Origin of the sequence: Pedococcus sp. 5OH_020 (assembly GCF_027812955.1) — a bacterium.
Classification (GTDB): domain Bacteria; phylum Actinomycetota; class Actinomycetes; order Actinomycetales; family Dermatophilaceae; genus Pedococcus.
In genome coordinates, this window is the sequence record NZ_JAPYZV010000001.1 from 230687 (window position 1) to 288357 (window position 57671).

General features: G+C 69.1%; 44 protein-coding genes and 1 pseudogene (1 of these 45 cut by a window edge). 23 read left to right on the plus strand and 22 right to left on the minus strand.

Annotation, left to right across the window (positions count from 1 at the left end; all coding sequences use genetic code 11):
* Window positions 1-252, plus strand: the 3' end of a protein-coding gene (locus PHA84_RS01045; protein ID WP_270886224.1) for a hypothetical protein. Its footprint begins 498 nt before the window's first position; the window shows 252 of its 750 coding nt (coding positions 499-750); its start codon lies off the left edge, out of view; it ends in the stop codon at window positions 250-252.
* 133 nt (window positions 253-385) lie between these two features.
* On the opposite strand, the gene PHA84_RS01050 is transcribed toward PHA84_RS01045, so the two are convergent.
* Complete coding sequence (locus PHA84_RS01050; protein ID WP_270886225.1) at window positions 386-1813, minus strand: class II fumarate hydratase; 1428 nt, start codon at window positions 1811-1813, stop codon at window positions 386-388.
* Between the two features lie 35 nt (window positions 1814-1848).
* A complete protein-coding gene (gene coaA, locus PHA84_RS01055) occupies window positions 1849-2820 on the minus strand; it encodes a type I pantothenate kinase (RefSeq protein WP_442952810.1) in 972 nt (323 codons plus the stop codon).
* Window positions 2821-2878: 58 nt separating this feature from the next.
* On the opposite strand from coaA, the gene glmS reads away from it, so the two are divergent.
* The 9 genes from glmS to tsaD all read left to right on the plus strand — a co-directional run bounded on the left by glmS (window position 2879) and on the right by tsaD (window position 11629).
* Window positions 2879-4738 carry a glutamine--fructose-6-phosphate transaminase (isomerizing) gene (gene glmS / locus PHA84_RS01060; RefSeq protein WP_270886227.1) on the plus strand — a complete coding sequence of 620 codons (1860 nt, stop codon included), beginning with the start codon at window positions 2879-2881 and terminating at the stop codon, window positions 4736-4738.
* Window positions 4739-4744: 6 nt separating this feature from the next.
* Window positions 4745-5095 (plus strand): holo-ACP synthase, encoded by a 351-nt coding sequence (locus PHA84_RS01065; RefSeq protein WP_270886228.1) that lies wholly within the window; start codon window positions 4745-4747, stop codon window positions 5093-5095.
* 3 nt (window positions 5096-5098) lie between these two features.
* Window positions 5099-6556: a bifunctional ADP-dependent NAD(P)H-hydrate dehydratase/NAD(P)H-hydrate epimerase gene (locus PHA84_RS01070; protein ID WP_270886229.1), complete on the plus strand. Its 1458-nt coding sequence runs from the start codon at window positions 5099-5101 to the stop codon at window positions 6554-6556.
* Window positions 6557-6661: 105 nt separating this feature from the next.
* Complete coding sequence (alr, locus tag PHA84_RS01075) at window positions 6662-7843, plus strand: alanine racemase (RefSeq protein WP_270886230.1); 1182 nt, start codon at window positions 6662-6664, stop codon at window positions 7841-7843.
* Entirely contained in the window at window positions 7840-9015 is a 1176-nt protein-coding gene (locus tag PHA84_RS01080; protein ID WP_270886231.1) for an alpha/beta fold hydrolase, read from the plus strand. Before alr ends, PHA84_RS01080 begins: the two co-directional genes overlap by 4 nt.
* Window position 9016: 1 nt before the next feature.
* Window positions 9017-9478, plus strand: a complete 462-nt coding sequence (tsaE, locus tag PHA84_RS01085) for a tRNA (adenosine(37)-N6)-threonylcarbamoyltransferase complex ATPase subunit type 1 TsaE (RefSeq protein WP_442952811.1) — start codon at window positions 9017-9019, stop codon at window positions 9476-9478.
* A complete protein-coding gene (gene tsaB, locus PHA84_RS01090) occupies window positions 9478-10134 on the plus strand; it encodes a tRNA (adenosine(37)-N6)-threonylcarbamoyltransferase complex dimerization subunit type 1 TsaB (protein WP_270886233.1) in 657 nt (218 codons plus the stop codon). The genes tsaE and tsaB overlap by 1 nt, the downstream gene beginning before the upstream one ends.
* Window positions 10131-10580, plus strand: coding sequence for a ribosomal protein S18-alanine N-acetyltransferase (gene rimI, locus PHA84_RS01095; RefSeq protein ID WP_270886234.1), 450 nt, complete (start codon window positions 10131-10133; stop codon window positions 10578-10580). The genes tsaB and rimI overlap by 4 nt, the downstream gene beginning before the upstream one ends.
* A complete protein-coding gene (tsaD, locus tag PHA84_RS01100) occupies window positions 10580-11629 on the plus strand; it encodes a tRNA (adenosine(37)-N6)-threonylcarbamoyltransferase complex transferase subunit TsaD (RefSeq protein WP_270886235.1) in 1050 nt (349 codons plus the stop codon). Before rimI ends, tsaD begins: the two co-directional genes overlap by 1 nt.
* A gap of 310 nt (window positions 11630-11939) precedes the next feature.
* Here the strand turns inward: tsaD and PHA84_RS01105 are convergent, their stop codons facing one another.
* Window positions 11940-13262 carry a glycoside hydrolase family 3 N-terminal domain-containing protein gene (locus PHA84_RS01105; protein WP_270886236.1) on the minus strand — a complete coding sequence of 441 codons (1323 nt, stop codon included), beginning with the start codon at window positions 13260-13262 and terminating at the stop codon, window positions 11940-11942.
* 39 nt (window positions 13263-13301) lie between these two features.
* On the opposite strand from PHA84_RS01105, the gene PHA84_RS01110 reads away from it, so the two are divergent.
* Complete coding sequence (locus tag PHA84_RS01110) at window positions 13302-14342, plus strand: nucleoside hydrolase (RefSeq protein WP_270886237.1); 1041 nt, start codon at window positions 13302-13304, stop codon at window positions 14340-14342.
* Window positions 14339-15175, plus strand: coding sequence for a PfkB family carbohydrate kinase (locus PHA84_RS01115; protein WP_270886238.1), 837 nt, complete (start codon window positions 14339-14341; stop codon window positions 15173-15175). The genes PHA84_RS01110 and PHA84_RS01115 overlap by 4 nt, the downstream gene beginning before the upstream one ends.
* Window positions 15176-15328: 153 nt before the next feature.
* On the opposite strand, the gene PHA84_RS01120 is transcribed toward PHA84_RS01115, so the two are convergent.
* A complete protein-coding gene (locus tag PHA84_RS01120; protein WP_270886239.1) occupies window positions 15329-16561 on the minus strand; it encodes a class I SAM-dependent methyltransferase in 1233 nt (410 codons plus the stop codon).
* 282 nt (window positions 16562-16843) lie between these two features.
* Between PHA84_RS01120 and groES the strand changes: the two genes are divergently transcribed.
* From groES to PHA84_RS01135, 3 genes are all read left to right on the plus strand, one after another.
* Window positions 16844-17137 carry a co-chaperone GroES gene (gene groES, locus PHA84_RS01125; protein WP_270886240.1) on the plus strand — a complete coding sequence of 98 codons (294 nt, stop codon included), beginning with the start codon at window positions 16844-16846 and terminating at the stop codon, window positions 17135-17137.
* A 181-nt stretch (window positions 17138-17318) separates the two neighbouring features.
* Window positions 17319-18938, plus strand: a complete 1620-nt coding sequence (gene groL / locus PHA84_RS01130) for a chaperonin GroEL (RefSeq protein ID WP_270886241.1) — start codon at window positions 17319-17321, stop codon at window positions 18936-18938.
* 271 nt (window positions 18939-19209) lie between these two features.
* Entirely contained in the window at window positions 19210-20766 is a 1557-nt protein-coding gene (locus tag PHA84_RS01135; RefSeq protein ID WP_270886242.1) for a hypothetical protein, read from the plus strand.
* Between the two features lie 39 nt (window positions 20767-20805).
* On the opposite strand, the gene PHA84_RS01140 is transcribed toward PHA84_RS01135, so the two are convergent.
* The gene (locus tag PHA84_RS01140; protein ID WP_270886243.1) at window positions 20806-21030 is read right to left on the minus strand and encodes an RNA-binding S4 domain-containing protein; all 225 of its coding nucleotides are present in this window, start codon (window positions 21028-21030) and stop codon (window positions 20806-20808) included.
* A gap of 76 nt (window positions 21031-21106) precedes the next feature.
* Entirely contained in the window at window positions 21107-21409 is a 303-nt protein-coding gene (locus tag PHA84_RS01145) for a WhiB family transcriptional regulator (RefSeq protein ID WP_270886244.1), read from the minus strand.
* A 169-nt stretch (window positions 21410-21578) separates the two neighbouring features.
* Here PHA84_RS01145 and guaB point away from each other — a divergent pair, with 169 nt between their 5' ends.
* From guaB to PHA84_RS01165, 4 genes are all read left to right on the plus strand, one after another.
* Entirely contained in the window at window positions 21579-23135 is a 1557-nt protein-coding gene (gene guaB, locus PHA84_RS01150) for an IMP dehydrogenase (protein WP_270886245.1), read from the plus strand.
* Window positions 23136-23678: 543 nt separating this feature from the next.
* Window positions 23679-24800 carry a GuaB3 family IMP dehydrogenase-related protein gene (locus PHA84_RS01155; RefSeq protein WP_270886246.1) on the plus strand — a complete coding sequence of 374 codons (1122 nt, stop codon included), beginning with the start codon at window positions 23679-23681 and terminating at the stop codon, window positions 24798-24800.
* A gap of 153 nt (window positions 24801-24953) precedes the next feature.
* Complete coding sequence (locus PHA84_RS01160) at window positions 24954-26546, plus strand: succinic semialdehyde dehydrogenase (RefSeq protein ID WP_270886247.1); 1593 nt, start codon at window positions 24954-24956, stop codon at window positions 26544-26546.
* Window positions 26543-28258, plus strand: coding sequence for a GMC oxidoreductase (locus tag PHA84_RS01165; RefSeq protein ID WP_270886248.1), 1716 nt, complete (start codon window positions 26543-26545; stop codon window positions 28256-28258). Before PHA84_RS01160 ends, PHA84_RS01165 begins: the two co-directional genes overlap by 4 nt.
* Window positions 28259-28339: 81 nt before the next feature.
* On the opposite strand, the gene PHA84_RS01170 is transcribed toward PHA84_RS01165, so the two are convergent.
* Both PHA84_RS01170 and PHA84_RS01175 read right to left on the minus strand, forming a co-directional pair.
* Complete coding sequence (locus PHA84_RS01170; protein ID WP_270886249.1) at window positions 28340-30145, minus strand: ABC transporter ATP-binding protein; 1806 nt, start codon at window positions 30143-30145, stop codon at window positions 28340-28342.
* Window positions 30142-31878: an ABC transporter transmembrane domain-containing protein gene (locus PHA84_RS01175; protein ID WP_270886250.1), complete on the minus strand. Its 1737-nt coding sequence runs from the start codon at window positions 31876-31878 to the stop codon at window positions 30142-30144. Before PHA84_RS01175 ends, PHA84_RS01170 begins: the two co-directional genes overlap by 4 nt.
* Before the next feature lie 102 nt (window positions 31879-31980).
* Here PHA84_RS01175 and PHA84_RS01180 point away from each other — a divergent pair, with 102 nt between their 5' ends.
* The 3 genes from PHA84_RS01180 (at window position 31981) to guaA (ending at window position 34779) form a co-directional block, all read left to right on the plus strand.
* Window positions 31981-32775: an SURF1 family protein gene (locus PHA84_RS01180; RefSeq protein ID WP_270886251.1), complete on the plus strand. Its 795-nt coding sequence runs from the start codon at window positions 31981-31983 to the stop codon at window positions 32773-32775.
* Complete coding sequence (locus PHA84_RS01185) at window positions 32772-33107, plus strand: DUF3817 domain-containing protein (protein WP_270886252.1); 336 nt, start codon at window positions 32772-32774, stop codon at window positions 33105-33107. Before PHA84_RS01180 ends, PHA84_RS01185 begins: the two co-directional genes overlap by 4 nt.
* Before the next feature lie 91 nt (window positions 33108-33198).
* Complete coding sequence (guaA, locus tag PHA84_RS01190) at window positions 33199-34779, plus strand: glutamine-hydrolyzing GMP synthase (RefSeq protein WP_270886691.1); 1581 nt, start codon at window positions 33199-33201, stop codon at window positions 34777-34779.
* A 745-nt stretch (window positions 34780-35524) separates the two neighbouring features.
* On the opposite strand, the gene PHA84_RS01195 is transcribed toward guaA, so the two are convergent.
* From PHA84_RS01195 to PHA84_RS20735, 9 genes and pseudogenes are all read right to left on the minus strand, one after another.
* Complete coding sequence (locus PHA84_RS01195) at window positions 35525-36568, minus strand: hypothetical protein (RefSeq protein WP_270886253.1); 1044 nt, start codon at window positions 36566-36568, stop codon at window positions 35525-35527.
* A gap of 16 nt (window positions 36569-36584) precedes the next feature.
* The gene (locus PHA84_RS01200; RefSeq protein WP_270886254.1) at window positions 36585-39509 is read right to left on the minus strand and encodes a DUF499 domain-containing protein; all 2925 of its coding nucleotides are present in this window, start codon (window positions 39507-39509) and stop codon (window positions 36585-36587) included.
* Window positions 39506-42229, minus strand: a complete 2724-nt coding sequence (locus tag PHA84_RS01205; RefSeq protein WP_270886255.1) for a DUF1156 domain-containing protein — start codon at window positions 42227-42229, stop codon at window positions 39506-39508. The genes PHA84_RS01200 and PHA84_RS01205 overlap by 4 nt, the downstream gene beginning before the upstream one ends.
* A complete protein-coding gene (locus tag PHA84_RS01210) occupies window positions 42226-45210 on the minus strand; it encodes a helicase-related protein (protein WP_270886256.1) in 2985 nt (994 codons plus the stop codon). The genes PHA84_RS01205 and PHA84_RS01210 overlap by 4 nt, the downstream gene beginning before the upstream one ends.
* A gap of 598 nt (window positions 45211-45808) precedes the next feature.
* Window positions 45809-46408 carry a recombinase family protein gene (locus PHA84_RS01215; protein WP_270886257.1) on the minus strand — a complete coding sequence of 200 codons (600 nt, stop codon included), beginning with the start codon at window positions 46406-46408 and terminating at the stop codon, window positions 45809-45811.
* Between the two features lie 780 nt (window positions 46409-47188).
* Window positions 47189-47521: a hypothetical protein gene (locus PHA84_RS01220; protein WP_270886258.1), complete on the minus strand. Its 333-nt coding sequence runs from the start codon at window positions 47519-47521 to the stop codon at window positions 47189-47191.
* A 144-nt stretch (window positions 47522-47665) separates the two neighbouring features.
* Window positions 47666-48358: a hypothetical protein gene (locus PHA84_RS01225; RefSeq protein ID WP_270886259.1), complete on the minus strand. Its 693-nt coding sequence runs from the start codon at window positions 48356-48358 to the stop codon at window positions 47666-47668.
* Window positions 48355-48948 (minus strand): hypothetical protein, encoded by a 594-nt coding sequence (locus PHA84_RS01230; protein ID WP_270886260.1) that lies wholly within the window; start codon window positions 48946-48948, stop codon window positions 48355-48357. Before PHA84_RS01230 ends, PHA84_RS01225 begins: the two co-directional genes overlap by 4 nt.
* 111 nt (window positions 48949-49059) lie before the next feature.
* Window positions 49060-49275: pseudogene (locus PHA84_RS20735) on the minus strand (DUF7662 domain-containing protein); the annotation flags it as partial.
* A 133-nt stretch (window positions 49276-49408) separates the two neighbouring features.
* Between PHA84_RS20735 and PHA84_RS01235 the strand changes: the two are divergent.
* The gene (locus PHA84_RS01235) at window positions 49409-50305 is read left to right on the plus strand and encodes a YDG/SRA domain-containing protein (RefSeq protein ID WP_270886261.1); all 897 of its coding nucleotides are present in this window, start codon (window positions 49409-49411) and stop codon (window positions 50303-50305) included.
* Between the two features lie 416 nt (window positions 50306-50721).
* On the opposite strand, the gene PHA84_RS01240 is transcribed toward PHA84_RS01235, so the two are convergent.
* From PHA84_RS01240 to PHA84_RS01260, 5 genes are all read right to left on the minus strand, one after another.
* Window positions 50722-51981, minus strand: coding sequence for a hypothetical protein (locus tag PHA84_RS01240; RefSeq protein WP_270886262.1), 1260 nt, complete (start codon window positions 51979-51981; stop codon window positions 50722-50724).
* Window positions 51978-52172, minus strand: coding sequence for a hypothetical protein (locus tag PHA84_RS01245; protein ID WP_270886263.1), 195 nt, complete (start codon window positions 52170-52172; stop codon window positions 51978-51980). Before PHA84_RS01245 ends, PHA84_RS01240 begins: the two co-directional genes overlap by 4 nt.
* 2228 nt (window positions 52173-54400) lie before the next feature.
* A complete protein-coding gene (locus PHA84_RS01250; protein WP_270886264.1) occupies window positions 54401-55030 on the minus strand; it encodes a hypothetical protein in 630 nt (209 codons plus the stop codon).
* Between the two features lie 133 nt (window positions 55031-55163).
* Window positions 55164-56006, minus strand: coding sequence for a hypothetical protein (locus PHA84_RS01255; RefSeq protein WP_270886265.1), 843 nt, complete (start codon window positions 56004-56006; stop codon window positions 55164-55166).
* Window positions 56003-56596 carry a DUF6978 family protein gene (locus PHA84_RS01260; RefSeq protein WP_270886266.1) on the minus strand — a complete coding sequence of 198 codons (594 nt, stop codon included), beginning with the start codon at window positions 56594-56596 and terminating at the stop codon, window positions 56003-56005. The genes PHA84_RS01255 and PHA84_RS01260 overlap by 4 nt, the downstream gene beginning before the upstream one ends.
* Window positions 56597-57671: the final 1075 nt, after the last annotated feature.

A 57671-nucleotide genomic window follows, 5' to 3' on the forward strand; every position in this document is an offset into this window, starting at 1 on the left:
GGGCAGTGGGGCTGCCTGGACAACCTGTGGAACGGCGAGAGCGGCTGGCGCTGGAAGGCCGAGAACTCCTCCTCCGGCGCCTACGGCATCCCGCAGGCGCTGCCCGGCTCCAAGATGGGCACGGTGGGTCCGGACTGGCGCACCAACCCCGCGACGCAGATCACGTGGGGACTGCAGTACATCAAGTCGTCGTACGGCACCCCCTGTGGCGCCTGGGCAGCCTGGCAGAGCCGCTCCCCCCACTGGTACTGAGCCCCACTGGTACTGAGCCCCACTGGTACTGAGCCCTCACTGGTATTGGGCACGCCAGGGCACTGGGCATGCCAGTCGCTCCTCGTGAGCACGCCAGTCGCGGCAGTGGGGCCGGGCTGACCGAGCCTGCCGTCTACGCCGGCGGGCGGGTCATCGCCAGCACGTCGAGGGCCTCGTCGAGCTGGGCCTCGGTGAGCTGCCCGTTCTCGACGTGGCCCCGCTCCAGGACGATCTCGCGGATCGGTCGCCGCTCCTTGATGGACTGCTTCACGACGGCCGCCGCCGCCTCGTAGCCGATGTACCGGTTGAGCGGGGTGACGATCGACGGTGACCCTTCCGCGAGCTCCCTGGCCCGCTCGTGGTCCGCCTCGATCCCGTCGACGCAACGGTCGGCCAGCAGGCTCGCCGTCCTCGCGAGCAGCCCGGTCGACTCGAGGATGTTCCGTGCCATCACGGGCAGCATGACGTTGAGCTCGAACGCCCCTGACGCCCCCGCCATGGCGATGGCGGCGTCGTTGCCCACCACCTGGACGCACGCCATGAGCGTCGCCTCGGGGATGACCGGGTTGACCTTGCCGGGCATGATGCTCGACCCGGGTTGCAGGTCCGGCAGCCGGATCTCGCCCAGACCGCTGCGCGGCCCGGAGGACATCCAGCGCAGGTCGTTGCAGATCTTCGTCAGGCTAACTGCGACCACGCGCAGGGCCCCGCTCAGCTCGACGACCGCGTCCTGCGCCGACTGGGCCTCGAAGTGGTCCTGTGCCTCGCGGAACTCCACGCCGGTCCGCTCGCTCACGCGGTCGATGACCGCGGCGGCGAAGCCGGGCGCGGCGTTGAGGCCGGTGCCTGCTGCGGTTCCGCCCAGGGGCAGCTCGGCAGTCGCCCGGGCGGCCGCGAGGACCCGCTCGCGGCCCAGCTCGACCTGGCGGGCATAGCCCCCGAACTCCTGTCCCAGCGTGACGGGGACGGCGTCCATGAGGTGGGTGCGACCGGCCTTCACGACGTCCGCGAACTCGCGCTCCTTGGCGCGAAGAGCGGTGGCGAGGTGGAGGAGGCTGGGAGCGAGGTCGCGGTGCGCGGCCAGTGTCGCTGCGATACGCAGGGCGCTCGGGAAGGTGTCGTTGCTGGACTGGCCTGCGTTGACGTGGTCGTTCGGGTGGACGGCCTGCTGTGTAGACAGGTGCGCCAGGCGGGCCAGTACCTCGTTGACGTTCATGTTGGTCGACGTCCCTGAGCCGGTCTGGAAGACGTCGATGGGGAACTGGTCGTCGTGCCGGCCGTCCGCGACCTCGCGCGCGGCAGCGGCGATAGCCTCGGCGAGGCCCGCATCCAGTACCTGCAGCTCCGCGTTGACCTCGGCGGCGGCTCCCTTGACGAGCGCCAGGGCGTGGATGACCCCGGGCGGCACCGGAACGCCCGAGATGGGGAAGTTGTCGACCGCCCGGGCGGTCTGGGCACCCCACAGCGCATCGGCAGGCACCTCCACCTCGCCCATCGAGTCGTGCTCCGTGCGGGTGCTGGGTCGCGTGGTGGTCTCTTCTGCGTCGGTCTGAGGCGGCATAGGTCCATGATGCCCAACGACGTCGCCGCTTGCGTTCAGAGCTTGCGCAAGCGGATCCGCCGGACGCCGTGGTCCTTGCCCTTGGACAGCACGAGCGTGGCCCGGCTGCGGGTCGGCAGCACGTTCTCGCGGAGGTTCACCTCGTTGATCCGGGCCCAGATGTCGGCGGCCGTGGCGCGCGCCTCCTCGTCCGTCAGCGCGGCATACCGGTGGAAGTACGAGTCCGGGTCGGCGAACGCGGTCTCACGAAGGCGCAGGAACCGCTCGACATACCAGTGGCGGATGTCGTCGAGGTGGGCGTCCACGTAGACGGAGAAGTCGAAGAAGTCGCTGACCGCCATCCCCACCCGCCCTCCCTCCTGGACCCGCGGGGCCTGCAGGACGTTGAGCCCTTCGACGATGAGCACGTCCGGCTGACGCACCACGGCCTGCTCCCCGGGAACGATGTCGTAGGTGAGGTGCGAGTAGACGGGCGCACACACCTCGGCCCTGCCGGCCTTCACCTCTGCGACGAAACGCAGCAGCGCACGCCGGTTGTACGACTCCGGAAAGCCCTTGCGCTGCAACAGGTCCCGTCGCTCCAGCTCCGAGTTGGGCCACAGGAAGCCATCCGTCGTGACGAGCTCCACCCGAGGTGTGCCCGGCCATCGTGAGAGCAGCTCCTTCAGGACGCGCGCCGTCGTCGACTTGCCGACCGCCACGGACCCCGCCACCCCGATGACGAACGGTGTCTTCGCGGGCCGCTCGCCGAGGAAGTCCCCGGTGATCCGGTGCAGCCCGGCCGTGGCGCCGACGTAGAAGTTGAGCAGCCGCGACAGGGGGAGGTACACCTGTTCCACCTCGGCGAGGTCGATCCGCTCGCCGAGCCCGCGCAACCGCGCCAGGTCGGAGGCGTTCAGGCTGAGCGGCTGGTTCTCGCGCAGCCGTGCCCATGCCTCGCGGTCGAGCTCGACGTACGGGGACGGGAGCGGGGCCTGGCTGCCTGCGGGATGGCTCACGGTCGCCATTGTCGCCCACGGCCCGGGCGACCCCGTGCGGGCGGACCTGGCCGTTAGGCTGCTCCGCATGTGCGGAATCGTGGGGTATGTGGGTCCGAAGGCGGACGGCAAGGCGCTGGACGTCGTGATGGAGGGCCTGGCGAGGCTGGAGTACCGGGGGTACGACTCGGCCGGTGTCGCGCTCGTCACCTCCGAGGGCGTCGCCAGCGAGAAGCGGGCGGGCAAGCTCGTCAACCTCCAGGGCGCCCTCGACGCCGACAGCCTGCCCGGAGCGACGACGGGCATCGGGCACACCCGCTGGGCGACGCACGGCGGCCCCACGGACGAGAACGCCCACCCGCACCGCGGCGGGGACGACGGCAAGCTGGCCCTCATCCACAACGGCATCATCGAGAACTTCCACGCGCTCAAGAAGGCTCTGCTGGCCGACGGGGTCGCCTTCGAGAGCGAGACCGACACCGAGGTCGCGGCCCACCTGGTGGCCCGGGCGTACGAAGAGACGGGCGACCTGACCCGCGCCATGCAGAACGTCGTCAACCGGCTGGAGGGCGCCTTCACCCTCCTCGCCGTTCACGCTGACAGCCCCGGGGTCGTGGTCGGCGCGCGGCGTAACTCGCCGCTCGTGGTGGGCCTGGGCGACGGGGAGAACTTCCTCGGTTCCGACGTCGCGGCCTTCATCGGCCATACCCGTCAGGCCCTCGAGCTCGGTCAGGACCAGATCGTCACCATCACCGCCGACTCCCACGAGGTCATCAACTTCGACGGCACCGTGGCCCAGGGCAAGCGCTACGAGGTGACCTGGGACGCTGCGGCGGCCGAGAAGGGCGGCTACGCCACCTTCATGGAGAAGGAGATCCACGAGCAGCCGCACGCCGTCGGCGACACGCTGCTCGGCCGGACCGACATCGAGGGGCGGCTCGTGCTCGACGACATGTCGATCAACGAGGACCAGCTGCGCGGGGTGGAGCGGATCATCATCGTGGCGTGCGGCACGGCGGCGTACGCGGGGATGGTCGCGAAGTATGCGATCGAGCACTGGACCCGCATCCCGGTCGAGGTGGCCCTCGCGCACGAGTTCCGGTACTCCGACCCGATCGCGACGGACGGCACGCTGGTGGTCAGCATCAGCCAGTCGGGCGAGACGATGGACACCCTCATGGCCGTCAAGCACGCCCACGAGCTGGGGGCCCTGACGCTGTCCATCTGCAACACGCACGGCTCGACCATCCCGCGCGAGTCCGACGCGGTCCTGTACACCCACGCAGGCCCGGAGATCGCCGTCGCGTCCACCAAGGCGTTCCTGGCCCAGATCACCGCCTGCTACGTCCTCGGGCTCTACCTGGCCCAGCTGCGCGGCGGGACGTTCGCCGACGACGCACAGGCCGTCATGAAGGAGCTGCACGAGATCCCCGCCAAGCTCGAGGAGCTCCTCGGACGGATGGACCGGGTCAAGGAGGTCGCCCGCTTCATGGCGGACACCCGGTCCGTGCTCTTCCTCGGTCGCAACGTCGGCTACCCGGTGGCGATGGAGGGGGCGCTCAAGCTCAAGGAGCTGGCCTACATCCACGCCGAGGGTTTCGCGGCGGGTGAGCTGAAACACGGCCCGATCGCCCTGATCGAGGCCGGACAGCCGGTGTTCATCGTCGTCCCGGGTCCCGGCACCCCGCACGACCTGCACAAGAAGGTCGTCTCGAACATCCAGGAGATCCGCGCCCGTGGGGCGCGGACCCTGGTCGTCGCCGAGGAGGGCGACGAGGACGTCCTCCCGTTCGCCGACGAGGTCATCCGGGTGCCTTCGACCTCGCCGCTGCTCGCGCCGCTGCTGACGGTGGTCCCCCTCCAGATCTTCGCCCTGCACCTGTCCACCGCGAAGGGGCTGGACGTCGACCAGCCGAGGAACCTCGCCAAGTCGGTCACGGTCGAGTAGGCCGGTGTGATCGTCGGAGTGGGCATCGACGTCGTCGATGTCGAGCGGTTCGGGGAGACGCTTCAGCGCACCCCGGCGCTCCTCGACCGGCTGTTCACCGACGAGGAGCGCATCCTGCCGCTCAACTCCCTCGCCGCCCGCTTCGCCGCCAAGGAGGCGCTGGCCAAGGCGCTCGGCGCGCCGGTCGGGCTGCAGTGGCAGGACGCCACGGTCCGGCGCGGCGACGACGGTCGCCCACACCTGCACGTCATGGGCACGGTGCAGGCTCGTGCCGAAGCGCTGGGCGTCCGGGCCATGCACATCTCCCTCTCCCATGACGCCGGAATCGCGTCCGCCGTCGTCATCGCAGAGGGGTGAGGGGTGCTCCGCGCCTACTCGGCCGAAAGGGTGCGGGCGGCCGAGGCGTCGCTCATGGCGACCCTGCCCGACGGTGAGCTGATGGCTCGGGCGGCGACCGGGCTGGCCGAGGTGTGCCGCGCCCGCCTCGCCGAGCGTGGCGGCGCACGAGTGGTCGCGCTGGTCGGCCCGGGCAACAACGGAGCCGACGCCTTGTATGCCGTGGCCGCGCTGGCCGGGTCGGGCTTCCACTGTGTCGCCGTGACGGGTGACTGGCCGGTCCACGACGGTGCGGTGCAGGCCGCCAGGACGGCCGGCGTGGTCCTCAGCGTGCCGGCGCACGACCAGGCTGCGGCGATCGTGGACGCCGACCTCGTGGTCGACGGGGTGCTGGGGATCGGCGGCCGGCCGGGCCTGCCCGCCGAGGCGGTGGCATGGGTCGACGCCATCCCGGCCTCCGCGTACGTCGTCGCCGTGGACCTGCCCTCCGGCCACGACCCCGGCGGCGAACAGGCCTCCGGCTCGGGCGTCTTCGCCGACGAGACGGTGACGTTCGGGGTCGCCAAGCCGGTCCACGTGCTTCCGGCCACCGAGGTCGCCGTGGGACGCCTGACGGTCGTGGACATCGGGCTCCGGCTCGAGGGACCTGCCGACGTGGAGCGGCTCAAGCACGACGACGTGGCGAGGTGGTGGCCCGTTCCCCGCTCGACGGACGACAAGTACTCCCGGGGGGTGCTCGGCATGGTGGCCGGGGGAGAGGCCTACACCGGGGCGCCGCTGCTGGCGTGCACCGCAGCGGTGGAGGCGGGCGTGGGGATGCTCCGGTATGTCGGCCCGCCGAGCCCCACCGCGCTCGTGCGCTCCAGCGTCCCCGAGGCCGTCATAGGGCCCGGCCGGGTCCAGGCCTGGGTCCTGGGACCGGGACTGGACACCGAGGCCGGCGCAGCGGGCGGCTCCGAGCAGCTCCAGGTGGCTCGCCAGGCGCTCGAGTCCGACCTTCCGGTGCTCGTGGACGCCGGTGGGCTCGACCTCGTCGACGGCTCCCGCCCCGGCGCGACCCTGCTCACGCCGCACGCAGGCGAGCTGGCCCGGCTGCTCACCCGTCTGACCGGTCGGCGGGTGGGCCGGGACGAGGTCGAGGGCTCGCCCCTGCGCCACGCCCGCCAGGCGGCGGAGCTGACCGGCGCCACGGTCCTCCTCAAGGGCGCGACGACCCTCGTCGTCCCTCCGTCCGCGTCGGAGCTGCCGGTGCGCTCGCAGAACGACGCGCCCCCCTGGCTGGCGACCGCCGGAGCCGGTGACGTCCTCGCCGGACTGTGCGGGGCCCTGCTGGCTGCGGGCCTGGCCCCCCTGGACGCCGGGAGCCTCGGCGCCCTGGTGCACGGGGTGGCGGCGGACCGCGCCAACCCCGGGGGTCCGGTGCGCGCGCTCGCCGTGGCACACGCCATACCGAGCACTGTCGCCCAGCTGCTGACCAGGTGACCGCGCCCAGCATCGGCATGCCGGCACGGTCGTCGGCACGGTCGTCGAGCCGGCGAGGACGGGCCGACGTCCGCCTCGGGGCCCGTTCTGACAGACTGGACAGCGATGAGCACACACCCTCTGACCACGGTATTCGCCCCGGCTCCGCCGGGGCTTCCCGCGTGTGCCCAGGTGGACCTGCAGGCAGTCAGCGACAACGTGCGAGCCTTGAAGGAGCGAGCCGGGGCCGCTGAGGTCATGGCCGTCGTGAAGGCGGACGCGTACGGGCACGGCCTGCTGCCCAGTGCCCGCGCGGCGCTGCGGGGCGGCGCCACCTGGCTCGGCGTGGCCCAGCTCGCGGAGGCCCTCCAGCTGCGTGCGGCGGGCGTGACCGCGCCCGTGCTGAGCTGGCTCCACGTCCCCGGGCAGGACTTCACCGCCGCAGTGGAGGCGGACGTCGACGTCGGCGTGTCGACCCTCTGGTCGCTGGCCCAGGTGCGCGAGGCTGCATCGGCGACCGGACGGACCGCTCGCGTGCACCTCAAGGTCGACACCGGGCTCGGGCGGAACGGCGCCTGGGACCCGGAGCTGGACGAGATCCTCACGGAGTCCGCACGGTTGCAGGCCGAGCACGCCCTCGAGGTCGTGGGGATCTTCTCGCACTTCGCGTACGCCGACGCGCCGGGGCATCCCACCGTCGAGGCGCAGCAGCAGCGGTTCGAGGGGGTCGTGGCCCAGGCCCGCAAGGCGGGGCTGGACCCTGCCGTCCGTCACCTGGCCAACTCCGCGGCCACCCTCACGAACCCCTCCGCGCACTACGACCTCGTGCGCCCCGGGGTTTCGGTCTACGGGCTGTCGCCCGTCCCGGACCTCGGCGCCCCGGAGGACTTCGGACTCCGGGAGGCGATGCGGCTCGTGGCCCGGCTGTCCAGCGTCAAGGACTGTCCCGCAGGCCAGGGAGTGTCGTACGGGCACGCCTACACGACGACCGCCCAGACCCGGCTCGGGCTGGTGCCGATGGGGTACTCCGACGGCGTGCCGCGGCATGCGTCCGGCGTCGGGCCGGTCCAGGTGGCCGGCCGCCGGTACGCCGTCGCGGGACGGGTCTGCATGGACCAGTTCGTCCTCGACCTCGGCGCGGACAGCAGCGCCACCGCGGGCGACGAGGCAGTGCTGTTCGGCGTCGGTGCGGCCGGGGAGCCGACCGCCCAGGACTGGGCCGAGGCCGTCGGCACCATCAACTACGAGATCGTGACCCGGGTGGGCGCCCGCGTGCCGCGGCAGTATCTCGGAGAGGACCTCGGGTGAGGCCCACGGGACGCGGCCTGGCCGGGCTCGGGATCGGCCTCGCGGCCGCGGGGGCCGCCACCGCGGTCGGGGTGGCGGCCGACCGGGTCAACCGCGACCGCATCGCCCGGTACGCGGTCCTGGCGCCCGAGGGCGCGTACGCGCACAGCGCCGACAAGGAGCTCGCCGTCCTGGCGGACGACGGGATCCCGCTGCACGTCGAGATCGACGAGCCCGACCCGCAGCAGGCCGCGACAGGCAGGCCCACGGTGGTGTTCTCGCACGGCTACACGTTGAGTCTCAAGAGCTGGGTCCTGCAGCGCAAGGCGCTAACCGCCGCGGGATACCGGGTCGTCCTCTGGGACCAGCGCAGCCACGGCCGGTCGGAGAAGGCGCCTGCGGAGTCCTGCACGCTCGACCAGCTGGGCCGAGACCTGCACCAGGTGCTTCAGGAGGCGGTCCCGGACGGACCGCTCGTGCTCGTCGGCCATTCCATGGGTGGTATGACGGTCATGGCCATGGCGCAGCAGTTCCCCGAGGTGGTGCGGGACCGCGTCGTCGCAGTGGCCTTCGTGGCGACCAGTGCCGGTGGCGAGAACATGGTCACGCTGGGCTTCGGCCAGTTCATCGGCCGGCTCCTGGGACGGATCGGCCCGCGGTTCCTCGCCAGACTCGGGGCCCGCCAGCAGCTGCTCGGCACCGTCCGGCGGTTCGGTCGGGACGTCGAGGACCTCATCGTCGACCACTACAGCTTCGCCTCGCCGGTCTCTCAGACGACGGTCCGGTACACCGGCGACATGATCTTCGGGACGCCGCTGCAGGTCATGGCTGACTTCCTCCCGTCGATCAACATGCATGACAAGAGGGCCGCGCTGGAGGCGTTCCACGGCGTGGAGACGTTGGTGCTCAACGGGATGCAGGACCTGTTGACGCCGCCCAGCCACTCCGAGGCGATCGTCCGGCTGGTCCCCGGTGCGGAGCACGTCGTCGTGGAGGACGCCGGACACATCATCATGCTGGAGCACCCTGACGTCGTGACCGAGCAGCTCGTCCAGCTCGTGGAGCGGGGGATGCGCGCCGCGGGCGAAGGGATCGAGGTCGAGGCCAAGCCCCGGGTGCGCCGGACGGTCACCGACCTTGCCAAGCGCCGCCGCGTCGCCAGCGCTCGCCGGCAGGGCAGGCGTGGTGCCTGAGCTGCTCGGCCCGCCGCTGGCCACCCCTGAGGAGACGAGGGCCTGGGGCGCCAGGCTCGGCCGGCTGCTCCACGCCGGCGACCTGGTCCTGCTGACCGGGGGACTCGGCGCGGGCAAGACCACCTTGACGCAGGGCATCGCCGAGGGACTGCGGGTGCGCGGTCCGGTGACCTCCCCGACCTTCGTCATCGCCAGGATCCATCCGTCCCTGGTCGACGGGCCGCCGCTGGTCCACGTCGACGCGTACCGGCTCGGCGGGCTGGCCGAGCTCGACGACCTCGACCTCGACACCTCCCTGACGGACTCGGTGACGGTGGTGGAGTGGGGGCACGGCCTGGTGGAGGACCTCACCGAGGACCGGGTGGAGGTCACGCTCACCGGCGAGGAGGTCCGGCAGGCCACCGTGGCGGCGTGGGGGGAGCGCTGGGACGGCGCCCCGCTCGACGGGCTGGGGGTGCCGTGATGCTGGTGCTCGCCATCGACACCTCCACCAGTGCCATCTCGGTGGCGCTGCGCGGGGACGACGTCCAGGAGAGCGCCACGGTCCTGGACGCCCGTGGCCATACCGAGCACCTCGCCCCACTGGTCCGCCGCTGCCTGGACTCCGCGGCCCGTGAGCCCGGCGACGTGACCGACGTCGTGGTGGGGACCGGGCCCGGGCCGTTCACCGGGCTGCGCGTCGGCATCGTCACCGGGCTCGTCTTCGCTCACGCCCGCGGTATCCCGGTCCACGGTGTATGCAGCCTGGACGCGCTGGCCGTCGACGCGGCGGCGGAGGTGGGGGACGAGGAGCTGGTCGTGGCCACTGACGCGCGGCGCAGGGAGGTCTACTGGGCGCGGTACGCGGCTCACGGCGGCCGAGTGCGGCGGCTCAGCGACCCCGCGGTCGACCGTCCGCGGGAGCTGCCTGAGCCCCTTCTGGGACTGCCCACCGCCGGACGCGGACCGTTGCTCTTCCCCGAGCTGTTCGCCCGACCTCTGCCGGTCCACGACGTCCGCGCGTCCACGCTCGCCGAGCTTGCAGTCGAGCGCCTGCGGGCGGGGGTCGCGATGCCGGTCGAGCCGCTGTACCTGCGACGGCCGGACGCGCTCACGACCGCAGAACGGGCTACGCCATGAGGGACCTGCGCTGGACCGACATCGAGGCGCTGAGCGCGCTGGAGACCGAGCTCTTCCCCGCAGACGCCTGGCTAGCGAAGACCTGGTGGTCCGAGCTGGCCGGCCGCCCGCGGCGCTGCTATCTGGTGGAGGAGGACGAGAGCGGGGCCCTTGCCGGGTACGCCGGCGTCGACCTGGCCGGCGAGGTGGCCGACATCATGACCCTGGCGGTGGCTCCGTCCGCCCAGGGGCGCGGCGTGGGACGACGGCTCCTCGAGGGGCTGGTCGAGCGGGCGGCGGCCGACCACGCGGCATACGTCATGCTCGAGGTGCGCGCCGACAACGAACCCGCGCGCAGGCTCTACGGCGCAAGGGGTTTCGGCGTGCTGAACGTACGCCGCCGCTACTACCAGCCGGGCGACGTGGACGCCCTCGTCATGCGGCTCGCGCTGGGCGGGGTGGCGTGATGACGGGCGACCAGCCCCTGGTGCTCGGCCTGGAGACGTCCTGCGACGAGACCGGCGTCGGCATCGTGCGCGGCGAGAAGCTGCTCGTGGACGCGATCGCCAGCAGCGTCGACGAGCACGCGCGGTTCGGCGGGGTCGTCCCCGAGGTGGCCAGCCGAGCGCACCTCGAGGCCATGGTGCCCACGCTCGAGCGGGCCACGCGTGAGGCGGGCGTCCGGCTGGCGGACATCGACGCCGTGGCGGTGACGTCGGGGCCCGGGCTGGCGGGAGCGCTCATGGTCGGGGTCGCTGCGGCGAAGTCGCTGGCCGTTGCGCTGGGCGTCCCGCTGTACGGCGTCAACCACCTCGCCTCGCACGTGGCTGTCGACATCGTGGAGCATGGACCGCTGCCCGAGCCGACGGTCGCCATGCTGGTCTCAGGAGGGCACTCCTCGCTGCTCCTGGTGCCGGACGTCACGCACGACGTGCGCTCGCTGGGGTCGACCATCGACGACGCGGCCGGTGAGGCCTTCGACAAGGTGGCCCGCGTGCTCGGACTCCCGTTCCCCGGAGGGCCCTACATCGACCGGGCCGCGCGTGAGGGGAGCCGGGTGGCGATCGACTTCCCTCGTGGCCTGACCCAGGGCCGTGACCTGGAGCGGCACCGGTTCGACTTCTCCTTCTCGGGGCTGAAGACGGCCGTGGCCCGGTGGGTGCACGCCAGGGAGGCGGCCGGCGAACCGGTGCCCGTGTCCGATGTGGCCGCGTCGTTCCAGGAGGCCGTGACCGACGTGCTGACGCGCAAGGCGGTCCTGGCCTGCCGGGAGAACGGGGTCGAGAACCTTCAGATCGGTGGCGGCGTGGCCGCGAACTCGCGACTGCGCGCGCTGGCCCAGGAACGGTGCGACGCCGCTGGGATCGCGCTGCGCGTGCCGAGGCCCGGGCTGTGCACGGACAACGGGGCCATGGTGGCCGCGCTCGGGGCGCAGATGCTGCTCAAGGGACGGCCGGCGTCGGATCTGGCGCTCCCGGCGGACTCCTCCATGCCAGTGACCCAGGTGCAGGCCTAGTCCGCAGGCTCGCAGGCGCTCCGCCTCACTCGCCCGCGCTCCGCCCCACTCGCCCGCGCTCCGCCCCGCAGACTCCTCCGAAGTCTGGGACTTCGGCTCTGGCACCGGCGTGTCGCCCCGAAGTCCCAGACTTCGGAGGAGGAGGTATCGGGGGCTGGGGCGCTGACTCCTTCCGGGCACAGACAGGAAGAGAGGGCGTCATGACCACCATGGCTCGTGGAAGACAGGCTGTCCTCGACGGTCTGTGGGACGGCTTCACGTACCTCGTGATGAACGGCGGGCGCGAGAGCACCGTGACGGGGGCCCTGGCTCAGCACCTCACCAGGCCGAGTGAGGCCTTGAGGTCCAGCACCCTGGCGGCTGCCCGGTCGACCTGGTCAGCGAACACCGGACTCGCGGCCCGCTTCGCCGCGATCGCCCGGAGCATCACGGGCGCCTGATCCGGTCGGGCGGTCAGCACGATGTCGCCTCCGGCGGCGACGAACCTCGTGGCCCGTGCCCCCACAGGCACGTCCGAGACGGCCCTGGCAGCGCCGACGTCGTCGGTGATGGCCACTCCGGTGAACCCCAGCTCGCCGCGAAGCAGGTCGGTGACGACCTTCGAGGAGAACATCGCCTGGTTGTCGCGGTCGAGCAGGGGATAACGGGCGGAGGACACCATGACGAGCGGCGCTCCTGCCTCGATGCCGGCCCTGAACGGGGCGAGGTACGGGTCCCCGCTGGCGGTGCGCCTGTCCGTGATGCCGGTACTGGTCACGTCGGTGTTTCCTGTCACGCGCCCCAGCCCGGGAAAGTGCTTGACGGTGGGCGCCACGCCGCCGGCCAGCGTGCCCCGGACGAAGGCCGCGACATACCTCGCGTTCGTCTGGGGGCTGCCCGGGGAGAAGTCGCGGCGATAGCGGCCGATGGGCTGGTTCCCGGCCCCCAGCGACGTCGGAACGGTGTCCGCCACCGGTGCGAGGTTGACGTTGACCCCCGCGCGGGTCAGCTGTCGCGACCACGTCCGCACGGCGCGCTCCTCGCCTGCCGCCCCGAGGGTCGCCTGGGTGCGAGCGGACGGTATGGCGTCGAACCCGGGTCCGCGCAGCTGCTGGACCTGGCCGCCCTCCTGGTCGACAGCGACGAGTAGCGAGCCTTCAGTGGCGGACTGAAGCCGGCGCGCGACCGTAGCTGTGGACGCGGCGCCGCCGGACCAGCCACCGAGGAAGATGACGCCGCCCAGCCGTTGCGAGCGCACCTGCGCAGCGAGGGCCCGCGAGCTCCCGGTGGCTTGCAGGCCCACCATGATGAGCTGTCCCGCCCTCTGCGGCGCCGACATCTCGCGCGCCAGCCGCTGGCCACACGTCGCCAGGGTGGTCGACGAGACTGTCGACGTCGTCGCCGCGACGCCGGGGGTGGCGGACGTGGAGGGGTGGGCTGACGTGGAGCCGGACGTCGCTGACCTGGCGGCACCGGAGCCCGCGGACGACGGGCTTCCGGACGTGGTGCCGCCCGACGTCGTTGCGGCGGCCGTCGGCGCGGAGGACGCGCGACTCCCCGAGACCGACCCCTCGCAGCCCGCCGAGAGCAGGAGGCCCATCGCGGTCAGACCGACTGCCACGGCGCGCAGGCGGCGCACGGAAGCGGCGGTCACCGAGGCAACGTATCCCATCCGCTCTGGCAGGATCGCTGCATGGTGCACCCGGTGGTTCTCGACGTCGACACGGGCGTCGACGACGCTTGTGCCCTCCTGCTGGCGGCCCGGCATCCGGACCTTGAGCTGCGCGCCGTCACGTGCGTGGGGGGCAACGCGGCCGTCGACCAGGTCGTGGCGAATACCCTGACCGTGCTCGATGCGGCCGGGCGTCCTGACGTCGTCGTGGCCCGGGGCGCCGAGCGCCCGCTGCTCGAGGAGGCCGCGGACGCCAGACACGTGCACGGCCTCGACGGGATGGGAGACCTCGACTGGCCGAGGTCCACCAGGCGAGCCGACCCACGCCACGCCGTGGAGGTCCTGCGCGACGTTCTCCTGGAGGCAGCGCTGGGCAGGGCGGACGATCGCGTCACACTGGTTCCGCTGGCACCGCTGACGAACATCGCGCTGCTGCTGCGGACCTACCCCGAGGTGGCACGTGGCCTGCGACAGGTCGTCTTCATGGGTGGAGCGGTCGATGCCGGCAACGCCACCGCCTCGGCCGAGTTCAACGTGTTCCACGACCCCGAGGCCGCGGCGATCGTGCTCGACGCCTGCGCCGACCTGGACCTCCCCGTGACGATGTACGGTCTCGACGTCTTCTACCAGCCGCGCGTGACCCGCGAGCAGGCGCAGACGCTCATAGACACCGGGAACCGCGGCCCCGCCGAGCTTGCCGGACGCCTCATCGCGTTCCAGTGCGAGCGCGTGGGCGCTGACTCCGCGACCATCGGCGACGCCGGCGCGGTCTGCGCGGTGCTGGAGCCCAGCGGGGTCGCGCGCCGACGGCTCCCCCTGCGGGTCGAGCTTGCCGGGACCTGGTCCCGCGGACGGACCATCGTGGACCGGCGTGATCAGGCGACGGACCTCTCGCACGACCCGCACGGCCAGAGCAGGGTGAGCGCCGACGTCTGTCTCGAGGTCGACGGTGACGCCTATGCGCGCCTGTGGCTGGACACCGTGCGGCCGGACAGCGTGATGCCGGACACCGTCGAACCCGGCACGCGCGCGCGGGACGCCGTCGATCAGGCGCAGCGATGACCGGCCGGGTGGTTGTCGTGGGGTCACTCAACGTCGACCTCGTCGCGCGGGTGGAGCGGCATCCGCACCCGGGGGAGACGGTGCTGGCCTCCGGCTCGGCGGAGCGGTTCGCCGGAGGCAAGGGGGGCAACCAGGCGATGGCAGCAGCCCTGGCGGGAGCGTCGGTGCAGCTCGTCGGTGCCGTGGGGGCGGACGAGCCCGGCGCGGCCTACCAGGCCAGGTTGGCCGCCCAGGGCGTCGACGTCGCGCTCGTGCAGACCGTGCCTGGGGAGGCGACGGGCCAGGCGTGGATCACGGTGGACGGCGCCGGCGAGAACGCGATCGTCGTCGTGCCGGGAGCGAACGGTGCGGTGACCACACCGGAGCTCCAAGGCCTCGGCTCCGGCGATGTCGTGCTCCTGCAGCTGGAGATCCCGCTCGGCGTCGTGGCGGCGGTGGCGCGGCAGGCCGCGGACCGCGGTTGCCGCGTCGTGCTCAACGCGGCACCGTTTGCCGCCCTGCCTCCCGACGTGGCGGCCCTCGCCGACCCCCTGGTCGTGAACGAGCACGAGGCCCTCCTGCTGGCCGACTCCGGCGTGGTGCCGGGGTCCCTGCTCGTCACCTTCGGGGCGGCCGGGTGCACGTGGGACGGCGTCCGATATGACGGCACGCCCGTCGCTCCCGCCGACGTGGTGGACACGACGGGAGCCGGTGACGCGTTCTGCGGGGCGCTGGCGGCCGCCCTCGCGGCGGGCGCCGGTCGAGCGGCGGCGGTGGCGCGCGCGGCCACAGCGGGGGCGGAGGCGGTCCGGCGCCGCGGCGCCCAGCCGGACCCCGTGCTTGCGCCGCTCTGACCGGAGGCTGCCCAGCCGACCTGCGGATGGGCTGTTCTCGGTGGACCTGTGGGGCGGCCCGACCGGTCCACGGGCCAGCGCCGGCGCCGGACGGCGTGGGCCAGTTCACCGCGCCATACGGCGTGGGCTGGTGCCGGCGCCTACGGCGTGCCCTCAGGTGGGGCGGACGATGAGCACCACCTGGTTGCTGCGCACCCGGGTGACGACCACGACCGCCTCGGTACTGCCCTTCGCCGGCAGACGAAGCTGCCGGCGTAAGAGGTCGGCGTCGACGCTGACCCCGCGCTTCTTGATGGTGAGCCGGTCCACGCCGTGGTCGCGGAGCCAGCCGCGCAGCGCCTTGACGTTGAAGGGCATCGCCTCGACGACGGCGTACCGGCGGGCATACGGCACGTCGACCGAGCGGCTCGACCCCACGTACCCCACCCCGGCATCGAGCTCGGCACCACCCGTGACGGCGGTGAGGGCGGACGTCAGACCTGCGCGGAGCACGGCCCGGTCGGGCTCGTAGAGCCACGCACCGAGCAGCGACAGGCTCGTGAGGGCGGGCGTGGAGCCGTCGGCGTCCTCCTCGGTCACCTGGACGGGTGGTGCGCCCGGGCGCAGCACGGCGGCCGAGCGGCCGCGGTGACGTGCCAGCGGACCGAACCAGACGGTGCACTCGACCACGTCTCCGTCGAACGAGGTCCACTGCGCCTCAGCGCCCGGCGGCAGGGCGCCGTGCGGGAAGGCCGGGCTCAGCTTGGCGCCGGTGGCGGGCAGCTCCTGGGCCAGGGAGAGCACCGTCTGCCAGGAGGGGGAGATGGAGGCGAGGTCGAAGATCCGGCGTGTGCGGCCGGTGACGTCCGCGACTCCGGGCGTACGTCGGGCGGGGTCGAGCCACGCCCCGACTCCGCGTCCCCCCTGGCCGGCCGGTGGCCGGAACTCCTCCACCCTTCCGTGGTCGGCGGTGGACTCGGGCCAGTGACGCAGGTTCACCGCGGCCACGCCTGCGGTGACCTCGTCCGCGTCGACGGCGCGGACCCGCAGGTCCAGGCCCGCCATCGCCATCGCATCGGCACCGATGCCACAGCCGAGGTCGTGGACCGTGTGGACGTCGGCCGCCCGGAACCGGTCGGCGTGCCGGGCGGCCACCGGGAGCCGGGTCGCCTGTTCCAGGCCGTCGGAGGTGAAGACCATGCCGCGGGCGAACTCCCCGAACTTCTCGACCGCTCTGGCGCGCAGCCGGGCCTGGTTGAGCGCAGCCGCCACCAGGTCGGGGTCGAAGCCGGCGCCGCGCAGACGCTGCTGCAGCGCCAGCGCGCTCTCCTCGTCGTACGGCGGCAGCGACTGGAGCAGCCCCCATCCCTCACCGGTCGTCAGGCGTCGCAGGAGGGCCAGGTCCATGCCGGCATTCTGTCAGCGCCCTGCTCTGCCCCGGCCAGGCCGCCCGCGGCTCAGTATGGAACTCTGTGCCGTGGGCGAACGCCACGCCGAGTTCTGGCACTCGAGTTGACCGAGTGCTAACCGCCCGCCTAGATTTGCCGTTGGCACTCCGGTTCGCCGAGTGCTAAGCAGCCAGCCGGTCGACCCCCGCGACGGCGACCGTCAGGCCGTGAACTTGGCAGTACCGAAGTATCCGTTCCATCCACCTGTCCACTCCGACATTCCCGAAGGGGAGGTCATACCGTGTCGGTTTCCATCAAGCCGCTCGAAGACCGCATCGTCGTCAAGTCCGTCGAGGCCGAGCAGACCACGGCGTCCGGGCTCGTCATCCCGGACACCGCGAAGGAGAAGCCCCAGGAGGGCGAGGTCCTCGCGATCGGTCCCGGCCGCATCGACGACAACGGCAACCGCGTCCCGCTCGACGTCAAGGTCGGCGACCGCGTGATCTACAGCAAGTACGGCGGCACCGAGGTGAAGCACAGCGGCGAGGAGTACCTCATCCTCTCCGCTCGCGACGTCCTCGCCGTCGTCGGCTGAGCAGCCACATCATGTGAGTGACGTGCCCCGTACGCCGGCAACCCGGCATACGGGGCGCGTCTGCTCCACCCGCACCATCCCTCCGACCGGACCACAGTTCTTGTGCGTGTCTGCGCCGTAATGGCGGCGACACGCAGGGAAAGAAGAGTCCGGTCGCCAGTAAGCGAAGCGAAGGACATTCATGGCTAAGACGCTTGAGTTCAACGACTCGGCTCGCAAGTCGCTCGAGCGCGGTGTCGACGCGCTCGCGAACGCGGTCAAGGTGACGCTCGGCCCCAAGGGCCGCAACGTCGTCATCGACAAGAAGTGGGGTGCGCCGACCATCACCAACGACGGCGTCACCATCGCCCGCGAGGTCGAACTCGAAGACCCCTACGAGAACCTCGGTGCCCAGCTCGCCAAGGAGGTGGCCACCAAGACCAACGACGTCGCCGGCGACGGCACCACCACCGCCACGGTGCTGGCCCAGGCCATGGTCAAGGAAGGCCTGCGAAACGTCGCGGCCGGCGCGGCCCCGGCGAGCCTCAAGCGAGGCATCGACAAGGCCGTCGAGGCCGTCTCCGACCGGTTGCTCGAGACCGCCCGTGAGATCGAGGGCAAGGACGAGATCGCCCAGGTCGCGGCGCTCTCCGCTCAGGACGAGGTCATCGGCTCCACGATCGCCGACGCCTTCGACAAGGTCGGCAAGGACGGCGTCATCACCGTCGAGGAGTCCTCCACCGCCACGACCGAGCTCGAGTTCACCGAGGGCATGCAGTTCGACAAGGGCTACATCTCGCCCTACTTCATCTCCGACGCCGAGCGCATGGAGGCCGTCGTCGAGGACGCCTACATCCTCATCAACCAGGGCAAGATCTCGGCCATCGCCGACGTCCTGCCGGTGCTGGAGAAGGTCGTCAAGTCCGGCAAGCCGCTGGTCATCATCGCCGAGGACGTCGACGGCGAGGCACTGTCGACGTTGGTGGTCAACAAGATCCGCGGCACGTTCAACGTGGTCGCGGTGAAGGCTCCCGGCTTCGGCGACCGTCGCAAGGCGATGCTGCAGGACATGGCCGTGCTCACGGGTGGGCAGGTCATCTCCGAGGAGGTCGGGCTCAAGCTCGACCAGGCCGACCTCGACGTGCTGGGCCAGGCCCGCCGCGTCGTCGTCACCAAGGACACCACCACGATCATCGACGGCGCCGGCTCGACCGACGACGTGACCGGGCGGGTCAACCAGATCAAGGCCGAGATCGAGCGCACCGACTCGGACTGGGACCGCGAGAAGCTGCAGGAGCGCCTCGCCAAGCTCGCCGGTGGAGTCTGCGTCATCAAGGTCGGCGCCCACACCGAGGTGGAGCTCAAGGAGAAGAAGCACCGCATCGAGGACGCCATCTCGGCGACCCGCGCGGCGATCGAGGAGGGCATCGTCGCGGGTGGCGGCTCCGCCCTCATCCACGCTGCGTCCGCCATCGACGACCTCAACCTCGAGGGCGACGAGGCGACGGGCTCGCTCATCGTCAAGAAGGCCGCCGCCGAGCCGCTGCGCTGGATCGCCGAGAATGCAGGGCTCGAGGGCTACGTCGCCGTCTCCAAGGTGCGCGAGCTGGACCCGGGCAACGGCCTCAACGCGGCCACGGGGGAGTACGGCGACCTCGTGAAGGCCGGCGTCATCGACCCCGTCAAGGTCACCCGGTCCGCCCTGCGCAACGCGGCCTCGATCGCGTCGATGGTCCTGACCACCGACACGCTCGTGGTGGAGAAGAAGGAAGAGGAAGAGCAGGGCGCCGCCGGTGGCCACGGCCACGGCCACGGCCACTGAGGCCTGTCCGCACCTGAGCGCTTCCTGACGAAGGCCCGCCCACTGGGCGGGCCTTCGTCATGCCAGCTCCGCTCACGTGGCGCGCGCCGCGCTGCCTCGACGCGTGTCGGGCCTTCGTCCTGACGGACCGGACCCTCGGCGCCTCAGTCAGTTCGGGCGTGCCCCGACACCGGAGGAGGCGCGCCGACCTCTTTGGTGACACGCTGGTGTGATCCCGCGCGCGCAGGCGCCGGGAGGTCGCAGGGTCGGCGTTCCGGGGCAGGTGGTCGTGATGACGCGCTCAGACGTGGTCCCGCGGTTCGAGGACTACGTGACCGCGCGAGGACCGGACCTCCTGCGCCTGGCGTGGTACCTGTGCGGCGACCCGAGCGCCGCGCGCACTCTCGTGGCGCGAGCTCTAGGCCGGAGCCTCGCGCGCTGGGAGCATCTGACCGACGAGGGGCTGGGCGCCTACGACGCTGCCCTGCGCGCCGCGCTCGTCCACACCTTCCTGTCCGTGCGGGGGGACCTCTCTGCGCGCGTGGGTGGCCCTGCGAGAGTGGGTGGCCTAGCGCGCGTGGGTGGCCCTGTGCGGGTGGGTGAGCCTGTCCGGGTCGGTCGCGGACCGACCGCAGCGGCGGCCTCTCCCGGACTGTGGTCCTCGCTCATGGCCCTGCCCAAACGGGACAGGGCACTGGTGATGCTGCAGTTTGCGGAGGACCTGCCGCCGGCCCGCACCGCCGACCTGCTCGACACGACCGTCGCCGCAGTCGCCGCTCGAACGCGGCATGCGGTCAGGATCCTCGGGACCACGCAGGACAGTCTTCGCGCGACCTTGCCGACGCTGGTTCCGGTGGACCCGTCCACGGACGGGCTGGCTCAGCAGGCGCGCGCGTATGCCGGACGGGGCCGGCGGGTGCGCCGTGTGCTGTCCTCGGTCGGTGGCGTGGCTGTCGTGGCCCTTGCCGCCGTCGTGGCGGGCTCAGCCCAGCACAGTACGGTGCCCGTGCCGCCCAAGCCGCCGACGACCGTCGCTGCGCCCAAGCTCACCTGCGGTATGCGGACCGACCCGGCCGTCCTCACCGCGAGGCTCGATCATCTTTCCGCCACCGCAGTCCAAGCCCTCGTGTGCGCTCGCATCGACTCCGACTCGGTCTGGCAGGGCTCCCTTCCGCCTGATGCCCCCGTCAAGGAGCCCATGGCTCTGGATGCCCTCACCCTCGACCCCCGCACCGACGGGAGGGGGTGCGCCGCCCTTCCCGACGGCCCGGCCTTCCGGCTGCTGCTCCTCGGCCCGGACCTGGTCGTGAGGAGCTTCGCGAACGAGGGCCTCGCCTGCAACGGCTGGCCAGCCCTGAGCCGGTACTACGTCGCCCTCGCCGAACAGCAGGCGAGCCAGGTGGGGGCCGCCCCCGCCGGGTTCCTCGGCTGTGAGCCCGTACTCCAGCACGCCGGAGCCGACGGCACGCTTCCGGCGTCGCGGCCGTTGCTCCACCCCGCGCTGGCCAAGGGGACCGTGTTCGTCCAGGCCACCGCCTGCCTGCACCCCACGGCAAGCGTGGGTCGAGTGCCGCACTACAGGGACGTGCGTTCCAACGTCCTGGGCGCTCCGCAACTGGCCCAGCTGAACGCTGACGCGCACGCGAGGGGATCCGCTCCCGGACGGCTTCCTCCGTGTGACGACGCGACGTCCCTGGTGGTGGTCCGAGCCGTCACCCGCTCGGGACACCTCTTCGAGCTCAGCGAGCGGTGCGGTCGGGCGGCGTCGGTGAACTGGTCGTCACGCGATGTGTGGACCATGAGCGCGGGCACGGCCGGGATGCTCCGCTCCCTGCTTGTCGTGGAGTAGGCCGCGTCAGCCGACCCGCCCCTCACGGGGTGAGCACTCTCAGGGTGACCCTGTGACCCGCACGGCCCGTCCGGCATACGCCACGACCTGGCCCGGACGCACCTGGCTGCCGCGTCGCACCACGACGTCACCGTCGACCGACACCTGGCCGCTCTCGATCGCCACCCGGGCGGCCGCACCGTCATCGACCAGCCCCGCCAGCTTCAGCAGCTGGCCGAGCCGGATGGCGTCGTCACGGATCGGGACGTCCTCAACCTCAGTCACGCCGCGGATCCTAGAAGCGTCGGCTCGCAGGGTCGCCTCTCAGGGTCGGCTGCGAGGCCCGGCTCGGGGCGAACGGTCAGCTCGCGGCCTGGACGGCGTGAGACGCGTGGCCGGCGTAGTAGGCCTCGCGCTCGTCCTCCGTCATGGCGCCCCAGACCCCGTACGGCTCTCGCACCCGCAAGGCGTGCTCGCGGCACTGCTTCAGCACCGGGCAGGACAGGCACACCTGCTTGGCCTGGGAGTCGCGTGAGCGCCGTGCCGGGCCCCGCTCACCTTCCGGATGGAAGAACACCTCCGGGTTGACCTGCCGACAGGACCCTTCGAGTTGCCAGTCCCACAGGTCCGCGACCGGTCCTGGAAGTCGCGACAGTTCAGCCATGTCGTCCCTCAGCTCCCTTGCGGCACCCTGCCGCACGTGGGGGACGGTACCCCGCACTGACCTGCGGAAACAGAACGGGACCGTAAGGTTTTGTCGAATCGGGAAGAGCGTCGCTGAGCTGGCGCGCACGGTGGCCGGTCGCCGGCTGCGGGGCCGTTACGATTGGGCAATGAGCGTTGGTGTGGACGACCGGCTCCGCGACCTGGCGGAGCAGCAGCCCGAGCTCGAGGAGCGCGACCCGTTCGCCAAGCTCGGGCTGACCTATGACGACGTCCTGCTGCTGCCCGGCGAGACCGACGTCATCCCGTCCGAGGTGGACACCACGGCCAGGCTCACTCGCGAGATCTCGCTCCGGGTGCCGCTCGTGTCCAGCGCGATGGACACCGTCACCGAGTCCCGGATGGCGATCGCCATGGCCAGGCAGGGCGGCCTCGGAGTGCTGCACCGGAACCTCTCGATCGAGGACCAGGCCTACCAGGTGGACCTCGTCAAGCGCACGCAGACGGGGATGATCTCGAACCCCGTGACCATCGGGCCGGATGCCACGCTGGAGGAGCTCGACCGACGCTGCGGCGAGTACCGCGTGTCCGGGATGCCCGTCGTGGACGTTGACAGCACCCTCCTGGGCATGATCACCAACCGCGACCTTCGGTTCACGCCGGTGGCCCAGTGGGCGACCCTGCGGGTCCGGGACGTCATGACGCCCATGCCGCTGGTGACCGGTCCCGTCGGGATCTCTCGCGACGACGCGACAGCCCTGCTTCGGCAGCACAAGCGCGAGCGACTGCCCCTGGTCGACGAGCGCGGACGGCTCGCTGGGCTCATCACCGTCAAGGACTTCGTGAAGTCCGAGCAGTTCCCCGACGCGAGCAAGGACGACCACGGACGACTCATGGTCGGTGCGGCGGTGGGCTACTTCGGCGACGCGTGGCAACGCGCCACGACGCTCATCGAGGCCGGGGTGGACGTCCTCGTGGTGGACACCGCCCATGGGCATGCCCGCCTGTTGCTGGACATGGTGCGCCGGCTCAAGTCGGACGCGGCCACCCGGCACGTGCAGGTCGTCGGCGGGAACGTCGCCACCCGTGCCGGAGCCCAGGCGCTCGTCGACGCGGGGGTCGACGCGGTCAAGGTCGGAGTCGGTCCCGGCTCCATCTGCACCACCCGGGTCGTCGCCGGCGTCGGCGTGCCGCAGGTCACCGCCATCTACGACGCCTCCCTCGCCTGCCGTCGCGCCGGGGTGCCCGTGATCGGGGACGGCGGACTGCAGCACTCCGGGGACATCGCCAAGGCCCTCGTCGCCGGGGCCGACACCGTGATGCTCGGCTCGCTGCTCGCCGGCTGCGAGGAGAGCCCGGGAGACCTGATCTTCGTCAACGGCAAGCAGTTCAAGTCCTACCGGGGCATGGGGTCCCTCGGCGCGATGAGCAGCCGCAGCAAGAAGTCCTACTCCAAGGACCGCTACTTCCAGGCGGACGTGGCCAGCGACGACCTGATCGTCCCTGAAGGCATCGAGGGGCAGGTCGCCTACCGTGGGCCGGTGGCCGGGGTGGTCCACCAGCTCACCGGTGGCCTGCACCAGTCCATGTTCTATGTCGGGGCACGTACGGTCCCCGAGCTCAAGGCACGGGGCAGCTTCGTCCGGATCACGTCGGCCGGCCTCAAGGAGAGCCACCCGCACGACATCCAGATGACCGTTGAGGCACCGAACTACAGCGGTCGCTGAGGCGGTAGCTCGGTCGCCCTGGGACGGCTTCGAGCATCCACGGCGTAGGGAACCCGACGGGCCCAAAGGTCCCGTTGTCTAGGCAGCCCGGCCTACGTTTCACGGACACCCGGCGTACGCCATCTGTGGGTGCTGGACGATCCAGCGCCTGCCTACGCTGAGAACGCGGCCCGCCAAGATGCTGGCAGGGACATCGGGCTTCGACCCTCGTCGCACCACGCCACGGTGAGGTACGGCGTACCTAAGGCGTCCCGTCGTCGGCCGCCCCCCTCACCCGACGACGGGACGTCGCCTGCCCCACCCCCGGGTGGCGGCCGAGCCGCGCCCCACCTCCGCGACACCCGACGACGGGACGTCTCACCCGACGACGGGACGTCGCCCCCCACCCCCGGGTGGCGGCCGAGCCGCGCCCCACCTCCGCGACACCCGACGACGGGACGTCGCCCCCCGCCCCCGGGTGGCGGCCGAGCCGCGCCCCACCTCCGCGACACCCGACGACGGGACGTCGCCTGCCGCGCCGGGAGGGGCCGATAGCCTTGAGCGGTGACTGAGATCGAGATCGGCCGAGGCAAGCGAGGCCGCCGCGCCTACTCCTTCGACGACATCGCGGTGGTGCCCTCGCGGCGTACCCGTGACCCGGAGGAGGTCTCGGTGAGCTGGCAGATCGACGCCTACCACTTCGACATCCCCGTGATCGCCGCGCCGATGGACTCGGTGATGTCCCCGGAGTCCGCCATCGCCCTCGGCAGGTTCGGCGGCCTCCCGGTGCTCGACCTCGAGGGGCTGTGGACCAGGTACGAGGACCCGGGTCCCCTGCTGGCCGAGATCGCCACGCTCGACCCGGCTACCGCGACCGCTCGGATGCAGGAGATCTACGCCCACGACATCCAGCCCGGGCTCATCACCGAGCGGCTGCGTGCGGTGCGCGCCGCCGGCGTGACGGTCGCCGGCGCGCTGAGCCCGCAGCGCACACAGCAGTTCTGGAAGATGGTCGTCGACGCGGGCGTCGACCTGTTCGTGATCCGCGGCACGACGGTGAGCGCCGAGCATGTCTCGGGCCGCGCCGAGCCGCTCAACCTCAAGCGGTTCATCTACGAGCTCGACGTCCCCGTCATCGTGGGCGGCGCCGCGTCGTACACGGCGGCCCTGCACCTCATGCGGACCGGGGCCGCAGGCGTCCTGGTCGGCTTCGGCGGGGGTGCGGCACACACGACCCGCCGCACGCTCGGCATCCACGCACCGATGGCCAGCGCCATCGCGGACGTCGCGGCCGCCCGCCGCGACTACCTCGACGAGTCCGGCGGCCGCTACGTCCACGTCATCGCCGACGGTGGCATGGGCACCAGCGGGGACATCGTCAAGGCGGTCGCGTGCGGGGCCGACGCCGTGATGCTGGGCGCAGCCCTGGCGCGCGCCACCGACGCACCGGGGCGGGGCCTGCACTGGGGGCCGGAGGCGCACCACCCCGAGCTGCCTCGTGGGTCCCGCGTCGAGGTCGGCGCCGTCGCGCCGCTCGAGCGCATCCTCTTCGGCCCCGGCCGGACGGCGGACGGGTCCACCAACCTCATCGGTGCGCTGCGCCGCGCCATGGCCACGACGGGCTACTCCGACCTCAAGGAGTTCCAACGTGTGGAGGTGGTCGTGGCGCCCTACCCGGGGAGCTGACGCGAGCCGGCGCGGACGTGCGGCGTCGGATGACGTGGGCCGGCGCGGCTGACCCAGCGGCGTGCGCTGGCGGGACGCAGGCGGACGAGCGGGGCCCCGTCGGGGAAACCTACTCCCTGGTAATGCGGGTGAGCCGGACCTACGCTGGCCTCTATGCCTCCGGACCTCGTCGCTGACCCCGAGACCGACCCGAGCGCGACGTATGCCGTGGATCCGGCCCTCGTCCGCCGGCTGGCCAGGCGCGTCGTGTGCGGGCCGCGGGCCACCCAGCAGGTGAGCCACACGCCGCTGACCGGAGCGCCCCTGGCGATGCTGCCCGTCTCCACTCGCGAGGACGTCGCGGTCGCAGTGGACAGCGCCCGGGCCGCGCAGCGGTCCTGGGCGCGCACCCCCATGGAGCTGCGCGAGCGCATCTTCCTTCGCTACCACGACCTGGTCCTGGAGCGGCAGGTCCAGCTCCTCGACCTCGTGCAGCTCGAGTCGGGCAAGACCCGGCGTCAGGCCTTCGAGGAGGTCGCCGACGTCGCCCTCGTGTCCCGGCACTACGCCCGGTCGGCCGCGGGCTACCTGCGTCCGCGGCGCCGAGCCGGGGTGTTCCCGCTGCTGACCCGGACGGTGGAGCACCACCACCCCCGCGGCGTGGTGGGGGTCGTCAGCCCCTGGAACTACCCTCTGAGCCTCGCGGTGACGGACGCCGTACCCGCCCTGCTCGCCGGCAACGCAGTGGTGCTGCGACCGGACCCTCAGGGCGCCCTCACCGCGTTGCTGGCGGCCCAGCTGCTCACCGAGGCCGGCCTGCCGGAGTCCGTTCTCCAGGTGGTGCTGGGCGACGGTCCGACGGTCGGACAGGCTGTCGTGGACCTCGTCGACTACGTCTGTTTCACGGGGTCCACCGCTACCGGGAGAAACGTCGCCGAGTCGGTGTCCCGGCGGCTGGTGGGCTACTCCCTGGAGCTCGGCGGCAAGAACTCGATGTACGTGGCCGACGACGCGGACCTCGGCAAGGCGGTCGACGGCGCGGTCCGCGCCTGCTTCTCCTCCGCCGGACAGCTGTGCATCTCCGTCGAGCGGCTCCTGGTCCACGAGGCCGTCGCCGACGAGTTCACCCGGCGGTTCGTGTCGGCGGTGCGGCGGATGAGGCTGGGCGCCGAGCTTGCATACGGCGCCGACATGGGCTCGCTGGCCTCCTCCGGGCAGCTGGAACGGGTCACCGCACACGTCGAGGACGCCCGGGCCAAGGGCGCCCGGGTGTTGACCGGAGGTCGCGCCCGTCCCGACGTGGGGCCGTACTTCTACGAGCCCACGGTGCTCGACGGGGTGACCGCCGCGATGGACCTGCGGGACGACGAGACGTTCGGACCGGTCGTCGCCATCTACCGGGTACAGACGGACGAGGAGGCCATCCGCGCGGCCAACGACACGGACTACGGCCTCAACGCGTCGGTCTACACCCGGGACGTGGCCCGTGGCCGTCGGATCGCGGTGGCCCTCCAGTCGGGGACCGTCAACGTCAACGAGGGGTATGCCGCCGCCTGGGGAAGCGTCGCCGCGCCGATGGGCGGCATGAAGCAGTCAGGGGTGGGTCGCAGGCACGGCAGCGAGGGGATCCTCAAGTACACGGAGTCGCAGAACGTGACGGCGCAGTACCTCCTGCCGATCGCGCCCACCCCGGGGATGTCGGAGGAGCTGTACGCCAGGCTCCTGACCGGAGCGCTCAAGGCGCTCAAGGCCGCGGGCCGCGGGTGACCGCCCTGCCCTCGCCGGCGCCGGGTGCGGCGCCGGAGCACTACGACGTCCTCGTGGTCGGCTCCGGGTTCGGCGGCTCCGTGACCGCGCTGCGGCTCGCTGAGAAGGGCTACCGGGTCCACGTGGTGGAGTCCGGTCGCCGGTTCCGGGACGAGGACTTCGCCACGACGTCGTGGGACCTGCGTCGCTACCTCTGGGCGCCCAGGCTCAGGTGCTTCGGCGTCCAACGGATCCACCGGCTTCCGGACGTGATGATCCTGGCCGGCGCCGGGGTGGGCGGCGGGTCCCTGAACTACGCCAACACCCTGTACGTGCCTCCACGGTCCTTCTTCGAGGACCGGCAGTGGAGCGACCTCACCGACTGGGAGGCGGAGCTCGCCTCGCACTACGCGACGGCCAGCGCGATGCTGGGCGTCGTGACGAACCCGTGCGGAGGCGTCGTGGAGGACGTCATGCGGCAGGCGGCACGGGACCTCGGGGTCGAGCACACATTCGGCAAGACGCCGACCGGCGTGTTCTACGGCATGCCGGGCACCCGTGTGCCGGACCCCTACTTCGGCGGCGCGGGACCCGAACGGACCGGCTGCACCCTGTGCGGCAACTGCATGGTGGGCTGCCGTGTCGGAGCCAAGAACACCTTGGTCAAGAACTACCTCGCGTTGGCGGAGGGCCTCGGGGTGACGATCGAGCCGCTGCGGACGGTGACGCGCGTGGAGCCCCGCCGCAACGGAGGGTACGCGGTGACCCACGAGGCCACCGGTGCCTGGCTACGCCATGACCCGCGCACCGTCACGGCCGACCAGGTGGTCCTCGCCGCCGGGACGTGGGGCACCCAGAAGCTGCTGCACACCCTGCGCCAGACCGGCGTCCTGCCACGGCTGTCGGCTCGGCTCGGTCACCTGACACGGACGAACTCGGAGGCGCTCAACGGCGTGATGCTGGAGCGCGTCCCCCCCCGGCACGACCTTTCGAAGGGCGTGGCGATCACCGCCTCGTTCCACCCCGACGCCGACACGCACGTCGAGAACGTGCGCTACGGCAAGGGGTCCAACGCGATGGGCGTCCTCGCGACGATCCTGGTGCCCGGCGACCGGCTGCCCCGTCCCGTGCAGTTTCTCGTCGAGGTGGCCAGGCACCCGAGGCTGTTCGCGCGCTCCCTGTCCCAGTACCGGTGGAGTGAGCGGACCGTCATCGGGCTCGTCATGCAGAGCCGCGACAACTCCCTGCAGGTGACCGGGCGCCGCGGTCTGCTCGGTGGCCGCACTCTCACCTCCCGCCAGGGGCATGGTGAGCCCAACCCGACGTACATCCCGGCCGGACAGGCCGCCATGAAGGCGGTGGCCGAGCGGCTGAGCGCGGCGACGGGCCTGCGCGCGTTCGCCGGAAGCAGCGCCGGGGAGATCGTGAACATCCCCCTCACTGCGCACTTCCTCGGCGGGGCGGTGATCGGCGCCAGTCCGGAGCGTGGCGTCGTGGACGGCTACCAGCGGGTCTGGGGCTACCCGGACCTTCACGTGGTCGACGGGTCGGCGGTCTCGGCGAACCTGGGGGTGAACCCCTCGCTCACGATCACGGCTCAGGCCGAGCGGGCGATGTCGCTGTGGCCGAACAAGGGCGAGGCCGACCCCCGTCCGGCGCAGCACGAGGGCTACCGGAGCGTCCAGGCCGTGAAGGCGGCACGGCGGGCGGTCACGTCGTTCACCGCGGCCTGACGCGCGCGGTGCGGCTGGAGACGAGCCGGGGGATGGGTCTCCAGCCGCACCACCCGGACAACGAGATGGCGCGAGCGGGGGTTACGCCGTGCCCTGAGAAACTTCGGCGGAGCCCACCGACTCGGACGGGCCCGGCTGGTCGCGCCAGGACGCCCACAGCGCGGCATACGCTCCACCCGCCTCGACAAGCTCCTGGTGGGTGCCGATCTCGCTGACCGCTCCGTCCTCGATGACGGCCACCCGGTCGGCGTCGTGGGCGGTGTGCAGACGGTGTGCGATGGCGACCACCGTGCGACCCGCCACCACTGCCGCCAGAGACCGCTCCAGGTGCCGTGCCGCCCGGGGGTCGAGCAGTGACGTCGCCTCGTCGAGGACCAGCGTGTGCGGGTCGGCGAGGACCAGCCGCGCGAGGGCCAGCTGCTGGGACTGGGCCTCGGTGAGCGCATGCCCGCCACTGCCGACCCTGGTGTCCAGACGTTCAGGCAGCTCCGAGACCCAGGGCGAGGCGTCCACGGCGCGGAGCGCGGCCTCGAGCTCCTCCCCGCTCGCCCGGGGCCTCGCCAGCAGCAGGTTCTCGGCCACGGTGCCCACGAAGACGTGGTGCTCCTGGGTGACCAGGGCCACCTCTCCCCGAAGCTGGTGCAGGTCCAGGTCCACCAGCGGCACCCCGCCCACCTCGACCCGCCCCTCCCGGGGTCCGTCGATCCCGGCCATCAGCCGGCCCAGCGTCGACTTGCCGGCCCCGGACGGGCCCACGACGGCGAGGCGCTCGCCGGGCCGCAGGTCGAGGCTGACACCGCGCAGCACGTCGTGACCTGGCCGGTAGGCGTAGCGGACGTCGCGGACCGCGAGGTCGGAGCCCTGCGGCTGGCGACCGGTGGGGCGGCGGTCGGGGGGCACGACGCCCACCCCGATCACGCGGGCCAGGGAGGTGGCCCCGACCTGGATCTCGTCCAGCCACATCAGCACGTCGTCCAGCGGCTGGACCAGCTGGTGGAGGAACAGCGCGACAGAGGTCGCGGCGCCGATGCTGACGTGCCCCTGCAGCACCAGCCACCCGCCCCACAGGACGGCGCCCGCGACAGGCAGGAAGTAGCCGAACTCCACGATGGGGAACCAGCGCAGGCGAAGTCCCAAGGTGTACCGCTCGGCCGCGTAGCACTCGTGCAGCGCCTTGTTGAACCGCGACCGCCGCACTCCGGCGAGTGACAGGGCGTCGATGGTGCGCGCTCCCTCGACCGTCTCGGACACGACACCGTTGAGCGCGGCGTACGTCGCGCGCTCCCACAGGTAGCCGTCCCCGGCCCGGCGGAGGTAGCGGCGGGTCGAGACCCAGTACAGGGGTAGGCCGATGAGCACCGGCAGGGTTGCGGGGACGGAGGTCGCCAGCGCAGCGACCAGGGTCATCACGACGGTCACCGAGGCGACGAAGATCGAGGGGACCCCGAACCGCACCACGTGCGAGAGCGCCTCGACGTCGTTGGTGGTGCGCGCCACGAGGTCGCCGGTGCCTGCTCGCTCGACGGTCGACAGTGGGAGGTTCACGGCACGACCGACGAACTGCTCACGCAGCTGCGCGAAGACGTTCTCGCCCAAGATGAACGACCCGCGCCGAGCCGCCCAGGTGAGCACGGTCTGAGCGACGACGGCCCCCGCGAGGGCAAGGGAGATCCGGTCGACCTGCGCTACGTCACCGCCGCCGCTCACCTCGTCCACCAGCCGCCCCACGAGCCAGGGGCCTGCCAGCCCTGCAACGGCTGCCACGGCGTGCAGGCCGAGGACCCGGGCCAGCAACCTGCGGTGCGCGCTCACCAGCCCGCGGGTATGCCGCCAGACCGCGGCGGAGTCGGCGACCGGGAGGGTGCGCCGGGCGTGGTCCGTCATCATCGGTCGTCCTCCTCGCCTCTCAGGACGGTCTGGCGGTACGCGGCGTGCTCGAGCAGCTCGCGGTGGGTTCCTCGCGCGGTGGCGAGCCCACCCTCGAGCAGCACCACGTCGTCCGCCTGGGCGAGCAGCAGTGGGCTGGCCGTGGTGACGACGGTGGTGAGGCCGCGGCGATGCCGGGCCAGGCGTTGCGCGATCCTCGCCTCGGTGTGGGCGTCGACGGCGCTCGTCGGCTCCACCAGGACCAGTACCGGCGCGTCGGTGAGCAGCGCCCGCGCCAGCGCGAGACGCTGGCGCTGGCCTCCGGAGTACGAGCGGCCGCGTTCCTCAACGAGGCCGTCGAGCCCCTCCGGCACCGCGTCGAGCACGTCCAGGGCGCTCGCCGTGTCGAGAGCGCGTCGAAGGCGCGAGTCGTCGTGCACTCGTGGGCCGGTGCCGACCCGCGACCCCAGGAGCTGGTCGCGCAGGACCCCGGTGAACAGACGGGGGTCGGGCTCGCTGACCACGATGTGCCGCCGGACCTCTGCGACGGACAGGTCCTGCAGCCGGATGCCGCCCCAGGTCGTCTGGTGGGGACCGGGGCCGTGTCTTGCGAGCCGGTCCGCCAGTGCCGCCGAGTCCTGCGGCCGGGCCGACACCAGGGCGGTGAGCCGGCCGCCGCGCACCAGCGTGCCGGACACGGGGTCGTACAGGTCCGCCTCGGATCGGGGGACGGGGACCCTGCTCGGCGCGGTGGCGTCGTGGTCGGGCGGGACCGTCATGACCCGCAGCATCTTCCGAGCCGCGATGTGGGCGCGCACGCCCCGGTCGACGACCTCCACGGCGGTCTGCATCGGCATGGTGAGGAACGCGGTGTAGCCGTAGAACGCCACGAGCTGTCCCGCCGTGAGCCGGCCCTCCAGGGCCAGCCGCGCCCCGAGCCAGGTGACGAGCACGACGAACACTCCCGGCAGCAGCACCTGCGCCGAGTCGAGCGCCGCCTGGACGCCGGCAACCCGCACGCCGACGGTCCGGACCCGCTGGGACTGCTCTTCGTACCGCCGTAGGAAGGCCTGCTCACCACCGATGCCCCGCAGCACCCGCAACCCGGCCACAGTGTCCGCGCCCAGTGTCGTGAGCCTGCCGGCCTCCTCGCGCTGCTGCGCCTGGCGGCGCTGCAGGGGCCTGACCAGCAGAGCCAGCGACGCGAGCATCACCGGGCCGCCACCGAGGACGAGCCAGCCGAGGTCCGGTGACGCCGTGAGCAGGACGGTCGCCACCACCGCGTAGCTGCACAGGGCACCGGCCAGGCGGCCGAACGCGTCGTACAGGCCGCCCAGGCGCATGATGTCGTTCGCGAAGACCGCGACCACCTCACCCGCGGGGATGGACCTGGTCAGCGCAGGTCCGGCCCGCTCGGCCCCTCGGGCTGTCAGCTGTGCTCCGCGATAGGACGCGGAGAGCCAGTTCTGGACGGCGAAGTAGTGCCGGCCCGCGCCCGCGGCCGCGGCGACGGCACCGAGCGCGGCAAGGACCAGGGACCAGCGCAGGAGCCCTGGCTGGTCCCGCGCGACGATGCCTTCGTCGATGCCCTTGCCCAGTGCGGCAGGGACCAGCGCGATGGAGACCATCCACACCACCCCGGTCAGCATCCCCAGGACCTGGGTCCCCCACTGCTTCCGCCCGACCCAGATCATGAACCGCGCGGTGCTGCGGGTGTCGGGCCGGCCAGGGTCGGGGAAGGGGAGATCGCGCATCAGGCGTCCCACGGTAGGCGGCGTCCGGACCTGGACGACACCGAATTACCGTGGCCACGAGCGCCCTGCGGGCGGCTGCGACCGGTCCCGTAGCCTGATCCGGTGCTGCGGACCGCCCTCAAGCCCAGGTGGCTGAGCCTGTTCGTCCTCCTGGTCGCCATCATCGTGACCTTCACCCAGCTCGGGCTCTGGCAGCTCCACGTGGCGCAGGACAAGGGGCTCGTCGACGCGCTGCGCAAGGCTCACGAGGCACGACCCGTGCTCATCGACGCGGTCATCCGGCCGCACGTACCCTTTCCGAACCCCCAGTCCGGCCGCGCCGTGACCGCCGCCGGGACGTATGCGGGCGGCCAGCAGCTCCTCGTCGGCCCGCGCCGGCTCCAGGGTCGCACCGGGTACTGGGTGCTCACCCCGCTCGACGTGCGCGAGACGGGCGCTCGGCTCGCCGTCGTGCGCGGGTTCGTGACCGACCCGACGCACCCGCTCGCAGCACCCACCGGGCCGGTCTCGGTGGACGGGTCGCTGGCGCCGGGGGAGTCACCTGGGCCTCAGGCCCCCCGCGTGCCTGGCTGGCCGCAGGAGCCGCTCGGTTCGGTGGACCTCTCGGTGCTCGTGAACCGGTGGTCCGGGGACCTGTACAACGCCTTCGTGTTCGCCCAGACCGAGAGGTCGGCCGACGGCACGGCCATTGCGTCCCCGCCCGGCCTGCAGCGGGTCCCGCCACCGGAGGTGACGGCCGGCCTGAAGTGGCGCAACGCCGCGTACGCCCTGCAGTGGTGGCTCTTCGCGGGCTTCGCCGCGTTCATGTGGTTCAGGATGGTGCGCGATGATGCGGCCCGAGACAGTTCCGAGCCCCGCGAGCCTGCCGCGGCCGTACCCGAGGAGAGCACTGCGTGAGCGAGATCAAGGACGTCGATGCCGGTCGCAAGGCCCTGAGGTTCTTCGAGGTCATGGCAGTGACCGTCGGCATCGGCCTGCTGCTGCTGGTCGCGGAGCTGGTGCTCAAGTACGGCTTCGGCAAGGACTGGCTCGACTGGTGGCCGCAGCCTCATGGCTTCATCTACCTGGTCTACATCGCCGCGACCGCCAACCTGGGCTTCAAGGTGGGCTGGGGCCTGGGCCGGATGGTGCTGGTGATGCTGGCCGGTGTGGTGCCGTTCCTGTCCTTCTGGGCAGAGCGCAAGGTGGCGGCGGAGGTCGAGGGGCGGCTCGCTCCGGCACGCCGGTAGCCTTGCGACCGTGAGCGACCCCGCAGCCGCCGACGTGACGCAGGCCCAGGACGACGACCGTGTGGAGGCGCCGCAGGGGGAGCGCGCCGAGGTGCCGGCCACGCCGCTTCAGGCCCAGCCAGTGCTGGTGGTGGACTTCGGTGCCCAGTACGCGCAGCTCATCGCGCGCCGGGTGCGCGAGGCCAAGGTCTACAGCGAGGTCGTCCCGCACACCATGCCGGTGCCGCAGATCCTCGCGAGGAACCCCGCCGCCATCGTGCTCTCCGGAGGACCTTCGTCGGTGTACGAGGAGGGCGCCCCGTCCCTGGACCCCGAGCTGCTGGCGGCCGGCGTGCCGGTCTTCGGCATGTGCTACGGCTTCCAGGCGATGGCGCAGGCGCTCGGCGGCACGGTGGCCCACACGGGGCTGGGCGAGTACGGCGCCACCCCCGCCTCGATCGCCGACGCCACGTCGACGCTGTTCAACGGTCAGCCGCAGGACCAGTCGGTCTGGATGAGCCACGGCGACTCGGTCACCGAGGCCCCGCAGGGGATGAGGGTGACGGCCTCCTCCGCCGGGGCCACGGTCGCGGCCATCGAGGACGACGAGCGACGGCTGTACGGCGTGCAGTGGCACCCCGAGGTCATGCACTCGACCTTCGGCCAGCGGGTCCTGGAGAACTTCCTGCATCGCGGGGCCGGGCTGCCCGGGGACTGGACGCCCGCCCACGTCGTCGACGAGCTCGTCGGCGCGATCAGGGACAAGGTCGGCACGTCGCGGGTCCTGTGCGCGCTCTCCGGTGGGGTCGACTCCTCCGTGGCCGCCGCGCTGGTCCAGAAGGCCGTGGGTGACCAGCTCACGTGCGTCTTCGTGGACCACGGGCTGCTGCGCTCCGGCGAGGCGGAGCAGGTCGAGAAGGAGTTCGTGGCGGCCACCGGCGTGGATCTCGTCGTCGTCGACGCCCGGGAGCGGTTCCTCTCGGCACTGGCGGGGGTGTCGGACCCGGAGGAGAAGCGCAAGATCATCGGCCGGGAGTTCATCCGGGTCTTCGAGCAGGCGGCCCGCGATGTGGTCGGGTCGCGGGGCGATGAGGAGCACCCCGTCGAGTTCCTCGTACAGGGCACGCTCTACCCGGACGTCGTGGAGTCCGGTGGCGGCACCGGGGCCGCGAACATCAAGTCGCACCACAACGTCGGCGGGCTCCCGGACGACCTGCAGTTCAAGCTCGTCGAGCCGCTTCGGTCGCTGTTCAAGGACGAGGTGCGCCAGGTGGGGCTCGAGCTCGGCGTGCCGGAGGCCATCGTCTGGCGGCAGCCCTTTCCCGGCCCCGGGCTGGGCATCAGGATCGTCGGAGAGGTGACGGCCGACCGGCTGGAGGTGCTGCGCGCGGCGGACCGGGTCGCCCGCGAGGAGCTCACCGCAGCGGGGCTCGACCGAGACATCTGGCAGTGTCCGGTGGTGCTGCTCGCGGATGTCAGGAGTGTGGGGGTCCAGGGAGACGGGCGGACCTACGGTCATCCGGTGGTGCTCCGCCCGGTCTCGTCCGAGGACGCGATGACGGCGGACTGGACCCGGGTGCCGTACGACGTACTCGCGAAGATCTCCACCCGGATCACGAACGAGGTGCGGGAGGTCAACCGCGTGGTGCTCGACGTGACGAGCAAGCCGCCGGGCACCATCGAGTGGGAGTGAGCCACCAACTCTGACCTGCGGTTTTGCGACCCGCCATCGACGACTTGAACTTGGCTCTCCTGACTCTAGTGCGCAGAGCATCCGCGTGGTGACCTGCTGGTTTGCGCACCTGCCATCGACCCCGAAAGCCTGCAACTAGCGACGACGCTTCCAGGCCTTCCAGGCCTTCCAGGCCTTCCAGGCCTTATAGGCCGCATCGAGGGCGTACGGGGCAGGTGCGATCCCCCGCGACAGCGGACCGCCCTTGAGGATGAGGTCCGCCAGTCGTGCGTCCTTCAGGCCAGCATCCCGCTGGCCTGGGGGATGCCCGGTTCCCTCAGCCAGTGCATGTGACGGATCCCGACTGCGGCGGCGAGGTAGTCACGCGGCACGATGAAGGTTGGCGGAGCCTTTGGGGCATCTTTGGCGAGCGCGACGAGGACGAACCATTCCGTCCTCTGACCGCGCCACGGATTGTGCCTTCTCGCTCATGGGCCAGTTGTTCTCGTCAGCGTTACCGGTGCAGGTCTTGACTTGAACCTCAACCAGGCGGCGGGGCGATGCTGTGGGGTCGACAGCCAAGATGTCAAAGTTCCACTGCACGGCTGGAACCCTGGCGTCGCGGCCCACCGCTATGGAACCTGGTTCCATGTGCCGCTACCTCCGGCGAGCCCGTTGATCTCACGTCACACCCACGCCTACGGGGGAGTCGCCGGGGGTGGTTTCGCGCGACGTGGCGTGCGCCTTAGGCGGGCGTGCGTGCCCGTCAGGTGTTGCTGAGGATCCAACGCCAGGCGTCGCGCTTGTACTTGCTGCCCGCTCCGAGCGCAAGCCGTTCGTCGCGGTCTTTGGTGAAGTCACCGCGTTCGCATGCTTCGGAGTGGTAGTCAATCCAGTCACAGATGGCGTGATAGGCGCTGGACGCGTCCGAGAGTCCCTCCATGCGCGACGGGAGGTGGTGGCCGGGGTGCCGGGCTTTCACCGGGTCGACGCCTTGGACCAGCAGTTGTGATGATCCGACTCGGGAGTCCGGTGTATCTCCCCACAGGTCACGGATGAGCGCGTTGGTGTGCCTCGGCGTCCAGAGCGTCTCGGACAGCCGCTCCCACAACGGCTGGGTCTCGGCGAGGTAACGCTCTACGAAGGTCTCCCTGTTGGGGCCTGGTGGTCGCGAGCGCTGTTCGAGGCGGTCTGTCACATCGCCCACGTGCGGGAACATGAGCGATGCCTGTCTAGAGTCGAGGACGTAGGTGACGCCGGTGGTTCTGTCTACCTCGACGAGTTGGAACCTGAGTGCGCCTTCGCCACCGTGGGTGTTGTACGCGAGCAGGCATACTGCTCGATTGCCTTCGCTGAAGACGCGGGCGGCGAACAGGGTGCGTTCTCCCTCGCGCCCGAAGCCGACGGCGGCGATCATCGGGGCGCGGCGTTCAATGCGGCTCGCGAAACTCTCCGTTGCCTTGGCGACCCACTGGTTCTCCGCGACGCTGTAGGCGTTGGTGACCACCGACATGACGTGCTGGGTGTCTGATCGCACGAGCGCCTTGTAGTGGCGAGCCTCAGTGTCAGTCGCTAGCCCGGGACCGGCGGGGATGATCACTTCACGGCGCATCACCGGCCAGTCCAGCCGTGCAGCGGACACCAACTCTCGGGCGGGCGCACCGTCGTCGCGCCACAGGTCCAGGGCGACACCGTGCTGGGCTGCAAAACGTAGGAACGGCGGCACCTCGCTGCGCGGATGCGCTGGCTGCAGGAACTTATCGTCGTTTAGGTAGAACAGGCCGGGTCGCGAGTCGCGGAAGTGATCCACAGGGTCCGTTCTTGGTTCAGAGGGCGTCGCGCACGTCTGGGTTAGCCCCGGCGTCGCGGGCGAGGTTCGCGATGGCGTCAGCGTCGTCGGCGCTCATGCGGACCTTGAGCATGACTTCGGCATAGGAGGTCTTGCCGCCATCTACGGCGTCCGTGAGCGCCTGAAGCAGGGCGTAGAGGGCGTCCCTCGGCTGATCCTGCAACAGGCTGGTCCGGAGCGAGAATGCGATTTGCTTCTCCTTTACCGGTTCCGGCTCGGGCTTGGTCACCCCGCCACCGCCAACACCGGGGGTCGTGGGCTTGTCGTTTGTCCCGCCCTCACCGGGGGTGTCAGATGCCTCGTCCTCGGTGGGCTCGTCAGGCTTTGCGGAGGTCGGCTTGGCGAGCCGCACGCCGGACTGCCCGACACCAATCTCAGATGGGCTCGTGACGGTACGTGGCGTTCCATCGCTGCCGACGAGCGCGAGGTCACCTGCGGCGACGGCTTCATAGATCGCTCGTTGCAGGTCCGCTTCGCCGCCCGGCAAGAGAGGCATCCGAGGTGTGCTCCAAAAAAGATCGCGGATCTCGTCGAGTGGCTTGCCGTAGTCGGTGTCACGAAGATTGTGGACGAGCGCTCTGGCGTTGAAGGTGCCCACGTCGAACGCCTTCTCCGCTTCGACGAGGGCCTTCCAGACGGTGGTGCCGTCTAAAGAACACTGGTTTTCGTGTTCGAACGTGATGGTCTTCTCGGTGCGGGTCCCGCCCTCACCGAGGTGCAGGTACATGACGTGCTGGTAGGCGCGGCGCACCGCGGTTTCGAGGTTCCGGCGGGCCTCGACCTTCTCGGCCCGCGCCTTCTCCACGAGTCCGTCGTCGGCCTTGACGTCGGTCATGTCTGACACCCGCACCCAGGCCAGGTAGGTGATGGCAGCACCACGGGCAAGGCTTCGCCGTTGGGTGTTGACGATGGCGAACACCGCTGAGGACGCCCACTGGACGGGCATCTTGTCGTCACCGAGTCCCATCGCAGCGCGGACAGCGGCGCGCGTCTCCTCGTCGATGCCGTTGAGGAGGCAGAACTGGCGTGGGTCAAGGACGACGAGTCGGGTGGATCGGGCATCGTCGACGCCTGCGGTGTCTAGCACCTGACGGGGTGTGCGGTCGGGGTCACCGGTCACAAACATCGGGGCTTTGAATGGGCCACTGGACATGAGCCGCTCGGCGGTGTCGGCGACTGCTGCGTCTCGTTCGTCATCACTGACGGTGCCTCGTGCAGCCCGCACGAGCATGTTGAGGGTTTGCCGGGTCGACATGAAGAGCCGAGGGGGCTGCCCGCCCTTGCCCGCGATCACCTCGGCGGAAGCGAGCCCACCGCCGTCAACGTCCTTAAGCGCATTGAGCACCGAGTCGGCGTCGGCAAGCCCGAAGTTCAAGGAGGGGGTGAACATTGCTGCCTTGATTTCTGGTTCGCTCGCGCCCTGCCGACCGCCACCGCGCGATCCGACGACCGAGCACAGGAACAAGCACGTGGCACCTCGTTCGGCGGCACGTGGGTTGACGCCTTCGGATGGCCCGCTGTGACGTTCAATATCGAGGATGCGTGCTGAACCGCTCGAATCGTCGCCGCTGACGATGTCAGCCGAGGCCAGGCTGCGGTAGTTCGACTGGGCTCGCGCATCGGTGATGAGTCCTGAACCGATGATGGCTTCGCGGACCTTGTCCTCAGAGAGCGGCAGGTCACCGGGTCCAATCAGCAGTGGTGCCCACTCGCCGTCCTTCGCACGCTGCGACAACGTGTACACGGTTGCGGCGAAGATGCGGATCGTCGAACGCACCTTCTGGAAGCCGGACAGTTTCGCCCACTCTTGCTCAGCAAGCGTGATTAGTTGTGGGTGGAAGGGATAGCAGCGAGCCACCTCGTCGTCCCACTCGCGGGTCCAGCGCGCACCAACCGCGTCAAACACCTTCGACTTCCAGGGACCTTGCATGCCGTTCGCGAAGACGTTCGCGGTCGCCGACACGACTTCTGCCGGCGGAGTGGTCTCGAAGAGGCGACGGCGCAGGATGGCAGCGAAGTCGGTGTTGTCGTTAATCGTCGCGGGCCTGCCGTTCCGAACCAGCAACTGGTCTAGTTCTGCCCGGCGGGAGTGCCCCTCGGCGTCGAGGTCCATGCTGTCCTTCTCGGACGCGATCATGACGACGACCATGGCGACGTTGGGTACGTCATTCACCGAGTCCAGTAGCGCCCGCAGGAACGCCATGTCCTTGACTGCCAGGTCGTGCAGCGTGGACCCAGACAACTGACGGATGTAGTCCATGATCTCGTCGACCAGGATGAGCACGGGCCGGTTGACGGCCCTGAGAGCGTCGACGAGTTTACTCTTGTCGGCGTAGTGGTCCTTGTACCGGTCGTAGAGAGCGCGGTCGCCACCGAAGAGCCGCCAGAGGAAGCGCTCGTGCAACGTGCTCGCGGGCCCGTCGAGGTCGTAGACGCCCTTGCCAGCAGTCATGTTGTCGGCGGCGAGCACCACGACCTGTGGGTTGTTGAGCGTCGCTGGTAGCGGCGCTCCAGCCATGCTGGCCGCCTCCGTGAGCGCCTGCTTGCCTACGTCGGTTGCGCTGAGGTCCCGGGGGTGTGCGGCGAGGTGGTAAAGCCCGATCAGGCCGTGGGACTTGCCGCCGCCCATTGCCTGATCGAGACGCCACAGCGCGGGAGCGGCGGTGTAGTTGGTTCCCCCGGCGAGCCGGACCGCGACGTTCGCCAGCAACTGGATGAACTGCGGCGACGGGTGGGTGATTTTGCCGTAGTAGTCCGCGTCGGCATAAGGCGGACGTTCATCGCCCTGCTCATACACCGCCTGGAAGAGCGACATCTGCACGTCGTCGATCTGCCCGGATGACCGGGTGATCTCTCGTCGGATCGAGAGGGTGTCCCACCAGGGTGTCACCGGTGCGGTCATTCGTTCACTCCGTCAACGTCGTCGAAAAGGGTGGGTGCTGCAGCCAAGACATCGGCGTATCTCCGGGCTATGACCACATCGCGCGCCACTGAACCGATTCCACGCTTGTTCCTCACCAAACCGGTCCATGCGCTTCCGTCGGGATCCGCCTCGGGTAGCCGCGCGGACAGGAAGGCCATGGCGGCCCACAGGTAGGGGTCGTCAAGGCTCCGTCCCGAGGCAGCGAGGACCTGCGCCACCGCATCAAGACCTTCGACCCAGGCGCTCGACATGGCGAAGGCCACGTCGATCACCGGCGCAGTTGCACTGATGGTCGCCTTGAACTCGGTGCCGAAGGTGAGGCGGACCCCGCTCTTGGTTTCGGTGAGGACGCCCTTGAGGGCGTCGGCTGGCAGGTCGGACGCGAGGGTCTGCCATCGTGCCTCCGACTTGGGCGCGATCGTGCGTCCGTACAGGCGCACCCACGAGAGCGCGAAGCGGGTACGAGCGTCAAATGTTTCGATGGGAAGGTGGTCAATCTGGACGCTCGCCGCTTGTTCGACGGCGCGCCGCGCCACGAGAAGATAGCGGTCCGCCTCCACGGGGTTGCCGAGGTTGTCATGGACGACGATGTAACGACCGACTACTTCCATGGCGGGACCGGCAGAGGCCATCAACTGGTCCGTGGGGGCAAGCCCAGCCGCTTCCCAAGCGGGAACGCGTGCACTCACTTCCCGCCTTACCTCATCTTCGACGACGCCCGCCCTGCCCGGTTTGCGGCCTGGCGACGCCGGGCGGCACGCCATCGTCAGGGTGGTGACGATGTTCGCCGATCCAACAGCGGCCCCGCCCTGTTCAGTCTTCGCAGGCCAAGAGCCCGTCAAGATCAACCCAGCGCGAGTGATTGCGGAAAGCAGGCGATGCCAGACATCCGGATCTCCATGTCCGAAGACGATCGTGACCACGCCGTCCTTCGTGACGACTCGCCGCGCCTCGCCGAAGGCCCGGCTGATCATGTCGTCATAGAACTGTTGGGTGCGATGGTCCTGGGATTGAGAGCCGCCCCTCTTCACGATGATCTCTTCGACCTTGTCTTGAACCCCGTTGGGATCGAGTGTGAAACTCAATGAGGGGTCCGCCGAGGCCATCGCCCGCTTCGCCCAGACGTAGAACAGGTCTGACGAATCCGAGTAATCGATCATGTCGTCGTACGGAGGATCGGTCACGACGGCATCCTGTGATCCATCCCGGAAGGGCAACTGGGCGGCTGATCCTCGGCTGATATAGGCAGGACTCCCGCCATTGCGGTTCAGGAACCCCTTGAGGGCTGAGACGGTCTGGTCCGCAAGGGACCACCAGGAGCCGGGACCGTCCGATAGCGCGCTCTCGAACCAGTCGTAGGAGAAGGCCACCGATGACTGGTTGACGAAGATGTCGCCGACGCGAGCACCGCCCGTGATCTGAAGGCGCGCGCCCCGGGTCGACCGGCGGATCTTCCGCATCATGGCCGCCGTCGCGTACCCCGCGAGCGCTCGGGCATAGTCGGGCGATACTCCGGCCCGCAACACGTCGGCGGTGACTGAGTTGATGGCTCTCGCAATGGCGATAAGGGTCAGCGACTGACGAGGGATGCAGAGGTCGCCGTAGGTCCGGTCGCCGTAGTTCATTGACTGGATGGTCCAGGTGTTGCCTGCCGGGATGGTCTCGTCTGGAAGCGCGGGCAGCCCGTCGAACGGTGGCTCATCGAGCAGCGCCTTCTCGGCAGCGTCGACGGCGGCGAACTCTTCCTCCGTGGGCTCCCGGAACACCTTTGTGCCGGTCTCGTCGATGTCCGCTGCGAGGAGAAGGGCGTCTCGTCGCGCTCCTTCGGCACTGAGCCTCGTATGAACTGCCTTCGGGTGTACGTGGTGGCAGAAGGGGCAGACCGCTACTCGCCCGGAGGACGAATACTTGCTCTTCCCGGCCTGGATCCTGGTCGGTTTACCCGTTGGCGGGCCCGCATGCGGCTGCGCCCTGAAGGTTCCGGTCTGCCGATCTACGATCAGCCTGAAACTTTGTCCTGGATCACCTTGCTTGGGTCGCGCCTGTCGAAGAAGCAACTGCCCGATCAGCGGGAACCGGTTGCCGCATTCTTGGCAGGGAAGCGTCGACGCCCAGAGGTAGCCCCACGGCTGCTTGCCTTGGTGCTTCGGGTAGAACGGCTCCATCGCCTCCGTGAACCGGCGACCGACCTCGTCAAGCACTGCACGAACGTCTGGCAGGATGCGAGGACCGAGAGAAGCCTGTCCCGACTCGAAGGGGATCGATGGCTCCGCCGACCAGTCGCGCAATGGCACGTCCGCTAGCAGGGAACCGCCCAGTGTGGCGAAGGGCGAGTAGTCGATGCCCGAGGAGCGCGCCCCCAGCCGCGCCCCTTCGAGCGGGATCATCGCGCGCCCGGAGAACGGATCGAGGATTGCCGGGTGGTCCGGGTAGTGCTTGGCCAGTTCGGCTGAAATCTCCCGCGACGCGGCTTCATATCCCGTGAGGGCGTGTCGGACGAGAGCCTGCAGTCGACGTTGTTCTTCGACATCCTCGGGCCACGGCAGGAGACTTGTGAGTACAGCCGCCTTCGCTTGCACCAGAGGTCGCTTGGCGAACCAGACCCACAGCGCCGATTCGGTGTTGCCGCTGCCCCAGCCTTGGTGCGAAGCCTCGCTCACTTCCGCGCAGGGGAACCATCGTTCGATCATGCGGGTCATGCGGGGTGCTCCTGGTCGCGTGCCGCTTTGAGGGCGGAGCCGGGGACGGTGAAGAGTGCTTCTTGCTTGATGAGGCCGTCGAAGGTGGTGATGGGGTCGCGGAAGACGCCGTACACGTTGCCGCCCCCCTTGGAGCACTCGTCGATGACGTAGAGCCAGTAGTCGTTGCGCTGTTGCGTTGCGGTGAGGATTTCGTTGCCTGTGAGCCGGATGCCCTGGCTGGAGGCGGAGTCCCACACGCCTTTGACTTCGACGCACCGTTGGAGTTGTGCTCGGGTGGCGTAGAGGTCGTAGCCGCGTCCTTCCCTGCTTACATCGGCCACCGCGAAGCCGTCCCGGACCAGTTCGTCGTGGACCTTCCGCATGGCGATATTTTCGCTGTTCTTCTCGGTGGGCTCGGGCGGGATGCCAGCGGCCTTGACCTTGATGTGGGCGGCGAGCCGGACATCCGTGATGGTCACTTCAGTCATGCGGCGGAGCCCGTCGAGGCGGGTGTTGACCATGCCTTCCATCTGTGCGCGGACAGAGAGCCGCTCGGCACGGTCAGTGATGTCGCGGCTGATCTTGCTGGGCAGGTCACGTAATTCCCGCTCGGCTTGGTGCAGCCATGCGCGCAGGGTGTCGCGGTGGGCGTCCTGCTCGGTCTCGGCTATTTGATGGGCTCGGGCGTCTGCGTCGTAGACACGTCCGGGGTGGGGTGGCCCGGCTGGTCCGGTGCCGGGGACGAGGTTGGCGAGCGCTTCCCAAGCGACCCTGCGTGCCCCAATGTCGTCGACGCGGATGAGTGCTGCCCAGGGAGTGCTGCGTCGTTGGTCGGCGTCGGCCATGGTGCCGTGGAAGGCGAACAGTTCGTAGTCGGCGATGGTGGTGGGGTCGGTGACGAGCCCACCACGGTAGATGTCGGCTTCGAGGTCGCTACGTGCGTAGTCGACGAGTTCGTTGAAGGACGGTTCGCCGGGACCGAGCGTGACCACATCGTTGAGCGACGCGCCGCTGCCCTGCGCATCCTTGAGCGCCTTGCCGCTGGTCGCCACAAGCGCGCTGTCTTTGCCTGCGAAGGCGGCTGGCAGCGGCTTGGGGATGCCCTGGATGCGGAGGATGCCCTCGCCCGCAGCCGTTTTCGCAACGGAGAGCACGTTGGCGGTATGCAGCCGGTGGAGGTACTCCTCAACGATGGCGGGATTGATGCGTTCGAGTGCTTCGGCGTTGCGGCGACGGATGGCCTCGGCGATGTTGACCGTGGTGGCGAGGGCTGCTTCAACGCGGTGTGCTTCTTCGGCGTTGCTGCGTAGTTGAGCCGTGGTGATGGCCTGGATCGCACGGAGCGCTTCAGCACGTCGGTCCTCGTCGTGACCATAGGTGTCAGCCATGAGCCCCGAGAGGCGGTTCTCGGTCAGTCCCGACATCTCAGCGACCAGGGAGAGCGAGTCGAACATCTTCCCGGAGAGTTGGTTAGCAGCGTTGACGAAGTTCGAGAGGAGAACGTGGAGGACCTCACCCTCACGGGTGCCCTTAGCGATGAGGTTGTACAACTGCACGTCACGGGTCTGCCCGACCCGGTGGATGCGGCCCATGCGCTGTTCAAGGCGGACTAGGCTCCACGGGATGTCGTAGTTGACAAGCACGTGCGCTGTTTGCAGGTCGATGCCTTCATTGCCAGCGTCGGTGGAGACGATGACTTGGAACTTGCCCCCCATGAAGTCAACCCGTACCTGGTCGCGGGTGGCGTGATTGTCCCGGCCGGAGTACCGCTCGGCGGTGAAGTCCTGTGCCCGGAGGCGCTCGACTATCCAGTCGGCGGTGTCGGCGTACTCGGTGAAGATGACGGCCTGCTCGTTGTTGCCGGGCAGGATCCCGTTCTTGGCGAAGCAGTCGTTGTACAGCGGCTTCCACTTCGAGACGTCCAGGTCGGGACTCTTAAGGAGAGGTTCTAGCCGGGCCAAGAGCGCGTTGATCGCCTTACGCTCCGCCTTCGCTGACTTAGAGCCCTCAGCGATGACGCGGGCCTCGTCTTGCCCAGCGGGGTCCTCATCGAAGGGGTCGAGCCGGTGAGCGGCTTCGACCGGTGACTCGCTGCCCATGAGGTCACGACGACGCTTGAGGGTCTCAGCAAGGGCATGCAGGGACGAGGCGGCGCGCTTGCCGTAGACCATCCGGGCCAGCGGGACGGCGCTGGGCGGAAAGAACTCATCGACCAGGTGGAGTCCCTCCTCGTAGTAGGCGTGCTCGACCCCGTTGAGCGGGACGACCTCGTTGTGGGCGGTGCGGCCCCGGAAGAGACGGGTGCGTCCGTCGTAGTCGACGAGGTCTTCCTTCATGCGGCGGAGGAAGTGCACGGGACCCGGCTTGATTGGGCGAAGTTCTGCCTTGGCGTCATCACCGGGGTCTGGGTACACGTCCGGGTCGACGAGGTGGAGCAGGTGCCGGAACAACCACTCGGAGCCACGGTGCGGGGTGGCGGTCATCAGGAGCGCGCGGGGTGTGTTCTGGGTGAGGATTCGCCCCACCTGGTGGAACGTCTCGGCGGTTGGGGTGAGTCGGTGCGCCTCGTCGAAGACGACGAGGTCCCATCCGGCACGGTCGGGGCGGATCGCTTCCTGTACAGCGGGGTTCATGGCGGCGAGTTCTAAGGAGACGACCCACATGTCGTGCGGCGCAGACAGCCCGTGCTGCTGGATCGTTTCGTTCGTGATCCGGCGCAGTTCTCCTCCGAAAAAGCGTTGGAAGTCGCCTTGCCATTTGGTGACGAGGCCAGCAGGGCAGACGACGAGGGCACGGTTGACGAACCCCAACTTCTGGGACTCACGGGCGTAGAGCCCCGCCATGATGGTCTTGCCGGTGCCTGGTTCGTCTGCGAGCAGGAACCGCAGTCGGGGCTGCGGCAGCATCGCTCCGTACACCGCGTTCGACTGGTGCGCGTAGGGGCGGAGTGGTGTCGAGGCGAGGACCGTGGTGTCGGCGTTGGCTCCTGCGGCTGCCATCCACTGACTCCACATGCCAGCAAGCACCTGCGCTGAGTCGGCCCCACCGTCCTTCTCCAGCGCTTCGACCTTCGATAACCCGTCGTCGCTCAATTCAATCGGCGTATACACTCCGTCAGCCGTTTCCACGAAGATGGTGTGACCGCCCGGCGTCTCCAAGCATGCGTATACGGTCACCCACGGGGGCAGGTCTTTGCCGGGTATGTGTATCCGCTGCCCCCGCTCGAACGCCATGTTGAGAACCCTACGGCCGCTTCGGGACAGGCGGCGTGATCCGGGGGCGTCCGGCGCGGCAAAGCCGCCCAGACTTCTTCGCCGCCCTCCCCCTCGCCGCTGCATCGGTGAAGAAGGTCCGCGACTTCCTCCGTAGGGTCGCACTGGAGGGTCAGGGGCGACGCGCGTCGCGGCCATGCCCCATCCAAGGGAAGAGGTCACCCGTGCCTGCTGCGCGCTCATGAGGCGTCGTTTCGCGGGCGTGATTTTGGCCAGCAGGCGCGGCGATGCCCGCCCCGGCGAATTACTGAATGAGTGCGGTTCGCTCACCAGAGTGCGTCTCTTGGGTGTGGGATCGGCATTCGGCGACGCCCCGATGGGGGCCTTAGGGCGTGCGGCTTCTAGACTGGTCTTCGGGAGAAGATGCTGCGAGGGCGTTGTAGAGCGTCTGCCGTGACACCTCCAGATCTCGGGCAATGTGTGCCTTGGGGACACCTGCGGCCAGCCGCTGCTTGGCGTGTTCTACCTGCTGAGGGTTCAATGAGCGCGCACGTCCGCGATAAACGCCGCGGGCCTTGGCTGCCCGGATGCCTTCTGCTTGCCGCTCGCGGATAATCGCGCGCTCGAACTCGGCGACACTTCCCATCACGCCGAGCAGTAGTCGTGCAGTCGGGTCGACGGATCCCGGGGAGAACGTCAATCCCTCATTGACGAATTCGACGCGCACGCCCCTGCTGGTGAGTTCGTCAACGATCTCATGCAGGTCTATGACCGAGCGGGCTAAGCGGTCCATCGAAGCGACTCGAACTGTGTCGCCATCACGTACCCACTCCAGAAGTTGCTTCAAGGCGGTTCTTTCGGTCCGCGCCTTGCCGCTCGCCCTGTCGGTAAAGGTCTTGATCGAGTCGCCGACTGCGTCAACCTGACGTGCGACATTCTGGTCCAGGCTACTGACTCGAACGTAGGCAACTGTCTGTCCACCCATGTCTAGGCATCTCCCCACAAGTGTCAACCAATCTCGAACAGGACCCTAACTAGACAGTATTTGGACGCGCGGAGAATGTCAATTTGAGGTGTACCCAGGTATACAGAGTGCGGTGACGGTTAAGGACCGGGAAGCCCCCGTGCCCAGTAGGATGAAAACCATTGGGATTGGGAGTGGGCAGGTCAAATTGATGCGCGGATCAGAGCATGAGGCTCAGACGTCGGCCGAGATTGGGCCGGAGGGGCACGTGGTCTTCTTCGCGTTCTGCTCATGCGGCTGGCGCGGGCCAGACCACCCTGACGAGGTCCCAGCCGACTGGAACCGCTGGCGACACCTCGAAGGCAACTCAAACTTGGAGGCCCCTTGAGCCGCGTGCCAACGTCCTGGCGTAAGCAGGAGCAAGATCTGACGGCGGTCAACGTGCTCCCTGCGAAGGGGGCTCGCCCCCCACTACGGGCCGCGGAGCGGCCGATGAGAACGCGAGCGGGAGACGTCAGCGTGATTGGCCTCACGGAAGCGAGAATTTTGCGACGCAGGACGCGCGAGGCGTGGTCGACAGGGAGGCCCGCAGCGCGACGGGCACCGAGGTCCGCCAACTCGTTGCACTTGGCGGCGCTAGCGGCTCATTCCGCGTCGCTTCACAGAGTTCACTAACACCGAGCCGCGACGAACCTTGCGCGGGAGATCACCGATGCCGGCGTCTCGCGAGATCGAACTGCTGGCCGATGCCGTCCGCGGTGGTTGCCAGCCAACGACTACACTCGCTCCGCCATAACGGAATCAGAGTTGTTCGGTTTGCGCCGCCTTCATCAATGCCGAGAGTTCGCCCTGACTCATCCGGGGTGGAGCATGGACGGGCCGTGGAGCAGCGGACGCCACCGTCATGGAGGTGGCCCAGTTGGTTGAAAGACCTTCGACCGTGCATGCCGCCACGGTGCTCCAGTCCAAGAGGGCAGGACGACCGTGGAGATGAAGTCGCGAATCCCAGGCCCCAAAGCCTTGTTGCTGCAAGTGCGTGACGACGTTCACTGCCTCAATCGAGTTGCCATGAAAATCAAGCACGTCGTCCTGTCGGGTGCTGTGCCATTTCACCCATACGGCCACAATCGTCATGGGGAGAACGATGACAGTCCCGTGCCTCGAACGGTGCCGGATGATGTCCGTATCGGCCATTCGGCGGAGTCGAAGAGTCGCGGGCGTCGTTGCCTCGAAGCCATTCCGATGGAGCAGCCGCTGGGCTCTGACGCAGACAGCACATTATCGCTTGACGTAAGCCGCCAAGAGGTCGAGAGCGTCCTCTTGGAAGGGGTCGTCGACATGGTTGACGTTCCACAGTCCGGCCGCGCGGACCTTGGGGGCAACGGCATGTAGTCCGAGCCAAGCGTCATGTGGGCCCTCGGGGCTTCCGGTCAGGGCCGAGAGCAGGGCGATGGTGTTGCGTTCGAGGAGGCCGCGATCTGAGGTGTGGTCTGCGCGGTTGGGGACAGCCAGCCACAGGAAGGGCATGGCGCAGATGCGGCGGCTGACCTCCACCTCCAAGACTCGCTCACGGTCACGCAAGTCCGGTGATGGTTTGGGCCCCAACCAGGACCTGAGGAGGTCGGCGTCACCACGGCGGTTGAGCAGCGCGGCACCGACGTGGTGGCGAAAGATGGAGCCGCGGTGGTTGCCGCCGCCGGGGTTGGAACCGCCCAACACCCCCCGGTGTTGGCGAAGGCGTCCCCACAAACTCGAGCCGCTGGTCCCGGTCAGTGCGTGGGTTCCTACCCGGACGACGCGCGGGTTGCCGTTGGGGCGCTGTTCGCCGGGTTCGAAGAAGAAGTACAGCCCCGCGTGCGGAGCCAGTGCCGCCAGGTTGGGGCTGTTGAGGTGCTTAGGACCGCCGATCCGCTCGGACAGGTCGTCAAGGAGCGCGTAGAACTGCTCTAGGGCTCCCTGCCTGTCGCTCACCGGTCCAGCCTCTCAACTCTGGTGGCGACCGGGTAGTCGCTCCCGCCAGTGACGAAGGCCGCAAAGGCAGTGCCGAGCGCGGCGGAAACTGCGGACACCCCACGCATCCACTGCATGGTGACCAGGTGCGCGGTCCGCCCGGTAGGCAATGTCCAGGGGACGGCGCGCAATAGTCGCGCGTACCCGGTAGAGGCCCCCGCGAATGCCACCACGTCCAGCCCCTGGTCGGTAGCCCGTGCTGCGATGGTGCGCTCCAAGAGCCCGCGGGGCCAGTCTCCAGGTCGCAAGAGGCGGTTATAGGTGCCGATCGGGTCGCGGGCGTCCAGGACGCCGTATCCGCCGCTGAGGATGATCAAGCGCCCCTCTTGGGCGACCCGGCCCAGCATGGGCCCGGCGGCCCGGTAGAAGTTGCCGTCGTAGCGCTGCCAGGCCGGGAGCAGCCGTGACTCGTCCGCGCGTGAGCGGGTGAGCACGTGGCGTCGGGCGCGACCGAGGTCGCTGTCGTGGTCGCTGCGATGCTCGGGTGGCCGCCCGCCGAGGCGTTTGCGGTCCGAGCACGGCACTATCAGCAGGCAGTAATGCGGGTCCACGTCGGCCAGTCCTCCAGGACGCTCCCGGCTGGTGTCGTCTGGGACCCGTGAGTCCTTTGCGGGCTGGGATGCTGGGGGAGAATGACGGCTCTGTTGGTCTTGCCTTTGGAACCGAACGGACACCCCGGGGTGGATCTCGACCGGCTCGTAGCCCGCAGCCCGCCATGCGCGGGTGTTAGGCCGGTCGCCGTGCCACCACTGCGGATAATGATCCACGGCGGACTTTGGGACACCACCGACGAGGTGATCGAACTCATCCCAGGTGAGGAAGACGTCGCCTCGGCGTTCCGTGAGATACGCGTTCAAGCGAGACCAATCCGCTGTCATTCGCTGCCCCGATCCCGATGGTTGTGCGCGCCCTTCCAACTCGCGACTGGGGCGGTCGGCGGCCTCAGGGGCAGGAAGCCCTGCTTGCCCCGTTTGCGAGCGAAATGCGCTCCGCCAAGTTTAGGCTCGCGGGGTGGCCGACTACTACTTTGGCGAGATCCAGGGAAATCCAGTGGGAACGACGTACGCCTCGCGTCAGGAGGCGGCGGCGGCGGGCGTGCATCGCGTTACTGTGCAGGGCATCAGCGGAAACCGGATCGCCGGGGCCGAGTCGATCAGTGTCAACGGCGGCTATGAGGATGATGAAGATCTTGGGGACGAAATCATCTACACCGGCGCGGGAGGCAATGACCCGGCCACGGGAAGGCAGATCGCCGACCAAACCTTGAGCCAAGCCGGCAACGCCGGCATGGTCGTCAGCGAAGAAAACGGATATCCGATCCGCGTGATGCGTGGCTCCAACGGTGACCCCAAGTACTCACCCGTCAGCGGCTACCGCTACGACGGCCTCTACCGGGTGGACGACCACTGGGCCGAGGCGGGCAAGTCCGGGTACCGGATCTGGCGCTTCCGCCTGATTCGGCTCACCCTGAGGGAGGCGGCCGCATACGTTCCCATCGCCAACTTGCCCGTGGGTAATGTGCGGCCGGGCCGAACCGAAGGTGTCGCGCAGCGCATCGTGCGCAGCACCCAGGTGTCGGACTCCGTCAAGAAGTTGTACGAGCACGCCTGCCAGGTATGTGATGTGCAATTGAGGTTGCCCGTTGGTATGTACTCCGAGGGCGCGCACATCCGTGGCCTGGGCAAACCCCACGACGGACCTGACACCCCAGACAATGTGCTGTGCCTGTGTCCGAACCATCACGCCCAATTCGATCTCGGTGGCATATACATCGATGCCCAGTTCCGGGTGCGCGACCACACGGGCGCGACCCTTGGCCCGCTTTACCGCAAGAGCGGACACATGGTGAACCAGGATCACCTGAGTTACCACCGCACCAGATTCGGCCACGACCTCGACGAGCCCTAACTGCCCTTGAAGTATCGTCCTCTAGCACCACCCACTCGAATCCAAAGGCGCACACAACTGGGCTCAGAAGCGCGTTTCGCCTCCGTGCATAGCGCTCGGGGATGCCAAGTGAGCCCCGAGCCACCCCGGACTAGCCACTCGCCCTAGAGCGGCTCCCGCGATGCTTGCCAGGCAGGTACGGATAAGAGCCGAGAAGGGCCGCAGGACGTGCAAGCATCCTCGCTGCTTCAGAGGTCGCCGGATGGATTTGTGCACTTGCGCCGGAGTCGGCGTCCGATGTGCGACGAACTCCGTCTTAGGGCGTGCGGCGGCAAGCGTGACACGGACTTGGAAGCCCCGCGCGACGTCGGCGTCGGGGTCCAGGGCTGTAATGACACAGAGCGGTTCGTCTGTGGTCTGTTCGGTCGCTTGCGGTCTTACGAGATGGCCGCATCACTTGGATCCTCGGGCTCATGTGACGTCCCGTGATCGCCCAGCGGCGTCCGCGATCGTTCTTGCAGTCTCGCGTACAGGGTTGCCGTGCCGCACGGCGGGAGCAGTCGGGCGTCGCCGTCCCCATGCTCAGGCTCGTGCTCCCGAGGTGCCCGCGTGATGCCGAGCCGGTTGGGTGGCCCGGGCAGGTCTCGGCGGCCTGCCTTGAGGACGTCACTGCCCTTGATCTTGCTCTTGAACTCCTCAACGGCGTTGACTCGTCTCTCGTCGACCGCCCAACCACGGGGTAGCCCCGTCCCGAACAACAACTCATGCCAGGGTCTGCCTTCGGCGTGGGCGGCAGACTCAATTTCGGTGAGAATCCGGTCCACAAGGCGCTGCCGATGGGCGGTTGACGCGTCTAGGGCCACGTAGTGACGCTCGATCGCGATCGGGTCATGCTCGCCGAGTTCCTGCTTGCGCACCGCCATCAGATAGACCCAATGGCGCAACCCCGCCTCCAATGCAAGGTGCATCTGCACGAGAGTCTGAACGCGGTTTGCGGTCAGACCCTTGATCACCTCGACGTCCTTGGCGGCTTCACCCGTGAAGCGAAGCAAGTGGGCAACGGATTCGAGTTCTTGTTCGACCGCGTCCAAGCCCTTGGAGAGGCGATATTCGAGGTGGGCTAGGCGCGTCCAGTCAATCTCGCCCAGCACGCCGTCGCGCCCCTGGGTGTCGGCATAGACGCGACGCAGGGTGCCGAGCGCTGCGTTGATCTCGGCGGCTTGCTGCACCTCAAGGTGCCCCTTGATCGCTTCGATGACCGCAATGCCATGTTCGAGTAGGCCCTCCATGCGCTCCAGTTGAGCCTGCATCGCCGCGATCTGGACAGCATTGGCAGCGCTCAGGGGGTCCAAGGCAGTGACGCCCTTCTCATTGACTTCCTTGAGCAGGACCTGATGAGTGAACTTGCCGTCTCCATCGACCAGTGTGCCGCGGAAGTAGCCGTCCACGTTGACGGTGTTGTCACTACCGAGAGCGGCCAGACTCTCGGGTGCCATAGTGAAGCGGCGTTGTCCCACCGGAGCGTCCTCGGTGAGACCGAGCACGGCACGGACGGCAGTCGCGGCTGCCGACGCTAGTGGAGACCATTCCCCGGAGCCATCGTCGCGTCCGACGACAACGGCCTCTTGACCGGAAAGTGGGCGGATGAGGACTTCCGCACCATCCGGCGACGGTGCCGGAACGGGGAAATCGGTCATACCTCGGTGGAATCCTCGGTCCGGCGGTCCCGGATCGCCTTCGCCGCGCCACCGGCAATGACGGCCCCGGCGGCGGCTCCCGCTGGTCCGCCCAGGACGAGTCCCCCCGCGGCACCAACCACTCCTGCACCGGCCACCCACGGGTCTACTCCGGAGCCGCTGTCCTTCTCGTTCTTCCCGGTGTCTGACATGAGTGAAGCCCCCAGTCGGTCGTGCCCGTGAAAGCGGGTATCCGCCCTAGGTCGAGGGTGCCGGATCCTCACCACCGCCAGCAATGCGAGCGGTGCCGAAATGGCCGAACGGTTGACAACTCATGTTCAGATTCGACACATCTCCCCTCGTGCCGTTCCCCGTTGCCCCGGTCGGCGAGAGCCTGCCCCTGGTCGGCCTCTTGCGCGCAACGAGGTGCGGACAACGAAGGGCCACCGGGTCCTTGAGCCCGCCGGATGTGCCGTCTGGTCTGGATGGCTCCGAGGCGTTGACGCCTATGGCGCGGTACCACGACCCGACCACGACCGTGGCGCAGACGACCGGATCCCCCAACAGATGAAGGGGGCGGACGATCAGTTGCGGTGCGTGTCCGTCGGCCTAACACGGCTCCTGCTGGGACTAGATCTGCCGTCCGCACCACGCGCGGTCACTGCTGGCGGCGTACACAGCAAATATGGCGCAAGCATTGGGTCAACCGTTCCCGATTGAACCTTGCACTTGGGAGTCGCAAATCAGCCACCTTCGAATGATCATGGCGAGGTAGCAGGTCATATTGCGACGTACCCGCCTCGGGCCCCAAGCCGGGCGGATCATTCTGCACCTGCGCGTAGCCCCGGCCACCCCCAGCAAGTTGGTGCAGGTCATCGCGTCTCCGTGCTGCCCGGGCTCAGGGCCGACCCTTCATCGGTCCGCAGTCGACGTTGAGCGTAGCCAATGTCCCATTTGGAAGGTTTGCGTACACCTAGGCGCTCTGTCCCGGTGCCGAGCATTCAACGCCGGGGTGCCGTCCCGCCCACTTTGGTTCATCAAAACGGCAGCGGGCATGACCCACTACGGGTAGGTTCGCGCCGATGCCATGCGAAATGCTGTGATTCGGCTGCTCGTCAACGGGGGAGAGGACCATGAACTGCACCAAGTGTGGGCTCGAAGCGCTCGGACGATTCTGCAGCAACTGTGGTGCGACCACGGATGCACCGGTCGTGCGTGGGCCAGCAGGCGTTCAGCCAGCACTTGAAGGTTTTGTCCCTGCGTCGCCCACCGAAGCCCCTGCCAGCCACGGACGCATCAAGACGCCATTCGGGAGATCGCGCCGTTTAGACCGGAGACAGGCCGTCACACTTGCTATCTCCGTCACCGTCGTCGCGGTAGTCGTGGCGGCATTGGCCTCCGCCGGTCGTGCCGATCCGGCGTTGAAGAACGAACCGACAGCGCGGAGTCAGTCGACTCCTTTGACGCCAGCGCAACTTGCGACGAAGACGTGCATCTCAAACGTGGGCCGGGCAGTCGACTACATGTTGGCGAACAACGCGTCAGATGCGGCACTCCACTCGGTGGTTAATGAGTTTGGCACCCAGAGCAGGGAATGGCGCATCACGATTGCCGTCCTGTCACCGGTGATGCAGAAGCGGACGACGGATGGAGCGGCAGCAGCAAACGAGATGGCTGTGCAATCCATCACTGAGGCGTGCAACGCAGCGATCACGCCCGCTAGAACACCTGTGGCGGAAGCCCCTCCACCTTCTGTGGACACGCCCGTGCCCCCGGTTGAGCCGTCGTCGGTCCCGAGCGACTCGCCATGGGTGAACCTGATCGATGCCCCGGGCATCGGACAGATCGGTGAGTCGGCCCCAGTCACGGGAGCGCCGGGCAGAGGTTGCACGCCTTCAAGTGGTTCGGTGGGTGGATACTCTAAGGTCACTTGTCACACGGCACACCCATCGAAAGGACTGGAGCGCAAGGGGGCGCTGGGCGTCGGGAGCCAATGGGTTCTTTGTCAGCAAGACCTTGGACGAGCCAATCCGGTCTTTCTAGCGGCGCAGACGAACTCCTGGTGGTTCTGGACGCTAAGTGACAACGGCGTCTGGGACTGGTTCCCTGAGACCGCCTTGAAGGAAGGGGCGAGTGACAGCCCTGCCAACGGCATTGCCGTCTGCGACTAGCCAAGCAGCACCCGCCTCCCTCCACATCGGAAGGGTTTGGCCCGAACACGTGACCCCGTCTGGATACCCACCATGGCGGGTTCCGAGCCCACAGCCCGGCTGTGCTCCGCCACCAGGTGCGCGGGAACCGCCTGAATGAACGCGAAGCCCGGCTGCTGAATGAAATTCGGCGTCACGCGGGCGTGGGAGCCGGACTTGCCGGGAGACCGAGCACGGCCCTCCGCCGAAAGCCCCCGATCAGCCGCACTTCTTCGGCGGTAGGTTTGGCGTCACGGGTGCCTTCGAAGTTCCATCCTGTGCCTGTTTTCCCGGTGATACCAGTCCACGGCGTCCGGGGACAGGTGGATGAGCAGGACCTTCGGATTGATCGAGGCGGCGGTGACGATGGAGGAAACCAAGTCGTCAATGTCTTCGAGACAGAGGACGTACGCGTCCACTTCCCGCCCCCCGAAATCGGCATACGCTCCTCTGCCGTATGGCAGCAAGGTCATCGCTTGTGCGACCGCGCGACCAGAAATCTGCGACCTACGGAAACCCGGGTAACGAATGTGCTCCCAATCGTCAAGGTCCGCCACCACCCCGTCGAAGCGGGCAAGGCTCGCCCGTGATTGGTCGCGGGCCTTGAAGTCCCTCCAGAGACGCCTGAGGTCATGCCCGTAGTTGGGAGGGGCCGCCCCCTCATGGGCGTCCCTGAGCAGGGCGTACTTCAGTAGCAACTCGACGCCATGGTGGAAGAGGTTCGCGGCGATGTGGGCGTGCTGAAGGAAGGCGAACCGTCCGGCAAGGTAGTACTCCATCCCCTGCGACACGAACTTGCTCAGGTCATCAGTTCTAGCGGGTGGCACGGGCTCTACCCTCTCAGTTCCGTCGTCGTGCTGGTCGCCGTCACGCTCCGGCATTGCCCGCCCGACCGCGCACCCTCCGGCCCTCTAGTCGTGGCGGGGCTCCTCGTGGTGACTGCCCCTGTCCGGGCCACCCCGCGCGCGCTCGGCCAGCAATCCTTCGCGTTCACACCTCCCACGACCGAGGGGGCTACCCCCAGAGCGGCAGGTGGATGTTCGCTGGGATCAGCACGGGGTCGTCCGGCGTCCCGGCCTCCTCTAGGAACCGCACGATCAGGTCGCGGTGCTCCCAGAAACCCACGAACGATACATCCCCAAGAGCCCTCACCCTGCCGGGTGCCCAGGAGTTCACCTTGCCGCCAAGCACCGTGAGGCGATGGGCCATCGGGATGTCGGCCCTCGCTGCCAACCCGAATGTGGCGAATGCATGGTCGAAGGCCTGCGTACGGGACGACGTCGATCCGGCCTGCACCAACACCTCTTCGCCTGAAGGCGTCTCGACCGTCATGGACGGTCGGATGACGAGACCCCGCCTCAGCGTTACCGGTGGCGACTTTCGGATCAGACCCATCTGTGGCCGCGAGCGAAGGTAGTCCTCCACCTCGTCGGCCAGCGAAAGACCTCGGTCCTGCGGCGGAACAGCGAGCACGCGCAGGGCATCGAGGGCTAGCAGGCCGTCCGCCAGCCGCGACAACGCGTGCGCTCCACGGGACAAGTCGGCCTGTACAAAGACCCGATCATCGAGTTCGCTGAGCCCGTAGATTCTGAGACTCTCCTCCCATAGAGCCGTGAAGATCGGATCTTCCACGTCGAAGCCGGCGTCGCGGAGCCGCAGCATCGCCTGTCCCCCGTCGCTGGCGACAATTGCCGCGCTCTCATCGACCCGAGCCAGTAGCCGGACCGGCTCGCCGTCGAACCACGTCCGACCCGTGCTGACCTCCACCACGTCCGGCCGTTCGGGGACTGTTCGACACTGCCAGCGGTACGCAGATGCCATTGCCGCAAGCACGCTGGAGATGTCGTCGCAGTTCATGGCACCTCCCACATCGTCGTGCCGCCCGGGACCCCGAAGTCTGCCAGCGGGGGATCGTTCCACACGTACTCCTCGCCAAGGAAAATGCGGACCTCGTTGGCGAAGGCCTCGAAGATTGCACGGTAGTCGTCGGGTGTGACAGGCGGGACCGCTGGGTCGTGAGGGATGGCATCGGGCGTGTATGCCCAACTGTTGTTGTCCTCCACCGTCCAGAGATGCTTGTGCGTCTCTCGCCCCCACACCTGCCCGTCGGGGTTCGCGTGATCGTCACGCATGTCGAGGCGGCGGATGGTCGCCGATCGCTCGTGGTGGTGCTTGTCTCCCCATGTCAGGACCCAATGGGACTGCCATGGGCGATCCACGTTGATGCGCGCGTCAAGGTAGAGCCGCTCCCTCGACTGGTTCCATACCGGAACCTTGGCTCGGACTTCTATGGGACGATCGTTTCGAGCGCGAGTGACTCCCCATTCGACGGGCTCGTTGATGAACTTCCACTGCTCCAGCAGTTGCTTGGCTTCGCTGTTGGTTAACCGCCGGTACTCGACCGCCGCGTCGGCAGCCACTCGCACTGCGCGCTCGATGTTCCTCACGCCGACCCCCTGCCTCGTTGGCGCAAAGGTACAGGCCGCGCGTGCCGTCATTGCGGATTTCGCCGTGCATCCAAACCCCGGCGCGGGCGCAGAATTCCGCCAGCGCGGGGGCACTCACTACTCCCATGGCCCTGCCCTGGAGGCCATCGGGATTCCCCCGCGCCGCACCCTCAGCACGTGAGGCGGGCGCGGAGCCTGAGGCCTAGACTTCTCGCAGTCGCGGGAGTCAGAGGGCGGGCGAAGAACCCCGCACGAGGTCGCCGCGGCATGCCGACTCGATCGGGAGGAGGTGGCCACCGTTGAGCGCCACCTCGACTAGTTGGAAAGCGGCCTAAGCGCGTCGGCATCCTCATCGACCGCCGCATCGACAGACGATTCGCCGTCGACCTGTCCAAGATCCATGGCGTGGCGGCTCGGGCGCTGGAAGAGGTCTACGGGCCAGATGGTGATCGCCCCGTGCCCGACGGGGGTTCCTGACGGACGCCGGGCGGCATGGACCCTCAAGAACCTCCCTTGACGACAACCACTGATGACGCCAACGGCTTCGCGCGGTGCGGGTTTGCTCGCCCGACCAAGTCTGGTGCAATGCCATCCCACATCTGTCCGACAAACGTCTGAGTCGCATACCTAGAGCCGCTCTCAAGGAGGGTTAGAGAAAGCGCCGTATTCGGCCGGTAGACAACGACATCCAACACGTAGGTTAGAGTGGCTCTAACCGTCCTTCATGGCGGAAGGTGATTTGACCCGGAAGAGGTCACTGGCGGTGTCATCTGGGCTCTTCGGTCGCCTTCTTGGCGTCCCTTCTTCGGCCTGATGCTGGCGAACGGGTCCACGGCGGCCTTGCGGGCTGCCGCGGCGCGGGCCGCGCCAGTGGTTTTGCCCAAGATGGTGGAACCGGTCCGTTCGGATACCGAAGTGGTCACGGCGTCGATGCGTCGGAGTCTCAGCCACAGTCGGTATTGCGTCTCGGAAAGCCCGATATACACGTCAGATGGGCGAGTCCGCCCTGCTGGTGGTGAGGTTCTTCTTCCAGGAGGACCGGTTGTGAGCAGACTCGGCAGATGACCGGCGTGCT

Bases quoted from the DNA above. Each gene is read 5' to 3' on its own strand.
- PHA84_RS01050 (WP_270886225.1), bottom strand. From the start codon at position 1,813: ATGCCGCCTCAGACCGACGCAGAAGAGACCACCACGCGACCCAGCACC.
- coaA (WP_442952810.1), bottom strand. From the start codon at position 2,820: ATGGCGACCGTGAGCCATCCCGCAGGCAGCCAGGCCCCGCTCCCGTCC.
- glmS (WP_270886227.1), top strand. From the start codon at position 2,879: ATGTGCGGAATCGTGGGGTATGTGGGTCCGAAGGCGGACGGCAAGGCG.
- alr (WP_270886230.1), top strand. From the start codon at position 6,662: ATGAGCACACACCCTCTGACCACGGTATTCGCCCCGGCTCCGCCGGGG.
- tsaB (WP_270886233.1), top strand. From the start codon at position 9,478: ATGCTGGTGCTCGCCATCGACACCTCCACCAGTGCCATCTCGGTGGCG.
- rimI (WP_270886234.1), top strand. From the start codon at position 10,131: ATGAGGGACCTGCGCTGGACCGACATCGAGGCGCTGAGCGCGCTGGAG.
- tsaD (WP_270886235.1), top strand. From the start codon at position 10,580: ATGACGGGCGACCAGCCCCTGGTGCTCGGCCTGGAGACGTCCTGCGAC.
- PHA84_RS01110 (WP_270886237.1), top strand. From the start codon at position 13,302: ATGGTGCACCCGGTGGTTCTCGACGTCGACACGGGCGTCGACGACGCT.
- PHA84_RS01115 (WP_270886238.1), top strand. From the start codon at position 14,339: ATGACCGGCCGGGTGGTTGTCGTGGGGTCACTCAACGTCGACCTCGTC.
- PHA84_RS01120 (WP_270886239.1), bottom strand. From the start codon at position 16,561: ATGGACCTGGCCCTCCTGCGACGCCTGACGACCGGTGAGGGATGGGGG.
- groL (WP_270886241.1), top strand. From the start codon at position 17,319: ATGGCTAAGACGCTTGAGTTCAACGACTCGGCTCGCAAGTCGCTCGAG.
- PHA84_RS01135 (WP_270886242.1), top strand. From the start codon at position 19,210: ATGACGCGCTCAGACGTGGTCCCGCGGTTCGAGGACTACGTGACCGCG.
- PHA84_RS01145 (WP_270886244.1), bottom strand. From the start codon at position 21,409: ATGGCTGAACTGTCGCGACTTCCAGGACCGGTCGCGGACCTGTGGGAC.
- guaB (WP_270886245.1), top strand. From the start codon at position 21,579: ATGAGCGTTGGTGTGGACGACCGGCTCCGCGACCTGGCGGAGCAGCAG.
- PHA84_RS01160 (WP_270886247.1), top strand. From the start codon at position 24,954: ATGCCTCCGGACCTCGTCGCTGACCCCGAGACCGACCCGAGCGCGACG.
- PHA84_RS01170 (WP_270886249.1), bottom strand. From the start codon at position 30,145: ATGATGACGGACCACGCCCGGCGCACCCTCCCGGTCGCCGACTCCGCC.
- PHA84_RS01175 (WP_270886250.1), bottom strand. From the start codon at position 31,878: ATGCGCGATCTCCCCTTCCCCGACCCTGGCCGGCCCGACACCCGCAGC.
- PHA84_RS01200 (WP_270886254.1), bottom strand. From the start codon at position 39,509: ATGACCGCACCGGTGACACCCTGGTGGGACACCCTCTCGATCCGACGA.
- PHA84_RS01205 (WP_270886255.1), bottom strand. From the start codon at position 42,229: ATGACCCGCATGATCGAACGATGGTTCCCCTGCGCGGAAGTGAGCGAG.
- PHA84_RS01210 (WP_270886256.1), bottom strand. From the start codon at position 45,210: ATGGCAGCCGCAGGAGCCAACGCCGACACCACGGTCCTCGCCTCGACA.
- PHA84_RS01215 (WP_270886257.1), bottom strand. From the start codon at position 46,408: ATGGGTGGACAGACAGTTGCCTACGTTCGAGTCAGTAGCCTGGACCAG.
- PHA84_RS01220 (WP_270886258.1), bottom strand. From the start codon at position 47,521: ATGACGATTGTGGCCGTATGGGTGAAATGGCACAGCACCCGACAGGAC.
- PHA84_RS01240 (WP_270886262.1), bottom strand. From the start codon at position 51,981: ATGACCGATTTCCCCGTTCCGGCACCGTCGCCGGATGGTGCGGAAGTC.
- PHA84_RS01245 (WP_270886263.1), bottom strand. From the start codon at position 52,172: ATGTCAGACACCGGGAAGAACGAGAAGGACAGCGGCTCCGGAGTAGAC.
- PHA84_RS01250 (WP_270886264.1), bottom strand. From the start codon at position 55,030: ATGCCGGAGCGTGACGGCGACCAGCACGACGACGGAACTGAGAGGGTA.
- PHA84_RS01255 (WP_270886265.1), bottom strand. From the start codon at position 56,006: ATGAACTGCGACGACATCTCCAGCGTGCTTGCGGCAATGGCATCTGCG.